The organism is Streptomyces sp. NPDC029466 (assembly GCF_055574515.1).
Map to the genome: position 1 here is coordinate 1 of NZ_JBVHZH010000046.1, position 57,115 is coordinate 57,115.

Below are 57,115 nucleotides of genomic sequence, written 5' to 3' on the forward strand. Positions count from 1 at the left end.
GATGGCTGGACCCGTCAAGAACGAAAGGGCGGCGTCCGGGGAAGAAACGGCCGCCGCAACTTTGTTTTCCTCGGCCTCCTCTGACACCCGCCCGGCCGGGGGGGGGGGGGCCGGGCCCCCCCCCCCCCCCCCCGCTGCCTGTCCGGGCGTGGCCGAAGTTCACCCTGTGGCGTCACCCGGAGTAACGGCTGGTCAGGGGCGTTGTCCCGGGGCGGGATCAAGCCACATTTCACGTTTCAACGTTTTTGGTTTCCATATAATCATTGTCATCGGCCTTGCGTGATGGCAGGATTGTTCTGTCGCATCGCGAATGGGGGATTTGTGACAACGGGGGACGGGGGAAGAGTCCCTTCTGCGTAGCGCGCACCTGACCCGTGCGCCGGCCAACAAGCCCGTGGGCTCCTCGCTTCGGCGAGCGCACTATTTTGCGCTGCCCATTTTCAACGGTTTGGATTCTGGTGATAGCGGAAGAAGTTTATGATCTCGTGCTGGATGATCTCTTCATCCGGCTTGACCAATTAGTTCCCGGCAGTTCAGTCTTCCTTAAACTGGAAGGTCTCAATCCTGCCGGTTCGGTAAAACTCAAAACGGCTGTCGCGCTGGTCGCGGCAGCCGAGGATTCCGGGCGCTGCTTCCCGCGGACCCGGCTGATCGAATCGACGTCGGGAAACCTCGGCGTCGCCCTGGCGATGGTGTGTGCGGCGAAGGGCTACCGGCTGACCTGTGTCACGGACCCCAACGCCACCGTCCAGTCGCGGCGTCTGATGGAGGTCCTCGGCGCCGAGGTGGTGGTCATCGACGTCAGGGACGTCCACGGCGGCTATCTCCAGTCGCGTATCGACTACATCGACGAGCGGCTGCGCCGCGAACCCGACCTGTTCTGGCTGAACCAGTACGCCAACCCGGCCGGGCCGCAGGCCCACCGGGACCGTACGGGCCGTGCGCTCCTCCAGGAGATCGGCCATATCGACTACGCCTTCATCGGGGCCGGGACGACGGGCACCCTGATGGGCTGTGCGGAGTATCTGCGCCGCCACAGCCCCGCCACCCGGATCATCGCGGTGGACGCCGAGGGCTCCGTGACCTTCGGCGGGCCCGCGGCCCGCCGCCACATTCCCGGCCTGGGGACGAGCCGGCGGCCGGAAATTCTGGACACCGGGAATATCGACGAGGTCGTGCTCATTTCCGAGTCGGCGGCCGTGGAGATGTGCCGGACGCTGGCCGAAGAACGCGGGCTGCTGCTGGGGGGCTCGTCCGGGACGGTGCTGTGTGCCGTGCAGGATGCCGCGAAGGAAATCCCGGACGGAAGTGTCGTGGTGGCCATCTCACCCGACTTCGGGGACCGCTATCTGGAGACCATCTACAACGACGACTGGGTGGCGGAACGCTGGCCCGAGACCGTCGGCAACAAGAAAATATCTCAGGCGCCGGCCTGAGTGGGGGGAATTCCTGATGTTCAACTTTGAGATCGTGGCCGGGGAAACGGTCCGTCAAGTTCTGCACGACAAGCGTGCCGACGTGCTCGGCATTGTCAGCAGCGCCTACCGGGCGCATGAGGCCGGGGACTCCGTCAACCCGGACAGCTACTTCCTGCGCTTTCCGGAGAAGCCGGATTCCCGGATCATCGCGCTGCCGGCCTTCCTGGGCGCCGATGTCCAGCTCGCCGGCATCAAGTGGATCGCGAGCTTCCCGGGCAACACCCGCCGCGGCAACCCGCGCGCCTCGGCCGTCCTGCTCCTGAACGACTACGAGACCGGCTACCCGATCGCCTGCCTCGAAGCCGCCAACATCAGCGCGGCGCGCACCGCCGCCTCCGCGGCCGTCGCGGCGACCGCGCTCCGTCCGGACGGCTTCGCGGGGACCCGTATCGCCGTCGTGGGCGGCGGCGTCATCGCCCGCAACATCTGCGACTACCTGAACGTCGCGGGCTGCGCCCCGGACGCCTATCTCGTCCACGACCTCGACGAGACCTCCGGACAGGCGCTGGCCGACCATGTGCGCACCACCCAGAACCGACCGGCCACCTTCACCGCCGACCTCGGCGAAGCGCTGAGCGCCGACACCGTCGTGTTCGCCACGACCGCGCTGGAGCCCTACGTCAGCACACCGTTCAAGCCCGGCCAGCTCGTGCTCAACATCTCCCTGCGCGACCTCGCGCCCGAGGTGATCCTGGGCGCGGACAACTTCTTCGACGACGTCGAGCACTGTCTGAAGGCCCAGACCTCACCGCACCTGGCCGAGCAGCTGTCCGGCTCCCGCGAGTTCGTGACCGGCACTCTCGCCGGAGTGCTCAACGGGGAGGTGACGCCCTCAGCGGACCGCCCGGTGATCTTCTCGCCGTTCGGACTGGGCGTGCTGGACCTCGCCGTGGGCGCGTTCGTCCTCGGCGAGGCCCGCAAGGACGGCAGCACGATCGAGGTGCCCAACTTCTTCGGGGAGACGCGCCGGTGGTGAAGCACAGCCCGATATCCGTCGCGATCGTGGGCGCCGGATCGCGAGGGCTGGGCGTCTTCGAGCGGCTGGTCGCGCACTGTCTGGCGCAGCCGGCCCCGCTCACCGTCCACCTCATCGATCCGCAGCCCCTGGGCGCCGGCTTCCATCTGCCCGGCCAGCCCGACCATCTGCTGCTCAACACCGTCTGCGCACAGCTCTCGGCCTTCGCTGATGACCGGATGGTCGACGGCCCGGTACCGGTCTTGGGCCCCTCGCTGCACGCCTGGTGCCGGGAGCGGGACCTGCGGCTGGCGGACGACGGCTACACCGTGCGTGCGGGGGAAGGGCGGGAGATCCAGCCCAACGACTTCCTGCCGCGCAGGCTGCTGAGCGAATACCTCACCTGGGCGGCGGAGAAGATCACCGCCGCCGCGCCCGAGCACCTCACGCTGCGGGAGCACCGTACGACGGCCGTCGACATCCAGCCCGGCGCCTCCGGCACCGAGACGGTCGTGCTCGCCGACGGCACCCGGATCGATGCCGACGCCGTGTTCGTCACCGTCGGGCACCACTCGCTCTATGCCCCCGCGGAACCCGCCCCCGACCCCCGGCTGGTCACCCGCCCCTATCCGCTGCCCGAGGCGCTGGACAGCATCGGCCCGGGCGAACGGGTCGCCGTCCTCGGCATGGGGCTGACAGCCATGGACGTCATCGCCACGCTGACCCTCGGCCGCGGTGGCGCGCATACGACGGGTGCGCACGGGATGCGCTATCGGCCCAGTGGGCGGGAGCCGTTGATCGTGCTCACCAACCGCTCCGGAATGCCCTCGCGCAGCCGCCCGCGCCTCCACCCGGGACGGATGCGCTTCGTTCCGCTGGCACTGACCACGGAGCGCCTCGCCGCGCTCCGGGCCCGGCGGGCCGACCGGCGGATCGACTTCACCGCCGAGGTGCTGCCGCTCATCGAGGCCGAGATGGAACTGGCCTACTACCGCGTCCTGTTGGGCCGGGAGATGGGCGACGCCACGGACGCGGGGCTGGAGATGGCCCGGCGCTGCGCCCAGGCCGGTCATGAGACCCTGCGCGAGGAGCTGCACGCCCGGTTCGGTGCCACCCCGGTGCCCGGGCTCCTGTCCGCGGACCTTTCCGACCGGCAGTGGACGGGGTACGCCGACTACCGCGACTGGTTCACCGCGGAGGTCGCCGCCGACCTGGCCGAGGCCCGCGACGGCCTCGGGGTGAGCCCGCTCAAGGAAGCCCTGGAGGTGCTCCGCGACCACCGCGATGTGCTGCGTGCGGTCATCGACCCGCCGGGAGTCGACGACGCGTCGCTGGCCACCTTCTTCGGGGAGTTCGCCTCGACGGTGAACCGCCAGGTGATCGGCCCGCAGCTGGACCGGTCGGCGGAGCTGCTCTCGCTGATCGACGCGGGGATCGTCCGGCTCGGCCCCGGCCCGCAGCCGAAGATCGTCGCACCGGCCGGCCAGGGGCCCTGGCGCCTGGAATCCACCTGCCTGGCCGAGCCGTTGCGGATGGAGGTCGACCACGTGGTGCAGGCGCATGTGGCCGAGCCGAGCGCCGACCGGGCGCCCGGGACGCTGCTCGGCACGCTCGTCGCCGCCGGCCGCGTCCGTACCCTCGCGCACCGCGGGACGACGGTGCACGGGCTGGACGTCACCCGGGAGGGCCAGGGGATCGACCGCACCGGCACCCCGCAGCCACGTCTGTTCTTCCTCGGGCCGCACACCGAGGGGTCCAGCTACTACAACCACTATGTGCCCTCACCCGGCGCGCCCTCCCGTGCGCTGCTGGACGCGGAACTTGCCCTGAGCACCGCTCTGCCGTCACTGATTTCGAGGAAGCGATGAACAACAGCGAGACCTTCACCCCCTGGACGCAGGAGTACCGGCCCGAGACGCGCGCCGCGCAGGGCGACGGCTGGCGCTGCCCGACCACCGGCGCGGTGCCGCCCCCGATCGGGCTGGGCGCGACCTTCGCGCGCGACAGCGAGTACCGGGCGCCGGCCGGCCTGGCGTATCTGCGGGACCAGGGCACACCGGGGTACGAGCAGGTCGAGCAGGTGGTGGCGGGCCTGGAGGGCGGCTCGGACGCGCTGGTCTTCTCGTCCGGCATGGCCGCCGCCACCGCCATCTTCCAGGTGCTGCCGGCCGGTGCGCGGGTCGTGGTCCCGGAGACCATGTACTTCGGTCTCACCAAGTGGCTGCGGGAGTTCGGTACGCAGCGCGGCCTGGAGGTCGTGCAGGCGCCCATGAACGACCTGGACGCGGTGACGGCCGCGGTGACCGCCGCCCCGACCGCGCTGGTGTGGGCGGAGTCCCCGGCGAACCCCACCTGGACGGTGACCGATATCGCCGCGTGCGCCGAGATCGCCCACCGGGCCGGTGCCCTGTTCGGCGTCGACAACACCGTCCCCACGCCGGTGCACTCCCAGCCGTTCGAGCTCGGCGCGGACCTGATCATGCATTCGGGGACCAAGTACCTCAACGGCCACACCGACGTCGTCGCCGGACTTCTCGTCAAGGCGCCGGGGAGCAGCGAGGCCCGGGACGAGATCTGGGAGCGGCTGCGGCTGCACCGCCGGCTGACCGGCCCGATACTCGGCCCCATGGAGACCTACCTCCTGATGCGGGGCATACGGACGCTCTTCCCCCGTATGCGGCAGATCTCGGAGACCGCGATGGCGGTGGCCGAGCACTTCGCCGAGCACCCGCGCATCCGGCGGGTGGCCTACCCGGGGCTCGCCACCGACCCGGGACACACCATCGCCGCCCGGCAGATGACGGGAGGCTTCAGCGGCATGCTCTCGCTGCATGTCGACGGCGAGTGGCAGCAGTCCCTGCGGACCGCGAACCACTGTCAACTCTTCATCCGTGCCACCTCGTTGGGCGGTGTGGAGAGTCTGATCGAGCACCGCTACACCTTCGAAGGGCCGGGTAGTACCTCGCCGAAGGACATGCTGCGGCTGTCCATAGGTCTGGAGAGCCCCGCAGACCTTGTCGCCGACCTCGAACAGGCCCTGGAAAAGGCCGTGAAGGAAGACCGTTGAGTTCCAAGTCACCCACGCCCCACCCCGACGCCGCACCGCCGGGGTCCGCCCCGCCGGAGCGCGCGGAGCCGGCGGACGCGGCGGACGGGTCCCCGGCACCGGGGGCCCGGCCCGGCCTGTTCCGTGACGCCTCGCTGTCCGCGGTCCTGGCGGGCTTCGTCGCCGTCGTCGTGTCCTACTCGGGCCCGCTCGTCATCGTGCTCGCGGCGGCCTCCGCCGGACACTTGAACACCGCTCAGACCAGCTCGTGGGTCTGGGCCATCTCCATCGGCAGCGGGCTCACCTGTATCGGGCTGAGCCTGCGCACCAAGATGCCGGTGATCACCGCCTGGTCGACACCGGGCGCGGCCCTGCTGGTGACCAGCCTCGGGGCCTACTCCTACGCGGAGGCCATCGGCGCGTTCATCGTCACCGGTCTGGTGATCACCCTGGTCGGCCTGACCGGAGTGTTCGGCTGGCTGATGCGGCAGGTGCCCACCGCCGTGGTCTCCGCGATGCTCGCCGGCATCCTCTTCTCGTTCGGCACCGGGGTGTTCACCTCCCTCAAGACCGCGCCGCTCATTGCCGGTTCGGTGCTGCTGGCCTACCTCCTGGCGAAGCGGTGGCTGCCCCGGTACGCCGTCCTGGTCGCTCTGGCGGCGGGCGTCGCGGCCAGCGCGGTCAGCTCCCGGCTGGACATCCATCTGGACCGGATCGAGCTGGCCAAGCCGGTGCTGACGACCCCGGAGTTCTCGGTCGCCTCCCTCATCGGCATCGCCGTGCCGATGATCCTGGCGACGCTCGCCTCCCAGAACGCACCGGGCATGGCCGTGCTCACCGCCTCCGGCTACCAGCCCAAGGACCGTCTCCTGATCGGTTCCACGGGCCTGGTGTCCACGGCACTGGCCCCCTTCGGCTCCCATGCCATCAACCTCGCGGCGATCACCGCCGCCATCTGCACCGGCCCCGAGTCGCACCGCGACCCGAAGCGGCGCTACGTGGCGGGAGTCTCCTGCGGAGCGTTCTATCTCCTCATCGGAGCCTTCGGCTCCACGCTGGTGGTGCTCTTCGCGGGCCTCCCCAAGGAGCTGGTGGCGGCGGTCGCCGGAGTCGCCCTGCTCGGTGCGCTGGCCGGCGGGCTGACCGGGGCGGTGAAGGAGGAGAAGGACCGCGAGGCGGCCCTGATCACCTTCCTCGCCACCGCCTCCGGCCTCACCCTCTTCGGCATCGGCTCCGCCTTCTGGGGCCTGCTCTTCGGCGTCATCGCCCACCTCGTCCTGACCCGCTTCCGCAACCCCACGGAAGCCGCCAAGTAAGCCGGGCCGGCCCCGCGCCGGCCACGGCCACGACGAGACCGGAGCCCCACGGGCCGCCGGGCACCTTTGTGTGTCCGGCGGCCGGTGCGGGGTGGACGGTCTTCTCTTGCTCGTCGTAGAGCCGTTGGGCGAGTGCGGCCGGGTCCGCGGTGGGCTTCGGCGGTCGGCTAGCTCGGGCTGACCGCCGCTTCGATATGGGCGAGTTGGGCGGCGAGGATCTCCTCGAATGCGGCGCGGCGGTCCGCCCCGAGGGGGCGCACGTCGCGGGCGAAGTGGGCCAGGGCCGGGAAGCGTTCGGGATCGGCGCCCAGTACCGCCACGCGGAACAGCTCCATGCCCTGTGCGTGCTCTTCCGGGGTGACCGCGCCGGCCCCCGCCTCGGAAGCGATCAATGCGGCGATGAGGACCGCGATCCGGTGATAGCGCACCGGGATCTCCTCGTCGGGCAGCCCCGACGCGCGCAGCGCCTGTAGCACTTCTTCCATGACCAGCCGGGAACCGGTGCCGCTGGACGCGTAACGTCCCCAGACCGCGGCGAGCTGCGGCTGCTGACCGAAGGCCTCTCGCACGCGCAGGGCCAGGGCCGTGATGCGCTGCTTCCAGTCGCCCTCGCCGCGGTGGCCGTCCATGGCGGCCAGCAGAATCCGGTCGGCGACCGCGCGCAGCAGTTCGGTCTTGCTGCGGAAGTGCCGGTACAGGCTGGAGGAATCGGTCCCGAGGGCCGCGGCCAGCTTGCGCACGCTGAACGAATCCGCGTCGCTCGTGCGCAGCAGTTCCGCCGCCGCATCCAGGATCTCTTCGGTCGACCAACGCCTTCGGCCTGCCATTTCGCTCCTCTCGTCGGTCTTCAGCCTAACCTATGCACTTGGCGTTGCACGCACCGCGTGCATAATGGGGACGTGAGCTGGCCGGGCGGCCGGCAGGTGGCGGGCCGCCCGGCCACGCGTGCCCTGTTGTCCGGGGCGGGCGACCGTCGCGGAGCTCACCCCGGGGAATACGAAAGGACGCATGAGGTGAAGAACCCACTGGATCCTTCGGCGCTGGAAGCGGCCATCGAAAACGTCCACCGCGCGGGCCTGCCGGGCCTGTTCGCCGAGGTGCGGGACGGCGACCAGGTCTGGCGCGGCGCCGCCGGGACCGCCGACGTCGCCACCGGCCGCCCTGTCACCGCCGGTATGCGGCACCGCGTCGGCAGCATCACCAAGACCTTCACCGCCGCCGCGGTTCTCCAGCAGGTCGAGAACGGTCGGATAGGGCTCGACACACCGATCGCCCGGTACCTTCCGAAGCTGGTCCCCGGAGAACGCGGTGCCGCGATCACCGTCCGGATGCTGCTCAACCACACCAGCGGCCTCGCCGAGTACCTCCCGTACGCCTACCCCTCCCTCAAGGCGTACCCCGCCCTCGCGGACACCGGACCCCAGAGCCTGGACGACCACCGGTTCACGCGGTTCGACCCCACGGAACTGATCGAGATGGGGGTCACCGCACCTGCCGTCGGCGCCCCGGGCGGTACGCCGGGGGTGTACTCCAACACCAACTATCTGCTCCTGGACCAACTCCTGGAACAGGCGACCGGCACCACGGCAGAGCGGTACCTCACCCGGAACGTCATCGAGCGCGCCGGGCTCCGGGACACCGAACTCCCCGCCGGACCGTACGTCAACGGGCCGCACTCGCAGCTCTACGAGGCGTGGTTCGGCATGATCGACCCGCCGCGCGACTACAGCGTCTACGACATGTCATGGGTGGGGCCGTCGGCCTCGCTGATATCGACCGTCGCGGACCTCAACCGCTTCTACCGCATGCTGCTGGCCGGGGAGATCGTCAGCCCGGCGTCGCTGGCGCAGATGCAACGCACCGTCCCGGTCGTCTCCCAGGAGCAGAAGACGATCGACTACGGCCTCGGCCTGCACCCGATGGAGGGGCCAGGTCAGGGCACCTTCTGGGGCCATGGCGGCACGGTCTGGGGTGGTGGAGCGCTGGCCATGACCCGTGCCGACGGCAAGCGGCAGATGGCGGTCGCGGTGAACATGCAGAGGTGGAACAGGCTCGACTCCTCCGGCAAGCCGCAGCCCCATGCCATCGACGCCGCGCTGGCGGCGCTGTTCCGCGTAGCGATGTACGGCTGACCGGGCCGCCCAGCCCACCTACGGCCGGGCGCGGCCAGGAGGTGGTGGACCGCTCCGAGATGGTGATCATCGCCGTCCGCCGCCAGGACCGGCACGAGGCCCTGGCCGGCTTGCGGGTGGACGGCGACAAGACTCCGCGGCCCTGACCAGCGCACTGGACGCGCTCCTCGCCGACCTCACCTAGCCACGCCCCACCGAGCCGGGTGACCGGCCCGGTGCGGCGGCCTCAGGGGCCGTCCGCCCAACCGGCCGCGGACGACCCCCCTATGGATGACCGCATGGGGCCCATGGACGACCGCAGGGCCCCGCACGGACGTCCGATCACGACGACGCCCCCGACCCCGCGCCCTCCTGCTTCAGCTGTGTCACCTTCCGGGGGAGCGGCCCCGTGCCGTCGGCCGGTGGGGGAGTGGTGCCGGGCGGGCCCGTGCCCTGTTTCAGGCTGTCGAGAATGGCCAGGGCCTGGCCGACGATGCCGGAGGCGAGCTCGTTCACCCCGTCCGAGCCGTTGAGGACGGTCAGCCGGGCGCCGGAGAGGCCCTCGGCGGCGGATTCGGCGAGGGCGGGGAGGTTCTCGACGGTGCGGTTGGCGGCGATCAGTTCCTGGTTGCCCTCCCGCAGCGAGCCCGCGAGGGCCGTGTTGGCGTCGGCACGTGCCTGGGCGACGGTCCGTTCGGTGTACGCGCGGGCGTCCGCCTCGTACCGGACCTGGTCACGCTGCGCCTCCGCCAGGGTGCGCAGCCGGTACGCCTCGGCGTCCGCGGGGCGGCGTACCTCGGCCTCCAGCCGCTGGGCGGCGAGCGAGGCCTGCCGCTGGGCCAGTGCGGTCTGCTCCTCGATGACCTCCTGCGATGCCCTGGCCTGGGAGAGCGGGCCGGCCTGCGCCGCGCGGGCGTTGTACTGCTCGGTCTCGGCGAGGAACCCGGCCCGCTTGATCGCGGTGTCCCGCTCGTACTCGGCCTTCAACGCCGCCGCCTGCTGCTCGCGTTCGGTCGCCTCCTGGTCGGCCTTGGCCTGCGCGATCCGGGCCGTGCTGGCCACCGCGGCGGCGTGCGGTGCGGCGAGATTGGTGATGTAGCCGGAGGTGTCGGCGATCTCCTGGATCTGCAGGGCGTCCACGACGATGCCGAGCTTCTCCATCTCGGAGTGGCTGCCGTCCTTGACCTCCTGGGCGACCCGGTCCCGCTCCCGGATGATCTGTTCGACGGTCAGTCCGCCGACGATCGAGCGCAGGTGACCGGCGAAGATCCGGCCCACCAGCTCTTCCATGGTGGCCTGCTCGGCCAGGAAGCGGCGGGCGGCGTTGGCGATGGACGTCTGGTCGTCCCCGACCTTGAAGACGGCGACCGCCCGGACGCCGAGCCGGATGCCCTGCTGGGTGACGCAGTCCTCGGAGATCTCCGCCTCCCGCAGCGACAGCGACAGCACACTCGCCTTCTGTTTGACGGGCATGACCCAGCAGCCATGGCCGGTGACGATACGGAATTGGGCGTCCCCGGCCCGGCGCTTCGAGCCGGAGATCAACAGCGCCTCGTTGGGCGCAGGAACATGCCAGAACAACATCGGAAGGCTCCTGGTCCGATGCGACCGGTTCCGGTGGGGGTGCGGGCGCGGCCGCGGGAAAAGGGAGTGCTCACGTGGCCGGACACGGTCGGCGGGAGCGCCGGATCACGCGGGCAGCGGCGCGACGATCACCGACCGCGCCGAAGTGTGGTCCACCACGATGACCTGCGTGTGCCGGGCGATGGGCTCGCGGGACCAGGCGGCGAAGGCCTCGGTGCCGCCGCGCACGGGCAGCAGCACCTCACCCGGTCCGTCGGTCGGGATGGAGACGGTCACCCGCCCGATCACCCCGATCGGGCTGAAGTCCGTGTCATCCGTCGCGCTCACCCGGGCTCCGTCGCTGGTCAAAGCCGCTGCCGGCGCAGCCGCCGGACAGCGGGAAATCCTCGACAACTCAACGGTACTCCGGCCGGGGTGCCGTCTGCGCCGCCGGTCCGGCAGCCGCCGCGGCACCGGTTCCGGCATCCAGCCGGGCGGGCCGGGCCGCCGGGACCGACGGCTTCCTCGGGGGTAGTACGTCGGGCGCACGATGGGGCCGCAGGGCCGTGAGGGCGGTCTCGGTCTCCTCCATCAGCGCGCGGTAGGAGACCAGGCGCTGCCACTCGGGATCGGCGACCCCGGGCACCGTGGCGGCGCGCTCGGTCCACTGCTTCACCAGCCCGGCGTACACCGGTGTCTGCCTGATGACCTCCGCGGTGATCCACCGGGGCATCTGCCCGGGGCGGGGGAGGGACGTCGGTCCGTGACCTGCGACGGTGCCGGAAGAGGGGACGCTCATGGCCGTAGAAACGATTCTTCGACGCTGGGGTCACTGCGTATTTTCGCAGCCGTCCGTACTTCCGCCAGGCAGGCAGGGGCGCATCTCCATCGAATATCACCTTATGCAGTGATCTATAGCCGGGAAGCGGTCCAATCCGGACGAAGGAACGTTGTCGCAGTCATGGAACCGAGGGAGTTGTGGGAGCGCCACGCGGTACTCGCACAGGCGTTTTGCAGCAGCGATGACGAGGTCCGCCGTACACAGGGACTCCTCGACGAGGCCGAGGCCCGCCGTTCGCGGACCCTGGCCGCCTTCGCCGTGACCGTGGGCAGCGACGCGGTGGTGGCGGATCTGCTCGGCCTGGAGGAACGCGAAGTGCGGCTGGCCCGGCGCACGGTGGGCAAGGAAGACGCCCGCGCGGTCGCCAAGAGCCTGCTCGCCCAGCCCCCGTGCGAGCCCGCCCCCGCACCGCAGCAGCCCGCGCCCCAGACCTCCGCGACGCAAGCCCCCGCGCCGCAGCCCGCTCAGGGGGCCGCCGCGCCGGGCCCCGTCGCACCGCCGCCCCCACAAGGCCCGGCCGCCGCCCCCCAGCCCTCCGAACCGGCCTGGGCCCCGGCGCTGGACGCGGTCCTGATGAGCAGCTGGCACAACGGCGTCGACCTCACCGCCCTGGCCACCGAACTCGGCCTCGACGTCCGGCTGCTGGTGGCCCGCGCACAGCAACTGTCCGCGGAGAGCCGCCCGATGCCGCCCACCCCCTCGGACCGTACGGGACGGCACCGACGGCTGGTCAATGTCCCGCCCCCACAGCCGGAGACGCCCCATCTGACATGGCGCGAGCGACCACAGCAGCCCCCACGGGAGCACTACGAGCAGGAGCACTGGAAGCAACAGCCGTACCAGCACTACCCGGACCAGCAGCAGTACCAGGAATACCGGGTCTACGAGGAACACCAGCAGTATCAGCAGCCCACACAGCCCACGTGGGATGCCAATGCCATCACCGCCGCCCAGCACGACTGGGACGGCATCCTCAGTCAATGGGAGGCCACCGCCGCGCCTCAACCACCCCTCTCCGCACCCGGCCAGGGCGGCGGGTGACGGGGCCGCGCCACCGGTGCCCGGCGGCATCCGGGACGCCGGGCACCCGGGCCGGCGGGCACGTCGGCTGCCGGGCAGTGGCCGGTGCCGGCGCTGGGCGGAAAACCGGACGCCGGTCCCCTCTGACGTCGATTACAGTGGGCGCCGAGCCGTGACTGGCGCTTGGGTGGAGTACCACCGGGGAGCGGCTCGGCCATCCACGGTCCGTGCCGCGCGCCTGGGCGATCCCACCCGACGCTCAGGAGCAGCCCATGTCCCCGGAAGCCCGCCTCATGGACGGCAGCGCACTGGCCCGCAGCCTCGTCGAACAGGCCGCCCGGCGCGCGGCCGACCTCACCGAACGGACCGGTACGGCCCCGTGTCTGGCGACCGTACTCGTCGGCGACGACCCCGCCTCGGTGACGTATGTCCGGATGAAGCGCAACCGCTGCGCGAAGGCCGGGATACTTTCCCGGCATGTGGCGCTGCCCGCCGCCACCACGACCGCGGAGCTGGTCGACACGATCACGGCACTGTCGAACGACCCCGCGGTGCACGGCATCCTGTTGCAGCACCCGGCCGGACCGCACATCGATGAGCGCGCCGCGTTCGAGGCGATCGCGCCCGAGAAGGATGTCGACGGCGTCACCTGCCACTCCTTCGCCGCGATGAGTTTCGGCCTGGACGGCTTCGCCTCCTGTACGCCCGGCGGCATCCTGCGGCTGCTGGATCACTATGACGTCGACCTGGCCGGTAAGCACGCGGTCGTGGTCGGCCGCAGCGCGATCCTGGGCAAGCCCGTGGGGATGCTGCTGCTCGGCCGCGATGCCACCGTCACCTACTGCCACTCCCGCACCACCGATCTGGCCTCGCACACCAGGGAGGCCGATGTGCTGATCGCGGCCGTCGGCCGGCCCCGGTTCCTGGGCGGTGAGCACATCAAGCCCGGAGCCGTCGTGATGGACGCCGGCTCCAACCCGGGCAACGTCGGGGATGTGGACTTCGACGCGGCACGCACCCGCGCCGCCCTGATCACCCCGGTCCCCGGCGGCGTCGGCCCGATGACCATCGCCACCCTGCTCACCCAGACCGTCGACGCCGCGGCCGCCCAGCTGACCGCGGTCTGACCGCCGCCCGACGCGGGGCCGTGAACCGTCCGGCACAGCGGTGCGGGCGGTGGCGCCGGGCGCGGCAGACCGGCTGCGCCCGGCGCGTCCGGTGTCAGTTCAGCGTCCGCAGCATCGAGGCGTCGAACGGCACCAGGGCGTCGGTGCGGCCCGCCAAGATCTTGGCGGCCCACTCCGGGTCGCCGAGCAGGGCCCGTCCGATGGCGACGAGGTCGAACTCGTCCCGCTCCAGCCGGTCCAGCAGCCGGTCGATACCGGAGACCCCGGCCTGTTCGCCCTGGAACGTCCCGATGAACTCGTTGTCGAGACCGACCGAGCCCACGGTGAGGGTGGGCCGGCCGGAGAGCTTCTTGACCCATCCCGCGAGATTGAGGTCCGAGCCCTCGTATTCCGGCAGCCAGTAGCGGCGCGTCGAGCAGTGGAACGCGGTGACGCCGGCGTCCGTCAGTGGCGCCACGATCTCCTGGAGTTCATCCGGCGTTCCGGCGAGCCGGGCCTCGTAGTTGCCCATCTTCCACTGGGACATCCGGAAGAGGACCGGGAAACCGGGCGAGACCGCCGCCCGGCAGGCCGCCACGACCTCGGCGGCGAAACGAGTACGGGCGGTGCGGCTGCCACCGTAGGCATCGGTCCGCCGGTTGGTGCCCGACCACAGGAACTGGTCGATCAAGTAGCCGTGCGCACCGTGCAGTTCGACTCCGTCGAAGCCGAGCCGCTCGGCGGTGGCCGCCGCCTCGGCGAACGCCGCGATGACCTCGTCGAGATCCCGCTGTGTCATGGCGTGCCCGGACGGGGTGCCCTCGAGGGCGAGGCCGGACGGGCCGGACGGCGGGGCGTCGGGGAACGGCGGTGCGCCCGCCTTACGGGCCATGCCGACGTGCCACAGCTGCGGCATGATCGTTCCGCCCGCCGCATGCACCGCTTCCACGACCCGGCTCCAGCCGTCGAGTGCGTCCGCGCCGTGGAAGCGGGGGACGGCGTCGCTGGTGCCGGCGGCGGGGTGCCCGACGTAGGTCCCCTCCGTGATGATCAGGCCGACGCCGCCGGCGGCGCGGCGGGCGTAATAGTCCGCGACATCGGCGCCCGGGACTCCGCCGGGCGAGAACTCGCGGGTCATCGGCGCCATGGCGATCCGATTGGGCACGGTGCGGCCGCCCAGGGCGAAGGGGCGGGAGAGCGTCTGGGCCGCACGGGTGGCGGCGGCGCTGGCAGTCACGTGTGGGTCTCCTAGGAAGACAACGCGGGCGCGGAACGCCGCCGGCCGGCAGACGTTCCGCTGTTCCGAACACCCCACGGCGCTGCCGTCATCCGCCGCGCACTGTCTGCTGCGCCACAGTCGCCACCCCGTGGTCCGCGCGCCGCAGCCGTCGCACCGCCGCGGTCACCCTGCCGTCCCCGCCCCCGCGGCCTTCCCGCTGCCGCCCGTCGCCCCGCCGGTCGCGGTCAGGTGCTGACCGGCTGGGCGGCGCGGGCGAGTTCGCGGCGGAGGCGCATGAAGGGGCGGGGGCGGTTGAGGGCCAGGACGGCGGTGGTCTGCCCGTCGCGTTCGTAGCAGGCGAGGAAGCTGCGGTCGTCGGGCGAGCCCTCGACGATGCGCGGGGTGTCGGTGGGCAGGCGCCGGCCGGCGAACTGGAGGCGTACGCCGTACTGGTCGGACCAGAAGTACGGCAGGCTCCGGTGGGTCGCGACGGTGCGGCCGGCCAGCAGGTTCCGGACGGCGACGGCGGCCTGTTCGGTGGCGCCGGTCCAGTGTTCGGTGCGGGTGCCGTCTGCCCTGGCGACATCGCCGACCGCCACGATATGGGGCTGAGGGGTGACCCCGCCCGCGTCGCAGCACACCCCGTCGTCGAGTGGGAGCCCGGAGCCTTCGAGCCAGGCGGTGTGCGGGCGTACCCCGATGCCGATGACGACCACCTCGGCGGGGAGCAGCCGGCCGTCGGTCAGCTCGACCGCGGAGACACGGTGCCCGGTGCCGCCGTCGTGCAGGCGGGCGACACCGGTTCCGGTCAGCAGGGTGACGCCGTGGTCCGCATGCAGGGCGGAGCAGATCCCGGCCATCGCCTCGCCGAGTTGGGGGACGAGGGGGAGCGGGGCGGCTTCGACCACGGTGACGTCATGGCCGAGTGCGGCGCAGGACGAGGCGACCTCGGCGCCGATGAAGCCGCCGCCGATCACCACGACCCTGACCGGGCCCCGGGTCAGCTCCGCGCGCAGGGCCTGGGCGTCCTCAAGGGTGCGCAGGGTGTGGGTTCCGGCGGGGGCCGGGCCGGGGAGGCGGCGCGGGGTGGCGCCGGTGGCGATCACCACGCCATCGGTGGTCAGGGACCGGCCACCGTCGAGAAGTACCGCGCGCCCACGGGTGTCGAGCCCGGTGGCGCGGGTGCCGAGGAGCCAATCGGCGTCCAGTTCGGCGATCTCCTCGGCGTCGGCCAGGGCCAGTTGACCCTGGTCAGCGGTGGCGCCGGTGAGGAAACCCTTGGACAGCGGCGGGCGGTCGTAGGGGCGGTGGTGTTCCTCCCCGACGATCACCAGCCGGCCGTCGAATCCCTGGGCGCGCAGGGCCCGCGCGGCGTAGAGGCCCGCCAGCGAGGCCCCGATGACAGCGACCGACTTCATGCGGCGGTGCCTTCCTCGGCGGCGTGGTGGTGGACGTAGATCATGCCGTCCTCGACGGTCACGGGATGGGTGCGCACGGCCCGGCGGGCGGGCAGGCAGGTCGCCGCTCCGGTGCGCAGATCGAACGACGCGGCGTGCAGCGGGCATTCGACCAGGCAGCCCTCCAGCCAGCCGTCCGAGAGGGAGGCGTCTTGGTGGGTGCAGGTGTCATCGATGGCGTACAACTGCCCGTCGGCATGGAAGACGGCGATCGGAGGTGCGGTGTCGATGCGTACGGACTCGCCGGTGGGCAGGTCGGCGAGCGGGCAGACAGGAATCACAGGACCCCCTGTTACTGTTCGGTATCATCGAGTTTCGCGGTGCGCACGATGAGGCGCCATGCGCAACAGAATCCAGCCGGGGAGCGTATGCGTCAAGCGGTCCCCGGAAATGCCGAACCTTCGAATCCCGGGCCTCGGCCGGGGTGCCAGGTGGTGAGATCCAACAGATGACGGACAGCGTGGAGGGGCAGGCGGCGGCCGGGCCGCCGAAACAGCCGGGCGGGGTGCAGTCGGTGGACCGGGCCGTGACCGTGCTGGAAATCCTGGCGCGGCACGGCGCGGCCGCCGTGACCGAGATCGCCGAGGAGCTGGGCGTCCACAAGTCGACCGCGTTCCGGCTGCTCGGCGTGCTGGAGAACCGCGGGCTGGTCGGGCAGGAGCAGGAGCGCGGCAAGTACTACCTCGCAGCCGGGGTGTTGCGGCTGGCCGGTGCGGCGGCCGTACGGCTGGACATCTCCCAGGAAGGCGCGCCGGTCTGCCGCCGGCTGGCCGGGGAGCTGGGGGAGACGGTCAATATCGCGGTGCTGGAGGGCGACGCCGCGGTCAACGTCACACAGGCGCGCGGTCCGGCGTCGGTCACCGCGCAGAACTGGCTCGGCCGGCGTACGCCGCTGCATGCCACCTCCAGCGGCAAGGCGCTGCTCGCGTACCAGCCCAGAGCGGTCCAGGAGGCCGTGCTGGCACGGAAGTTGCCGCGGCTCACCGAGCGGACGGTCACCTCGGCGGCCGCGCTGCGCCGTGAGCTCGCCGAAGTGGTCGAGCGGGGTTTCGCGGTGGCGATCGAGGAGCTGGAGCTCGGGCTGCGGGCGGTCGCGGCGCCGGTGCGCGGGCCCGACGGCTCGGTGATCGGGGCGATCAGTGTGTCGGTGCCCGCCTACCGGCTGGCCGAGGAGCGGCTGCCCGAGGTCGTCAAGGCCACCGTTTCCGCGGCCGGGGAGCTGTCGCGGCGGATGGGGTACGGCTGTTGACCCGATGACGGGTCAGTGCGGCGGAGGCGGGGCCGGGGCTATGTGCCGGCCCCGCCGCCGTGTCCGGGCGCGCGGGAAATCCGTTGGCGAGAGCTGGCTCGTACCTCTTGACGGTGCCGATCCGGCGTTCCCACTATGTCTCTCATCGCGCAACCAGTCGTGCAGTGCGCAACACTGAGGGGTAGGGCATGCCACACCACGTCCATGCCGTCGTCGCGGCGAAACAAGGCGCACCGGTCGAGCCGCAGACGATTCTGGTACCGGACCCCGGCCCGGGAGAAGTGCTCGTCGCCGTGCAGGCCTGCGGGGTCTGCCACACCGACCTGCACTACCGGGAGGGGGCGGTCAACGACCAATTCCCGTTCCTCCTCGGCCATGAGGCGGCCGGTGTCATCGAGTCCGTCGGCCCCGGCGTCACCGATCTCGCCCCGGGTGACTATGTCGTCCTCGCCTGGCGGGCGCCCTGCGGCAGCTGCCGGTCCTGTCGTCGCGGCCGGCCCTGGTACTGCTTCGACTCCCGCAACGCCACCCAGCCGATGACCCTGCTGGACGGCACCCCGCTCGCCCCCGCGCTCGGCATCGGGGCCTTCGCCGAGAAGACCCTGGTCGCCGCCGGGCAGGCGGTCAAGGTGGACCCGCACGCCCGGCCCGAAGCGGCCGGTCTCATCGGCTGCGGAGTGATGGCCGGTTACGGGGCGGCGGTGCACACCGGCGGGGTCGGCAGCGGGGACACCGTCGCGGTCATCGGCTGCGGCGGGGTCGGCAACGCGGCGATCGCCGGGGCCTCGATCGCCGGGGCACGCCGGATCATCGCGGTCGACATCGACGACCACAAGCTGGACGGCGCCACCCGCTTCGGAGCCACCCACACCGTCAACTCCCGTGGTACGGACCCCATCGAGGCGGTCCGCGGACTGACCGGCGGCCATGGCGCGGATGTGGTGATCGACGCGGTGGGCCGGCCGGAGACCTACACCCAGGGCTTCTCTATGCGGGATCTGGCCGGCACGCTGGTCCAGGTCGGCGTCCCCGACCCCGGCATGCGCCTCGAACTGCCGCTCATCGAGCTCTTCTCGCGCGGCGGCGCCCTGAAATCCTCCTGGTACGGCGACTGTCTGCCCAGCCGCGATTTCCCCGTCCTCATCGACCGCTACCTCAGCGGACGGCTCGACCTCGACGGATTTGTCACCGAGACGATCGGCCTGGACGAGGTGGAGTCCGCGTTCGACAAGATGCGCGACGGGCGGGTACTGCGCTCCGTCGTGGTCCTGTAACGGCGTCACACTCACCCCAGTGGACCACCCCCGACCAGCAGGAGGAGGGACATGTCCCGTACGCCCGCCCCCAGTTCCCGTGTGGTTGTCATCGGTGCCGGCATCGTCGGCTGCTCCCTCGCCGATGAGCTGACCGCCCGCGGCTGGACCGATGTCACCGTCCTCGAACAGGGCCCGCTGCCGGCCCCCGGCGGCTCCACCTCGCACGCGCCCGGCCTGGTCTTCCAGACCGGCCCGTCCAAGACCCTGACCGAGTTCGCCGCCTACACCGTCCAGAAGTTCCGCTCCCTCGACGTGGACGGGCTGTCCTGCTTCAACCCGGTCGGCGGTCTGGAGATCGCCACCACCGCGGCCCGCTGGGCCGATCTGCACCGCAAGGCCGGACTCGCGGCCTCCTGGGGCGTCCGTGGTGAACTCATCGGCCCGCAGCGGTGCAAGCGCCTGTGGCCGATGCTGGACGAGACCACGCTCCACGGCGGATTCCACACCCCCGACGACGGGCTGGCCCGCGCCGTGCTCGCCTGCCGCGCCCAGATCGCACGGGCCGAGAGCCGCGGCGCCCGCTTCCTGGAGCGGCACACCGTCACCGGGATCGAGCGGGCGGACGGCCGGGTCACCGGCGTCATCACCGACCGCGGCACCTTCCCCGCCGACCATGTCGTCTCGGCGGCCGGCTTCTGGGGCCCGGTGATCGGGGCGATGGCCGGGGTGGACGTACCGCTCCTCCCGCTGGCCCACCAGTACGCCACCACCGCACCGCTGCCCGAGCTCGCCGGCGTCAACGACCCGCTGACCGAGGCGAGCAAGCCGATCCTGCGCTTCCAGGACCGCGACCTCTACTTCCGCGAACACACCGACCGGATCGGCATCGGCTCCTACGCCCACCGTCCGATGCCCGTCGACCCCTTCACCGTCGCCGCCTTCGACGACGCTCCCGTCATGCCGTCCTCGCTGCCCTTCACCGCGGAGGACTTCGCGCCGAGCTGGCAGGACAGCGTCGGACTGCTGCCCGCACTGCGCTCGTCCCGGGTGGCCGAGGGCTTCAACGGTGTCTTCTCCTTCACCCCCGACGGTATGCCGGTCCTCGGCGAATCCCGCGAACTGCGCGGATTCTGGCTGGCCGAGGCGGTCTGGGTCACCCACTCCGCGGGCGTCGCCAAGGCCGTCGCCGAGTGGATGACGGACGGACGGCCCGCCACCGACATCCATGAATGCGACCTCTACCGCTTCGAGGACGCCCAGCGCTCGCCCGCCTACATCGCCGACCGCGGCGCCCAGAACTTCATCGAGGTCTATGACGTCATCCATCCGCTCCAGCCCATGGAAGCGCCCCGGCCGCTGCGCACCAGCCCCTTCTACCCACGGCAGCAGGAGCTCGGCGCGTACTTCCTGGAGGGCGGCGGCTGGGAGCGCCCGCACTGGTACGAGGCCAACGCCCCGCTCGCCGAAGGGCTCCGGCTTCCCGAGCGCGACGCCTGGTCGGCCCGCTACTGGTCACCGATCGCCGCCGCCGAAGCCCGCGCCACCCGGGAAAAGGTCGCGCTCTACGACATGACCCCGCTGCGCAGGCTGGAGGTCACCGGCCCTGGCGCCCTCGCCTTCCTCCAGCGGATGACCAGCAACAACCTCGCGAAGAAGCCCGGCGCGGTCACCTACACCCTGCTGCTGGACGAGGCCGGCGGCATCCGCTCCGACCTCACCGTCGCCCGGCTCGCCCCGGACCGCTTCCAGGTCGGTGCCAACAGCGGAGCCGACCTCGACTGGCTGCTGCGGCACGCCCCGGACGATGGGGGCCCCTCCCGCTCGAGCGAAGCCGAGAGTGGGGGAGTCCAGGTCCGCGACAGCACCTCCGGCACCTGCTGCATCGGCGTCTGGGGCCCGCTCGCCCGCGCCCTGGTCCAGCCCCTGACCCGCGACGACTTCTCGCACCCGGCCTTCGGCTACTTCCGGGCCAAGCAGACCTACCTCGGCCATGTCCCGGTCACCGCCATGCGCCTCAGCTACGTCGGCGAACTCGGCTGGGAGCTGTACACCACCGCTGACTTGGGGCTGCGGCTGTGGGACACGCTCTGGGAGGCGGGGCAGGAGCACGGGGTGATCGCCGCCGGGCGCAGCGCCTTCAACAGCCTCCGCCTGGAGAAGGGGTACCGCGCCTGGGGCCATGACATGACCACCGAGCACAACCCCTACGAGGCCGGGGTCGGCTTCGCGGTCCGCCCCGCCAAGGGCGACTTCGTCGGCCGGGCGGCGCTGGAGGGCGTGACCGAGGAGACCGTCTCCCGCAGGCTCACCTGCCTCACCCTCGACGATCCCGCGGCCGTCGTCCTCGGCAAGGAACCGGTCCATGTGGACGGCGCCCCGGCCGGCTATGTCACCTCCGCCGCCTACGGCTACACCCTCGGCCGAGGGATCGCCTACGCCTGGCTGCCGGCCACCGCGGCGGCCCCCGGCACCCCCGTACACATCGAGTACTTCGGCGAGAAGATCCCTGCCACCGTCGCCCAAGAGCCCCTCTTCGACCCGCAGATGGAGCGCATCCGCAGGTAGCCCCGGACCCCGTCCGCGGTCACCGGTGATCCGCTCGCCTCCGTACGCAGAAGGAGCAACCGCATGGCTCCCACCTACGACGTCATCGTTCTCGGCCTCGGCGGCATGGGCAGCGCCGCCGCCCACCACCTCGCCGCCCGGGGCGCCCGGGTCCTGGGGCTGGAGAAGTTCGGCCCGGTGCACCACCGCGGCTCCAGCCACGGTGGTTCCCGCATCACCCGCCAGTCCTACTTCGAGGACCCCGCCTACGTGCCGCTGCTGCTGCGCTCGTACGAGCTGTACGAGAAGCTGGAGCGGGACAGCGGCCGGGAGATCGCCACCCTCTGCGGCGGGGTGATGCTCGGCCGCCCCGACAGCCGGACCGTCCGCGGCAGCCTGGAATCCGCCCGCCAGTGGGACCTCCCGCACGAGATGCTCGAACCCCGGGAGATCCGCCGCCGCTTCCCGACCCTGACCCCCGCCGAGGACGAGGTCGCGCTGTACGAGGCACGGGCAGGTCTGGTCCGGCCGGAGTACACCGTCGCCGCGCATGTCCAGCTCGCCGGCCAGGACGGCGCCGAGCTGCACTTCGAGGAGCCGGTCACCCGCTGGGAGGAGCTGCCGGGCGGCGCCGGGGTCCGCGTCCACACCCCCGAAAACACCTACACCGCGGGCCAGTTGGTGATCTGCCCCGGTGCCTGGGCGCCCCAGCTGCTCACCGACCTGGGCGTGCCGTTCACCATCGAGCGGCAGGTCATGTACTGGTTCGCCCCGCACGGCGGCACCGCGCCCTTCGTCCCCGACCGGCACCCGATCTACATCTGGGAGGACGACCGGGGCGTCCAGATCTACGGCTTTCCGTCGATCGACGGCCCCGACGGCGGCGCCAAGGTCGCGTTCTTCCGCAAGGGCACCGTCTGCACCCCGGAGACCATCGAACGCACCGTGCACGACCACGAGGTACGCGCCATGGCCGACCAGCTCGCCCCGCGCCTCCCCGCCCTCCCCGGCCGCTTCCTCAAGGCCGCCACCTGCATGTACTCCAACACCCCCGACGAACACTTCGTGATCACCCGGCACCCGGCGCACCCGGAGACGGTGACCGTCGCCTGCGGCTTCTCCGGGCACGGCTTCAAATTCGTACCGGTGGTCGGCGAGATCGTCGCCGACCTCGCGCTGACCGGTACCACCGCGCACCCCATCGAGCTGTTCGACCCCCGCCGGCCCGCCGCCGCGGCCGCTTGAGGAGAGCCTCCATGACGACCACGCCCACCGAGTCCGCGCCGGCACCCGCCACGCCCGCGACCGCTGCCGCCCCGAGCCTGATCGCCACCCTCGCCGGACACCACTACACCGACCCCGGGACCTTCCGCCAGGAGCAGGAGAAGATCTTTGAGCGGCTGTGGTTCTGTGCGGTCCGCAGCGCCGACCTGGCGAAGCCCGGCGCCTTCCGCACCGTCCGGATCGGCCGGGAGAGCGTACTGATCACCCGCAACCGCGCCGGTGCGCTGCGCGCCTTCCTCAATATCTGCCGGCACCGCGGCGCGCAGCTGTGCGCCGAGGAGTCCGGCGAGGTCCGCCGCAACCTCCAGTGCCCCTACCACGCCTGGACCTACGACCTCGACGGCCGCCTGGTGGCCGCCCCCAACCTCCAGAAGATGCCGGACATCGACCGCACCGAGCGCGGTCTGGTCACCGTGCCGCTCCGTGAGTGGCTCGGCTACGCCTGGGTGTGCCTGGCCGACGAGCCGCCGTCCTTCGAGGACACCGTGATCGGCGCGGCCGTCGAGCGGCTGGGGGACGCCGCCTCTCTCGACCGCTACCGCACCGAGGGGCTCGCCCTCGGCAAGCGCCTCACCTATGACGTGCGCGCCAACTGGAAGCTCATCATCGAGAACTTCATGGAGTGCTACCACTGCGGCACCATCCACCCCGAACTCACCGAGGTGCTACCGGAGTTCGCCGACGGTTTCGCCGCGCAGTACTACGTCGGCCATGGCGCGGCCTTCGCCGAGGAGGCCACCGGATTCACCGTGGACGGCACCGACGGCTTCGGCCGGCTCCCCGGCATCGAGGACACCCAGGACCGCCGCTACTACGCGATCACCGTCCGCCCGCAGGTCTTCGTCAACCTCGTCCCGGACCATGTCATCGTCCACCGGATGTTCCCGATGGCCCCCGACCGCACGGTGGTCGAGTGCGACTGGCTGTACCTGCCCGAGGTCATCGACTCCGGCGCCGATGTCTCCAAGTCCGTCGAACTCTTCCACCGGGTCAACGCCCAGGACTTCGACGCCTGCGAGCGCACCCAGCCGGCCATGAGCTCCCGCGCCTACCGCGACGGTGGGGTGCTGGTGCCCAGTGAGCACCACATCGGCGCCTTCCACCAGTGGGTCACCGACTGCCTGGCAGGCGGAAGCGGCTGATCAGCGGCCTGAGTGCGAGTCGGCCCCCGTCTGATACGGCAGTTCGGTCCCGGTTGGGTGCGGCGGCGACGGGCTCGGCCTCAGCCGTCGTCGCGGCGGCGCCGGTGCCGCGAGGACGGCTCCAGTGGCCCCGGCGGTGGGGTGAGGCCGGACGGGGGAGGACCGGAGGCGTCGAGCGGGGGACCGGCGGCGAGGACGTCCTCGCCGTACAGATCCTGTACCCAGTTGTCGTGGTAGACGGTGTCGAGATAGCGCTCGCCGAGGTCCGGGGCGATGGCCACCGCCGTGCGGCCCTGGGCGTCGTGCCGGGTCAGCCAGTCCGTCGCGCCGCTGACCACGGTGCCGGTCGAGCCGCCGAACACGAAGCCGCGTTTGGCCAGCCGGTGGCAGGTGCGGATGGTGTCCGCCTCCGCGACCCGTACCACGTCGTCGACATAGGACTCGTCGAGCAGCGGCGGCTGGACGCTCATGCCCAGCCCGGGGATCATCCGGTGCCCCGGAGTGCCGCCGAAGGTCACCGAGCCGACACTGTCCACGGCGATGATCCGTACGGGCCGGTGCCACTCCCGGAAGTAGCGGGCGCAGCCCATCAGGGTGCCGGTGGTGCCGGCGCCGACGAACAGCAGGTCCAGCCGGGGGAAAGCGCGGGCGATGGCCGGTGCCGTCCTGCGGTAGTGCGCCTTCCAGTTGCTCGGGTTGGTGTACTGGCTGAGCCACAGACAGCGGTCGTCGGAGGCGCACAGATTGCGGATGTACGCGAGCCGGGCGCCGAGGAAGCCACCGTTGGACTCCTGGTCGGCGACCACATGCACCTGGCTGCCCAGAGCCTCCATCATCAGCCGGGTGGCCAGGTTGCAGCGGGAGTCCGTCACACACAGGAAGCGGTAGCCCTTGCTCGCCGCGATCATGCTCAGCGCCACACCGAGGTTGCCGGACGAGGACTCGACCAGGACCGTCTCCGGACGCAGATCTCCGGCCCGTTCGGCCGACTCCACCATCTCGGCCGCGGCCTTCAGCTTGATCGAGCCGGCGAAGTTGAAGCCCTCACACTTGAGGAAGAGGGAGTGCCCGAAGATCGACCGGAGGTCGACATAGAGATCCTCCTCGTTGAACGCGTAGGGCGCGGATATGACTGGCACGATGGTCTCCTCACCTGCGGCAGCGCACCGTTGGACGTCCCGTCCGACCGTGGCCGCTCATCCGTACCGGCGCAGTTCGTGGAAGAAGCCGTCCACGACCCGCAGTTCCCCGGACCGGACCACCTCGTCGTAGACGTACTTGCCGACCGCGAGATCGAGCACCCCGAGGCCGAAAGGGGAGAAGATCGCGGTCCGGTCCGCGGGCACCGCGACCCGGCCGGCCAGCACATCGTCCAGCGTGCCGTGCAGGAACTCCCGGTTGCCGGTGAGCTGTTCGGTCAGATGCGGGGAGGTGGCGGCACGCAGACAGTGCTCGATGTCGTCGACGATATTGGTCGAGGTCAGCAGGATCTGCGGGGCGAGGTCGCGCAGCGACACATGCACCACCACCGGGTGGTGACCGAACCACGAGACCTCGTGGACATGGGGCTGTGGGGCGACGGTGGCGAAGACCACCAGATCGCTTGCGCGGATCAGCTCCTCCGCACTGTGGTGCACGGTGACCCGCCCGGTGGTCCGGGACTGCTCCAGGTACAGACGGAAGCCGGCCGCGCTCTCCGCGGACAGGTCGTGCACGCCGATCTCGTCGAACGACCAGCCGGTGCCTTCCAGGAAGGTGTGGATGTAGCGGGCGATCAGGCCCGCGCCGAAGAACCCGACGCGGGTCGGGCGGGGGCGCCCGCGGCTGAGCCGGTCGGCCGCCGAGGCCGCCGACGCCGCGGTCCTGGTCGCGCTGATGATCGAGCTCTCCAGGCAGGCGAACGGGTAGCCGGTGTCATGGTCGTTGAGGATCAGTACGGCCGAGGCCCGGGGGATTCCGGCGGCCACGTTCGGCGGGAAGCTGGAGATCCACTTCAGGCCGTCCACCCCGGTCGCCCCGCCGATCGAGGCGGGCAGCGCGATGATCCGGGACGACGGGCGGTCGGGGAGGTGCAGGAAGGACGAGGGCGGATTCACCGACTCACCGGCACCGTGCAGGCGGTAGGTGGCCTCGACCACGTCCACTATCTCCTTCTCGCGTCCCTCCAGCGCCTGCTGCACCTGGGCACCGGAGATCACCGCGAAGGACGGCGTGCGGGGCGGCCCGGGGGGTGTGGGCCGGGACCGGGCGGGACGGACGGTGGTCATGGGTCAGTTCACCTCTACGGTCGGCGAGCAGTCGGTCAGGCGTACGGGGTCGGCCAGGGCCACCACCACGTCCCGCGGCCCCTCGAAGGCCTCCCGGCTGTGCGCGCTGCGGACGTTGTCGACGAGCAGCAGGTCACCGGCCTCCCACGGCCGGCGCACGGTGTGGGCGTCGTAGACCTCGTTGAGCAGGTGGACGACGTCCTCGGCGAGGGGGTCGCCGTTTCCGTAGCGGGTGTTGAACGGCAGGCCGTCGGGACCGTACTCGTCGATCAGGTACTCCCGCACTTCGGGCGCCATCGTCCACTCGTTGAGGAACGCGATCTGGTTGAACCAGCAGCGGCGGCCGCTGACGGGGTGGTGCAGCACGGCACTGCGGCGCTGGGTGGTGCGCAGACCGCCGTCCGGCTGCCAGACGAAGTCGATGGCGTGGGCGCGGCAGTAGCGCTCGACGGCCTCCCGGTCCTCGGTGCCGAACGCCTGGTCCAGCGTGGCCCCGATCTCGGGGTGGTAGCTGCGGGTCAGCAGCCAGCCCTCCCGCTCGAACCGCTCGGTCAGGGCCGGGGGCAGGGCGTCCAGCACGGCGGCCGAGTCGGCCACCCCGGTGGCCCCGCCGGTGGTGGGGGCGCCCAGGCACCCGAACAGCATCAGCCCGGGGAACTCCAGGGTGTAACTCAGCTCGTGGTGCATGCACATCGGCTGGTTCGGGGGCCACTTCGACGCGGAGTAGACGCCCTCGGAGTAGGTCTGCCGTAGGGCGAACGCCTCCCGCTCGGTCAGCGGGGCGACGCCCAGGCCGTGGCGCACGGCGCCGACCCCGGCCGGGTCGCGCATCCCCAGGCCCCGGATCAGCACCGCACCGTGCTCGGCGACGACGGCGCGCAGGGCGTCCCGTCGCTCGGCCGCCCAGTGCGCAGCGCTGTCGGTGGTCCGGACCCGCAGCATCGGAGGTGTGCCGGGTTCCCGTTCCAGTTCGGGCAGTGAGATCGAAAGGGACGACACCATGGTGGTTCTCCTCTCCGTGGCGGCTCGGGACGCAGCCGGCCGTGCGGTGTCGCACCGCACGGCCCGTGCGGCGTCGTTCGGTGGGGTCCGTGGCCGTCCGGCCCGGTCGTCGACCTGCCGGGCGAGGTCGGCGAGGACCGGATGCCGGGTGAGGTCCCGGACGGAGACCGCACGGCCCAGGGAGACCGCGAGGGCCACGGCGGACAGCGAAGTGCCGCCGCAGTCGAAGAAGTTGTCCTGCCGGCCGATCCGGTCCTGGGGCATGCCGAGCACCTCGGCCCAGGCCGCGGCCAGCCGTCGTTCCGTCGGCGTACGCGGTGCGTGGTAGTCGTCCTCGACCGTGTCGAGTCCGCCGGCGAGTGCCTCCAGCGCCTTCTTGTCGATCTTGCCGTTGGCGGTCAGCGGAAGACTCTCCCGCCAGAGGAAGACGGACGGCACCATGTACTCCGGCAGCAACTCGCCCAGCCGGCCCCGGAGGACATCGGCCTCCAGCGCATGCCGACCGGAGTAGAAGGCCACCAGGCGTTTGCCGTGTCCCGCCCGCTGGGTGACCACCACCGTGCCGTCGCCGACCCCGGGCACCCGGAGCAGGGCGTTCTCGATCTCACCCATCTCGATACGGAAACCACGGATCTTGACCTGGCTGTCCCGGCGGCCGAGGAACTCCAGCTTCCCGTCCGGGAGCCAGCGCCCATGGTCACCGGCCCGGAAGAGCCGCTGCCCCGGACGGTGTGGATCCGGCACGAAGGCCGGCCGGGTGCGCTCAGGATCGTTGATGTACCCGCGGCCCACGCAGACCCCGGAGAAGACGATCTCTCCGGGGGCGCCGAGCGGCACCGGCGCCAGGTGTTCGTCCACGACGTACACCCGCACATTGTTGACGGGGCGTCCGAGCGGGACCCGCTCGGCGTCCGGCACCCCGTCCATCACCTCGTGGTGGGTGTCGTCCGACGTCTCGGTCAGCCCGTAGGCGTTGACCAGAGGGATCCCGGGCCGGGCCGCGAACCAGCGCTGCACCAGCTCCTTCTTCAGCGCCTCCCCGGTGACCGACACACACCGCAGATCCGGCAGCGCGCCGGGTCGCTGCGCGAGGGCGGACAGCACGACATCGAGGTACGACGGGACCACCTGGAGCACCGTGGCCCCTCCGTCGCCCACCGTGTCGAGGAAACGTCCCACATCCAGCACGGCCGCCTGCTCGACCAGCAGGGTCCGGCCGCCGACCAGCAGCGCCGAGAGCAGCTGCCACAGGGAGATGTCGAAGCACTGGGGCGCGGTCTGGGCGACCACCTGCCCCTCGTCGATCGCCAGGTCATCGATCTTGGCGTAGAGGTGGTTGAGCATGCCCAGGTGCTCACACATCGCGCCCTTGGGCTCACCGGTGGAGCCCGAGGTGAAGTAGATATACGCCAACTGGTCCTGGTCGACCCGGACCTCGGGGTCGCTGTCCGCCGGGCTCGCTGCGCAGACGGCGTCGATGAAAAGGGTCCGGACCCCGGGCACCGAGGTGAGGGCCCGGTCGAGGCCGGCGGTGCTGCCGGGTTCCGTCAGCACCTGACGGCACCCGGCGCGCGAGAGCATCAGCGCGATCCGGCCGGGCGGAAAGTGCGGCTCCACCGGCAGGTACACCCCGCCGGCCTTGAAGATCGCGATCACCGCGGCCAGCCACTCCAGATTGCGTTCGGTGACCACCGCGACGACGTCTTCCCGGCCCAGCCCGCGGGCCAACAGGGCGTGCGCCAACCGGTTGGCGCGGACGTTGAGTTCCCGGTACGTCCACCGCCGGCTCCCGTGTACGGCGGCGACGGCGTCCGGGTGCTCGCGCACCCGCTGCTGGAACATCTCGTGGAACCGGCGGTCCGGCAGCGGCCGGCTCGGTCCGGCCAGTCCTTCGAGCTGACACCGGAGTTCCTCGGCGGAGAGCAGGGACTGCCGCCGGTGCTCGGCGTCCGGATCGGCGGCGAGCAGCGTGAGCGCGGTGCGGTAGTAGCCGCCGATCCGGGCGGCGCAGTCCGCGTCGAGGACCTCGGTCCGGTACCGCAGCCGCAGCACCTCCCGCCCGTCGTGGCGTACGAGGGCGACCCACAGCACGGTGTCGCCGACCGGGCCGCCCTCCGCACCGGGCAGGTCGAACACGGTCTCCGGATCCCCTTCGGCCGGTGCCGGTGCCGGTGCCGGCCCGGACCCGGCGGCCGGGACGCCCCGGCGCCGCAGCAGCTCCACCTCTGCCCGGTGGGTGTCCAGCAGGAGGGTCCGCCAGGAGCCGGCCGCGGTCGTCAGCCGGCACGGCAGCGGAGTGCCGCCCGGCTCGGCGAGGTAGCCGGTGGTGACCTCGTGGTCGCCGGACAGCACGGCCAGCACCTTGGCGTGCGCGGCCAGCAGCACCGAACTCAGCGGCATCCGCAGCCGGTCGGCCAGCCGGCGCAGGGTGGCCGGCAGCGGTTCCGGAAGGGCCGTCGTGTGCTCGGCGGTCCCCGGAACCGGGACGCGGGCCCAGCGCGGAACCCTGGTGTACGCGCCGTCGGCCGGCCCACCGCGATCGCGGCGGGCGTGGGCTGTCATGGATGTGGTCATAGGCTCCTACCTCCAGCCCTCGCCGGTCTCCTGGCCGCTGGTCTGCCGGGCCGGATTGCCGCCCCAGTGCGCATGCGGCGGCACGGCCTCGCCCTTCATGAGGAAGGAGTCGGGCGCGAGCACCGCACCGTCACCCACGGCCACGCCGTAATGGACGAAGGCGCCGACGCCGAGCGTGCAGCCCGCGCCGAGCGTGCTGCGGTCGGACTTGAAGGTGCCGTCCTCCTGCGAGTGGCACTGGACGACACTCCCCACGTTGAGGGTGCAGCCGTCCCCGATGGCGGCCAGGGTCCGCTCGGTCAGATAGCAGCCGTCGTCGAATACCCTGCGGCCGATCCGGACCCCCAGCAGCCGCCAGATCAGGTTCTTGAACGGGGTGCCGTTGAAGAACAGCAGATAGGTCTCCGAGGGCACCTTCCAGAAGCGCTCCCGCCGCCAGAAACGCGGATCGTAGATCGAGCAGAACAGCGGGCTCAGGGGATGGAGCGCCGTCACGGCCCGTTCGACCAGCACGAAGTAGACGACACCGGACACCAGCACCAGGACGTTGCCCAGCGCGATCGCCAGGGGGCCGAGGGAGTCATAGAGCTCCGCGGCGACCGCCACGAGCAGGGTGACCCAGAAGAAATAGAGCCAGCGCACCAGGAGGTACAGCGCCATGGTGGCGGCGTTGTGCCGGTTCTTGGCGGCGAGATGGCGGCGCAGCTGCGCACCGTTCTTCAACTGGTCGAAGGTGCTGTCCCGTTGGACCGAGCGGGGAATCTCGAAGCTGGGTGAGCCGAGGAGCCCGACGCCCTCCCGGACCTCGCCGTCGACCGGGACCATGACCTTCGTCGCGAGCAGGCAGTTGTCGCCCGTCTTTCCCCGCGAGGGGTAGGCGATCCGGTTCCCGAGGAAGTTGCGTGGCCCGATCGAGGTCCGGCAGACGCGGAAGGAGGTGTCCGAGAAGTCGGCGTTCATGACGGACAGGCCGTCGGCGACCATCGTCCCGCTCCCGACGGAACTCAGGTACGGCGTCTCGTGCTTGACCTCGGTACCGAAGTTCGACCCGGTCTGCTCGATCCGGGAGAGGTCGTACCCGAGACCCCGCAGATAGTGCACGATGGCGGAGCTGTCACCGAACAGCCGCATCAGGAACTTCCGGTTGGTGGTGAGCGCGATCAGCCGGTGCACCGCGTAGTGGAAGCCGTACAGCGGATAGACCTTGCCCGGTGTGATGGTCCGGCTGAGCAGCCGGGGGACCGTGGCCTGGAAGAGCAGCCCGAGCGGCACGGCGGCGAAGAAGAGCAGGGACAGCAGCAGGGCGTTCACGTAGAACGTCCCGTCGGCCAGCGCCGTGGGTCCGGGTTCCAGGACCGCGGTGAGTTGCGGCGCCTCGGCCAGCAGGATGCCCACACCGCCGACCGCCAGCGGCACGTACAGCAGCAGTACGGTCGCCAACTGGAGTGCGCTGTGCACCGACCTGCGCAAGGCGCCGCAACGGGCCGGCCCCACCACGCGGTAGTCCACGTCGGTCCGCTGTGCCGGCGATCCGTGCCAGTGCTCGCCGTCCGGCACCACCTGCCCGCTGTGCAGCGACGAGGCATGGCCGAGCTGCGCGCCGTCGCCCAGTGCCGTGTCGATGTCGAGCACCGTGGCCTCACTGATGACCACGTTCTTGCCGAGGACCACCGTGCCCGTCTGCACCAGACCGGCCTGTGCCCGGTAGCAGTTGAGGAACGAGTCCTTACGGATGACGGTGCCGTCGCCGAGGGCCAGCAGATCCGTGCACACCGGCACATTGCGCGAGAAGACCGTGACGCCGCGCCCGATTTTCGCGCCCAGGGCCCGGAGATAGAGCGTGTAGAGCGGCGAACCGACGAACAGCACCAGCGGATTCGCGCGGATCAGCGTTTTGACGACCCAGAAGCGGACGTACGGCAGGCTCCAGACGCGGAACTGCCGGTGCTTCCACCGGCCGATGAGGACCCACTTCACCAGGATCGGAAGGGCGCACAACAACAGCAGACCGGCCGCGCCGCACAGCACCGAGCGCAGATATCTGCCGGACATGCCGGACCCGGCGGCGATCCACTCATAACCCCAGGCCGTGGCGACCGCGACGAGGGAGGTGTACCCGAGGAACGTCAGCAGTTGCAGTGCTCCGCACAGGACGTACCGAGAGGTGCCCCGGACAGCGGGAGCCGGCGCCGACGGGGGAGTCGGTGCCGGGGGCGGGGCCTCGACCGGGAAAGACAGTGGGGAGCCCGCCAACGCCGTGGCCAGCGCCCGGATCGTGGGATACCGGTAGATGTCTTTCATCGACACCGGCGGCAGGTCGGCACGCTTCCTGACCCGCGCACAGAAATGTGCCATCACCAAGGAGTCGGCGCCCAGGTCGTCGAAGAAGTGCCGGTCCACCGGCGGCTGTCCCGTACCCATGACCTCGGCCAGCGTGACGGCGAGGGCGGCCTCCAGGGCCGGACCATCCGCGCCGCACCGGCCGGCCGGGGAGTCCTCCGGATACGAGGTCAGTTCTTCGACCGGCTCTCCGACCATGGCGACCTCCCTGACAAGCGCCGACGACCGTCGTCCCGTCACCGGGTCCCGCAGGCGCTCGATGGGCGTCGCACGGGCAGTTCCTAATGTGTATTCGAGGCCCGTACGGGTGTGGATTGCGCCAAATGCCCATTTTCTTCTGCGGGGATTTCCCCGTTCCCCTACGCAAGAGCTCCTCCGCAAGAGCTCCACAGCGGCAATGACCTGCTGCTTCGGCCCCTTGGAGACCCGGTCGACGGGCGTCGTCCGCATCCCGCACCCGCCGGCGCGCCGAGCGGCACGGTGCGCGGGCCGGAAGGGCGCCCCCTCAGCCGAACGGGCCCCGACCGGCTGCGGTCCGCGTGAGGGAACGTCAGCCTGGGAGGGCGCGGCCGGTACGTGGCGACGCGTCCGGCCGCGCTCCATCCCGGGGAACCGGGCCGCACCGGACTGACGAGGGGACGGTCGACACGCTGTGAGGCGCATTTCGCACACCGCACCCGAGGGGCCCCGGCCGCCGGAGCGGTCTGCCGCTGACCGTCACGTGGACGATCTGCTCGTGCGGGTCGCCCAGGGTGACGAGCGTGCGTTCGTCGGCGTGTACGACGCCCTCGTGGTGCCCGCCATGGGCCTGGCCTATCGGATCCTGCGCGATGAGGCACAGGCTGAAGAGGTGACTCAGGACGTGATGATCGAGGTGTGGCGGAAGGCCGACCGGTTCCGTCCCGAGCGCGGTGCCGCGAAGTCCTGGGTCCTGACGCTGGCCCACCGGCGAGCGGTGGAACGGGTGCGATCGGTGCGGGCCGGGGCGGAACGCGAGCGGAAGGCCGCGCAGCTGGCTCACCAGACCCCGTTCGACGAGGTGGTGGAGGCCGTGGAGGAGCGGGAGGAACGGGCGCAGGTCTACCGCTGTCTGGCCGGTCTCGGGAACACCCAGCGCCTGCCGCTGGTCCTCGCCTACTACCAGGGAATGACCTACGCGGAGGTCGCCGAGGCCCTGTCCACCCCCACGGGCACGGTCAAGACGAGGATGCGCACCGGCCTGCGGAGACTGCGCGTCTGTATGGGAGGCGACTGATGTCTGCTGCCGAGGATCCGCACGAGGCGGTCGGGGCGTATGTCCTGCATGCCCTGCCGCCCGAGGAGGCGGCCGCCTTCGCCACCCACCTGGCCGGCTGCGACGCCTGCACCCGGGAGGTCGCCGACCTGGAGGCCACCGTCGCGTGTCTGGCCGAAGCGGAAGCGGTCACCCCGTCCGACGCGCTGCGCCAACGGGTCCTCGACCGGATCGCGACCACCGCCCAGGAGCAGCTGCTCCGCCGCGAGCCGTCCCGGCGCGAAGGGCCGCGACTGGACCTGGAGGTCTGACCCGCCGGGACGGCCGTACGCACGGCTCGCGATCCGACGGCCGGGCCCACCCGTGGCGCCGGGCAGTGTGGTCCGACCACACGACCTGTGTGACATAGTTTTTGCACGGGGGCATGAGGGCCGAGCCGGGGAGTTGGGGATGACCGCCGAATGGCGACCTGTGCGGCAGTCGCGTACGCATGAGCTCGTGCTGGAGCGCATCGAGGAGCGGGTGCTCGCCGGTGAGCTCAAGGCCGGGGACCGGCTGCCGCCCGAGCGCGAGCTGGCGCCGGTCCTGGGCGTCAGCCGGTCCGCGCTGCGCGAGGCGCTGCGGGTGCTGGAGACGATCGGGGTGCTGGTCGCCCAGGCCGGGCGCGGGCCGGACGCCGGGGCGCGGATCGTACGCAACCCGGACGACGCGCTGGGCCGGCTGCTGCGCCTGCACTTCGCCCTGGGCAGTTACCGTCTGCACGATGTGCTGGAGGCCCGGGTGGTCCTGGAGCGCTCCAGCTTCGAGGCGGCCGCGGAGCACGCCTCGGCGCAGGACCTCGACGAGGCGGCAGCGCTCCTGGAGCGGATGCGCGAGCCCGGCGTGGGGGCCGCCGACTTCAACGACCTCGATACCCGGTTCCATGTCGCCATCGCGCGCAGCTCGGGCAACCAGCTGACCTCCACCCTCACCTCGGCCGTGCGGGAGTCGGTGCGTCCGCTGATCCTGCGGGCGCTGGAGACGGCGGAGGACTGGCCGGCCACGGCGGCGGCGCTGAACGCCGAGCACACCGAGCTGCTGCGACTGGTACGGGACGGCAAGGGCGCGAAGGCCGCCGACCTGGCCGAGGCGCATATCCGCGGTTTCCACGGCCGGCTGGTCGACGAGAACGCCCCGGCGGAGCAGGAGGCTGAGCAGGGGGACGAGGGCCGGGCGGGCGCGGACCGCTGAGTCCGCCCGGCCCCTCCCGTACACCGCCCGTACGCCTACGGCAGCATCCAGGACAGCACCGGCAGCGACTGGAGATAAACCAGCACGCACAGGACCGCCAGCATCGCGACGCTGTAGCCGGCGACCTTGCGCAGCAGGATCCGCTCGGCGCCGGGCAGTTCCACCGCGGTCGCCGCGATGGTCAGGTTCTGCGGGCTGATCAGCTTGCCGACCACGCCGCCCGTGGTGTTGGCGGCCACCAGCAGGGTCGGGTCGATGCCCGCGGTCTTGCCGGCGGTCTGCTGAAGGGTGGCGAACAGCGCGTTCGACGAGGTGTCCGAGCCGGTCACTGCGGTGCCGAGCCAGCCGAGGACGGGGGAGAGCAGCGCGAAGAGCCCGCCCGCGGCGGCGAGCCAGGTGCCGATGGCGAGGGTCTGCCCCGACTGGTTCATCACGTAGCTCAGGGCCATCACGGTGGCGACCGTGGCGATGGCGGTGCGCATGTTCCGCAGGGTGCGACCGGCGCAGGACAGTCCCGTACGCGCCGTCATCGGAAAGCGGTCGGCGTCCTTCGCACGGCTGTAGATCAGCATCACCAGGAGCCCGGAGAGCAGCAGCAGGGTGCCGGGATTGGCCAGGACCTCCAGCTTGTAGACGGCGCTGCCCGCGGGCGAGCCGTCGGGGGCGAGGAGGTGGCCGTACAGGCCCGGCCAGTCGAGCTGGAGGGTGAGGGAGCCGAGCAGCCCGGGTATGTCGAGTCCGCCGACGTCGAGCTTGGCGAGCGCGAAGACCGCGATGACCAGGAGGTACGGCAGCACGGCCAGGAAGGTGCGGCGGCGGGTCAGCGGTTCGGCCGTGACCTGGGAGCGCTGGTCGTCCGGTGTCGTGGGGGTCCAGAAGCGCAGCATGACCACCGCGGCCCCGAAGCCGGCGAGCGCGGCGACGACATCGGTGAGTTCGTAGGCGAAGTGGGCCGAGCACCAGAACTGGGCCAGCGCGAAGACGGCGCCGGTGACCAGGGCGACGGGCCACAGCTGCCGCAGACCGCGCCGGCCGTCGACGAGGAAGAGCAGCAGCTGCGGCACGAAGAGGGCGAGCAGCGGGCTCTGCCGGCCGATGACCGCGGCGAGGGACTCCGCGGGGATACCGGTGAGATTGCCCGCGGTGGTGATGGGAATGGCCATGGCGCCGAAGGCGACCGGCGCGGTGTTCGCGACCAGGACGGTGACGGCCGAGGTGAGCCGGGGCAGCCCGAGCGCCATCAGCATGGCGGCGGTGATCGCGACGGGTGCGCCGAAGCCCGCCAGGGCTTCGAGCAGTCCGCCGAAGCAGAACGCGATGAGCATGGCCTGGATGCGCAGATCGCCGCGGCCCACGGCGTTGAAGGAGCGGCGCAGATCGTCGAAACGGTGGCTGACGACGGTGAGTTCGTAGAACCAGATGGCCGACACGACGATCAGCATCACCGGGATGAGCCCGAAGGCCGCGCCCTGGGCGGCGGACAGCGCGCCGAGCCGCAGCGGCATGCCGTAACCGAGGACCGCGACCAGGAGTGCGGTCAGCAGGGCCCCGAGGGCGGAGTGCAGCGCGGAGCGCTTGGCCGCCATCAGCAGCAGGAAGAAGGCCGCCAGGGGCACCAGGCCCAGTAGCGCGGTGGTGGTGAGACTGTCCCCGACGGCGGTCACGTCGGGGGTGTAGGCCGCCAGGGCAGCGGGCGGAGTGGTGGCCACGGAGTGCTCCTCATCGAGTTCTGCGCGCCGTCCGGCCGGGGGTGAACGTGCTCTGCCGGCCATAGCGGTGCCGTGTGGCTGACGATCGGCCCTCAGTAGCCCACCGAAGATGTCGCATGTCAATAAGGTCGGACCAAACTGCGTCCTTACTTTTCCCGCTCGGTTCGAGAGGAGTATGGTCGGACCATAAGCGCCAGGGAGGCTCTATGCGCATCGCTCTCTTCGCCACCTGTCTGGGAGACACGCTCTTCCCGGAGGCGGTGAAATCCACCGCGGTACTCCTGGCCCGCCTGGGCCATGACGTGGTCTTCCCGCCGCAGCAGACCTGCTGCGGCCAGATGCATGTCAACACCGGCTATCAGCGGGAACCGGTGCCGCTGGTGCGGAACTTCGCCGAACAGTTCGGCGACCCGGCGATCGAGGCCGTGGTGGTGCCGTCGGGCTCCTGCGCGGGCTCGGTCCGCCATCAGCACGAGCTCGTCGCCGAACGCTACGGGGACGCGGCCCTCCGCGCCGGAGTGGCCGCCGTGCGGACCAAGACGTACGAGCTGTCCGAGTTCCTCGTCGATGTCCTCGACGTGACGGACGTCGGCGCGTACTTCCCGCACCGGGTGACCTACCACCCCACCTGCCATTCGCTGCGCATGCTGCGGGTCGGCGAGAAGCCGCTGCGGCTGCTGCGCGCCGTCGAGGGCATCGACCTGGTGGAGCTGCCCGAGGCCGACGCCTGCTGCGGCTTCGGCGGCACCTTCGCGGTCAAGAACGCCGAGACCTCCACCGCGATGCTGCGGGACAAGATGGACCACATCACCGGCACCGGCGCCGCGGTGTGCACGGCGGGCGACTCGTCCTGTCTGATGCATATCGGCGGTGGCCTCTCGCGCATCAGGTCCGGCACGCGGACCCTGCACCTGGCCCAGATCCTCGCCGCCACCCGCACCGCGCCGCACGTCCTGACGGAGGCCGCCCGATGAGCAGTCCGACCGGCCCCGCGACGCAGGGCACCTTCCTCGGTATGCCGGCCGTCCCCCCGCGCTCCCCGTACGGGACGGGCCATCTGCGCGGTGAGCGCGGCTTCCCCCGGGCCGCCCACGACGAGCTGGGCAACGAGCAACTGCGCCGCAACCTGGGCAAGGCCACCCACTCCATCCGCGCCAAGCGCCTCGCCGTCACCGGCGAACTGCCCGACTGGGAGCAGCTGCGCGACACCGGCTCGGCCATCAAGACCGACACCATGAACCGGCTGCCCGAACTGCTGGAGCAGCTGGAGCGGAAGGTCACCGAGCGCGGTGGCACCGTCCACTGGGCCCGGGACGGCGTCGAGGCCAACGAGATCGTCACCCGGCTGGTCCGGGAGACCGGCAGCGACGAGATCCTCAAGGTCAAGTCGATGGCCACGCAGGAGATCGGCCTCAACGAGCATCTGGCGGGCCAGGGGATCGCGGCGCTGGAAACCGATCTGGCCGAGCTGATCGTGCAGCTCGCCGACGACCGGCCGTCGCACATCCTGGTGCCCGCGATCCACCGCAACCGCGAGGAGATCCGGGAGATCTTCCTCCGGCACATCCCGGGCGTCGACCCCGCACTGGACGCCGACCCCGCCCGGCTCGCGGCCGCGGCGCGCGCGTTCCTGCGCGAGAAGTTCATGACGGCCAAGGTGGCCGTCTCCGGCGCCAACTTCGGCATCGCCGAGACCGGCACCCTGGCGGTGGTCGAGTCCGAGGGCAACGGCCGGATGTGTCTGACGCTGCCCGAGACGCTGATCACCGTCATGGGCATCGAGAAGATCCTGCCACGCTTCCAGGACCTGGAGGTCTTCCTCCAGTTGCTCCCGCGCTCCTCGACCGGCGAGCGGATGAACCCCTACACCTCGCTGTGGACGGGCGTGACGCCGGGCGACGGCCCGCAGGAGTTCCATCTCGTGCTGCTCGACAACGGGCGGACCGCGGCGCTCGCGGACCGGATCGGGCGCGCGGCGCTCCACTGCATCCGCTGCTCGGCCTGCCTCAACGTCTGCCCGGTGTACGAGCGGACGGGCGGTCATGCCTACGGATCGACGTACCCCGGCCCGATCGGTGCGGTGCTCACCCCGCAGCTGGCCGGCATGCACGGCGCCAAGGACGATCCCAACAGCTCGCTGCCGTACGCCTCCAGTCTGTGCGGAGCCTGCTTCGACGCCTGCCCGGTGAAGATCGACATTCCCTCGCTCCTCGTCGAGCTGCGGCACCAGCACACCGAACAGTCCGGGACGACCGCGGAGAAGCTGGCGATGAAGGCCGCGGCCGCGGTCATGAAGCGGCCGGGGCTGTTCACCGCCGCGCAGAAGGCGGCTGGGCTCGGACGCCTGCCCGCGGGGCGGGATGGCAGCCTCTCCCGGCTGCCCCCGCCGCTCAACGGCTGGAGCGACAGCCGTGACACCCCCGCCCCGCCCCGGCAGACCTTCCGCTCCTGGTTCGCCTCCGCCGAGGGCGCGGCCGCGATGCGGGCCGCCGCGGCAGAAGGCGCCCGGCACACCGACGACGCTCCGCAGGAGGACTCGTGACCGCGACCGCACGGGAGACGGTGCTCCGCCGTGTCCGCGACGCCCTGACCCTGTCCGACGGGCCCGAGGTGACCGTCCCCCGCGCCTATCGCACCGGTCGCACCCTCCCCGACGAGGAGCGGCTCGCCCTCTTCGTCGACCGGCTCGTCGACTACCGGGCGCAGGTGCGCACCTGCACCGCCGCAACCACCTCGGCGGCGCTCGCCGAGGTGCTGCAGGCGCACGGTGCACGGAAGATCGGGGTGCCCCCGGGGCTCGATCCGGCCTGGCTGGCCGGTTACGACGGGGAGACGGTGACGGATTCCGCGGAGGTGCCGGCGCCCTCGCTCGATGAGCTGGACGGGGTGGTGACGGGCTCCGCCGTCAGCTGCGCCGAGACCGGCACGATCTTCCTGGACGGCGCCGCCGCGGACCAGGGGAGGCGCGCGCTGACCCTCGTCCCCGATCTGCATGTCTGTGTCGTCGAGCTGTCGTCGGTGCGGACCGGAGTGCCGGAGGCGGTGGCCCAGTTGACGCCGGAGCACCCGATCACGATGATCAGCGGCCCCTCGGCGACCTCCGACATCGAGCTGGAGCGGGTCGAGGGGGTGCACGGTCCGCGCACGCTGGCGGTGGTGATCCGCACCGACCGCTGAGCGGCTGGGTCGTGCCCCGGGGCGCGGCCGCCCGCACGGGGCGGGCCGCGCCGTCCACCACCGTGCCGCTTCGCGCGGCAGCCGCAGGCCGTCGAGGCCGACCGCCGCGGCGAGTTGGGCGGAAGCACGCGGATCGTCACCGAAGGGCCTGTCTACAGGCTCCGGTTGTCCAGCACCGCCACCGCCCGTCGCACCCGGGCGGTCTCCTCGGTGTCCACGTCCCCGACGAGCAGGTCCGGCCGGTCACCCAGCTGTCCGCGTACGGTCCCGTCGGGGCCGATCAGCGCGCTGTGCCCGACACCGGTCGGCGCCTTGGTGGGGGCCTCGGGATCGGCCTGCGGATCCGGAGCGGCCTGATTGACCGCCGCCAGCCAGACCGTCGCGTCCAAGGCGCGCGCCCGTACGAGCAGGTCCCACTGGGCGCGCTTGCCGGGCCCAGCGGCCCAGGCGGCGGGCAGTACCGACACCGTGGCCCCCGCATCGGCGTGGGCCCGGAACAGTTCGGGGAACCGCAGGTCGTAGCAGGTCGCCAGGCCCACCCGGACCCCGTCGACATCGATGGTCACCACGCGCTTCCCGGGGGCGACCGCGTCGGACTCCCGGAATCCGAAGGCGTCATACAGATGGATCTTGTCGTAGAACTCCTCGACCCCGGGCCCGGTGGCCAGCAGGGTGTTGGTCACCCGCCCGTCGTCCGCCGGGGTGAACATGCCCGCCACCACGGTCACGCCGGTCTCCCGGGCCACCGCCCGCACCCCTTCCGCCCACGGGCCGTCCAGCGGCTCGGCCACCCGCCCGAGCGCGGCCCCGAACCGCACCATGGCCGCCTCCGGAAGGACCGCCAGCCGGGCCTCCTCGCGTGCCGCACGGCGGACCTGGTCCTGGACGATCGCGAGGTTCTCCTTCGGATCGGTCGATGCCGTCATCTGGCACAGCGCGATACGCATGCGGATCTCTTCTCTCTCGTGCGGTGTCCTCACGGCCTGGTTCCGGCGCCGCCCGGCCGTCGCACCGCCGGGAGCGCCGGTGACCATCCTGCCTGCCGACTGCCCGGGGCCGGTCGTCAGACAGGTGCACTCCTCCTCATCGTGCGCCTGAACCCGCCCCAGGAGCACGTCCGGGAGCACGTCCGGGAGCACGTCCGGGAGCATGTCCGGGAGGGGCTACGGGGATCCCGGCTCCTCCCGGACGGCACGGCGGGCGGCCTCCTCACGGTCGGTTACCGGCCTGAGATCCTGCGTGAGGGTGTCCCGGCGCCGGAGCCCTTCGGCGAACGGCCGGGCGGGCCGGTGTCAGACAGTGCTCAAGTCCCCGCCCGTACCGGCGATTTCCTCCGGGCGCAGCAGTGCCGCGAGCCGGTCGGCGGGCAGCAGCCCCTTTTCCAGGACGAGTTCGGCGACGCCGCGTCCGGTGGCGAGTGCCTCCTTGGCGATCGCGGTGGCGGCGGTGTAGCCGATGTGCGGGTTGAGGGCGGTGACCAGGCCGATGGAGTTCTGCACGCTGGCCCGGAGCGTCTCCGTGTTGGCGGTGATGCCCGCCACGCAGCGCTCGGCGAGGGTGCGGCAGGCCGCCCCGAGATGGGTGATGCTCTCCGAGAGGGAGTGCAGGATGACCGGCTCGAAGGCATTGAGCTGGAGCTGGCCCGCCTCGGCCGCCATGGTGATGGTGACGTCGTTGCCGATGACCTCGAAGGCGACCTGGTTGACGACCTCGGGGATCACCGGGTTGACCTTGCCGGGCATGATGCTCGAACCGGCCTGCACCGGCGGCAGGTTGATCTCCGCGAGGCCGGCGCGCGGGCCGGAGGAGAGCAGCCGCAGGTCGTTGCAGCTCTTCGAGAGCTTGACGGCGATGCGCTTCAGGACGCCCGACAGATGGACGAACGCCCCGCAGTCCTGGGTGGCCTCGACGAGGTTGGCGGCGGTGACCAGCGGCAGCCCGGTGAGGGCGGCCAGATGGGTGCGGGCCGCCTCGGCGTAGCCCTTGGGGGCGTTGAGGCCGGTGCCGATGGCGGTGGCGCCGAGGTTGATCTCGTGGATGAGCAGGACCGCCTCCGCCAGCCGGCTCTGGTCCTCCTCCAGCATCACCGCGTACGCCGAGAACTCCTGGCCCAGGGTCATCGGCACCGCGTCCTGGAGCTGGGTGCGCCCCATCTTGAGGATGTCGCGGAACTCCTCGGCCTTGGCCGCGAAGGCCGTACGCAGAACGGTCATCGAGTCGAGCAGTTCCCGGACGGCGATGATCGTGGCGACGTTGACGGCGGTCGGGTAGACGTCGTTCGTCGACTGGCTCAGATTGACGTGCTCGTTGGGGTGCAGATGGCCGTAGTCGCCCTTGCCATGGCCCAGGATCTCCAGTGCCCGGTTGGCGATCACCTCGTTGGCGTTCATGTTCGTCGAGGTCCCGGCACCGCCCTGGATGACGTCGACGACGAACTGGTCGTGCAGCTGTCCGCCGGACCGGATCTCCCGGCAGGCGGCGGCGATCGCGTCGGCCCGCTCGGTGTCCAGCAGACCGAGGTCCTGGTTGGCCCGGGCCGCGGCCTCCTTGACGGCGGCGAGCGCATTGATCAGGTGCGGGTAGGTGGCGATCGGCGTACCGGTGATGGGGAAGTTCTCCACGGCGCGCAGGGTGTGCACGCCCCAGTACGCCTCGGCGGGTATCTCCCGGTCGCCGAGCAGATCGTGTTCGCGGCGGTGGCCGGCGGAAGTCATGGTGCAGCGGGTCCTTTGCGAGGTGGAGCGGAGGGGGAGGAGGCCGGGCGGGTGAGCCCGGCGGAGAGGTGATGAGGCGTCAGGTCACTTACGGGGCAAGGGCGCCCGCCGCCCGCAGCGCCCCGACCGGGGCGCCGCCCCCGATGACGGGTGCGGTGGCGAACGGGGCGAGGATGCCGGGGTCGATGCCGCAGCGCGCCAGGGCCGCCGCCGTCACCGGCATCCGGGCGCGGTCACCGCCGTCGGCGATCTTCACACCGACCGCCCGCCCGTCCGGCAGGGCCGCGATCTGCACGCCCTCGAAGCCGTCCTTGGCGAGCAGACCCGGCACCGCCCGCACCAGCCGGGCGACGTCCCGCCGGCTGCCGGACACCATCTCCGGGTGTGTGCGCATGGCGTGGGCGACCCGGCCCTCCCCGGTGCCGGGGGCGGCCGTCGCCAGCCGGGCGGCGGCCCGGGTCAGCCCGTGGAGGGAGACGGAGAACAGCGGGGCGCCACAGCCGTCGACCGTGACCCGCGCGATGCCCTGGCCGGTGAGGTCTTCGACCGTCGCGGCGAGTTCCCGCTGCAACGGATGGCCGGGGTCGAGGTAGCCGTCCAGGTCCCAGCCGCGGGTGCGGCAGGTCAGCAGCATGGCGGCGTGCTTGCCCGAGCAGTTCTGTGCGAGCCGGGTGGGCCCCAGACCGCGCCGGATCCACTCGTCCCGTACGGCGGGGTCGTACGGCAGATCGGGCACGTTGCGCAGCTCGTCCTCGGTCAGGTCGCCGGCGGCCAGGATCTCCCGGGCCGTGGCCAGATGGCGGTCCTCGCCGGAGTGGCTGGCCGCGACCAGGGCCAGCGACGGATCGTCCAGCGGCGGCAGGCCCGCGCGCAGCAGGCCGACCGCCTGGACCGGCTTGAGTGCCGAGCGCGGGTAGAACGCGGCCTCGATGTCGCCCGCCTGGAATGCCACGCTCCCGTCGGCCGCCAGCACCACGACGGAGCCGTGGTGGACGCCCTCGACGATGCCTCCGCGGACCACATGGGCGACGGGGGCATGGGCCGGTTCGCGGACCGCGGGCGGGGTGCCCGCGGTGCGGTGCGGCGGCAGGGTGGTGCTCTGGCTCATGATCAGTTCTCGGTGCTTTCGGTGCCGTGGGGGTGGTCTGTGCCGTGGGTGTTCTTGGTGCGCTGAGCGGGGGGTGTGGTGTCCGGGTGCTCGCCGCGCGCCGCGGCTTCCTGGAGGGTGCCGACCCGGCCCCGTACCAGGAACCAGCCGCCGACCAGCGCGGCCACGATCAGCGGCAGCGACAGCACGGTGGTGCGGCCGGCTCCGCCGTCGGCCCACATCAGGACCAGGACCAGGGCCAGGAAGGCCAGCGTGACGCACTCGGTCCACGGCGAGCCGGGGAGCCGGTAGCTGGGGCGGACGAGCTGTCCGGCACGCGCCTTCCGCCAGAAGAGCAGATGACAGAGCATGATCATCGACCAGGTGCTGAGGATGCCGATCGCCGCGAAGTTCAGCACGATCTCGAACGCCTCGCTCGGCACGACATAGTTGAGGCCCACGCCCAGCACACAGACCCCGGAGGTGAGCAGAATGCCGCCGTACGGGACCTGGCTGCGGCTCATCACGCCGGTGAACCGCGGCGCGGAACCGGACATCGCCATCGAGCGCAGGATGCGCCCGGTGGAGTAGAGGCCGGAGTTGAGGCTGGACATCGCGGCGGTCAGCACGACGAGGTTCATCACACCGCCCGCTGCCGGTATCCCGATCTTGGACAGCACGGTGACGAAGGGGCTCTCCCCGGCCGAGTACGCGCTCCAGGGCAGCAGCATCGCCAGCAGGACCACCGAGCCGACGTAGAAGACGGCCACCCGCCACATGATGGAGTTGATCGCCTTCGGCATGACCTTCTCCGGCTCCGCGGTCTCGCCCGCCGTGACACCGACCAGCTCGACCGACGCATAGGCGAACACCACACCCTGGATGACCAGCAGCATCGCCAGGGTCCCGGTCGGGAAGACGCCGCCGTGGTCGGTGACCAGCGAGGGGCCGGGGGAGTGGCCGGCGACCGGGTGCTGGGTGACGAGCAGGAAGATGCCGATCAGCATGAAGACGACCAGCGCGCCGACCTTGACGATCGCGAACCAGAACTCCATCTCGCCGAAGATCTTCACGGAGATGAGGTTCACGGTCAGCACGACCGCGAGCGCGATCAGCGCGATCACCCACTGCGGTATCTCGGAGAACATGCCCCAGTAGTGCGTATAGGTCGCCACCGCCGTGATGTCGGCGATTCCGGTGGTCGCCCAGTTCAGGAAGTACATCCAGCCCGCGACGAACGCGCCCTTCTCGCCGAGGAACTCCCGGGCGTAGGACACGAACGCACCCGAGGACGGCCGGTGCAGCACCAGCTCGCCCAGCGCGCGCACCACCAGGAAGGCGAACAGGCCGCAGAGCGCGTACGCCACGGCCAGCGACGGTCCGGCACTGGCGAGCCGGCCGCCCGCGCCGAGGAACAGCCCGGTGCCGATGGCCCCGCCGATCGCGATCATGTTGATGTGCCGGGACTTCAGGGACTTCTGGTAGCCGGCGTCACCGGCGTCCACATGCCCGCCCGCCTGCTGATGCGCGCCCTGTGAGGCGCTCTGTTGTTGCTGCCGTTCCGCCTGCCGGAGGGATTGCTCGCTCACGCGTGATCCTCGTCTTCCGTGGAGGGGTCCGTACGGTGCTGCGACCGCACGATGGTGGTCAGCGTCGTCTCGACGCGGGCGAGGTGGTGCGCCATGGCTTCCACCGCGTCGTGTTCGGAGCGGTCGACGAGGGCCTCGACGATCGCCCGGTGTTCCCTGTTCGACTGCTCGCGCCGGCCGCCGAGCTCATTGAGGAAGGCCGACTGGCGGGCCAGCGCATCGCGGATCTCCTCGATGACCCGGCGGAAGACCGGATTGCCGGCCGCCTGGGCGATGGCGAGATGGAAGAGGCTGTCCATCGCCACCCACGCGGTGGTGTCGGTCTCCTGCTCCATCCGGTCCAGCAGACGGTTCAGCTGATCGAGGTCCTCCGCCGTGTGGCGCATCGCCGCGTAGCCGGCCACCGGGATCTCCACATGGCGGCGCACCTCAAGCAGGTCGCTCGCCGCGTAGTCGCCGAAGGTCGGGTCCGCCACGGCGCCGTCGGAGATGACGAAGGTGCCCTTGCCGGTGCGCGAGACCGTCAGCCCCATGGTCTGGAGCGCCCGCAGCGCCTCCCGGAGCACGGGTCTGCTCACTTCCAGCCGCCGGCAGAGCTCCGCCTCGGAGGGGAGCTTGTCCCCGACCGCGTACTCGCCCCGCTCGATGGCGCCGCGCAGATGGTTCAGGACCGCTTCCATCGCGCTGATCCGTCGGGGCATCTCGCCAGCTGTCTGGCTGTCTGACAGGTTCACCCCGGGATCGTCGATTCCAGCCGGGGGAGCTGTCAAGGGGTGCGGCGCAGATCATCCCCGGATCCGGGCCCGGACCCGGGAGTCCCGCGCCCCTCCCTCCCGTTTTCGTTCCGCTCCGTGCCGAATCCGCTACCGCGGGTGCGGCCATTCCCCGTCGTGCCGTCCGTCGCCGCGGAAGTCCAGCATGTAGAAGACCTTGTCGTAGCGGCGTCCGCCCATCGCCACGAAGTCGGGCAGCCGGCCGTATTCACGGAAGCCGAGCGACCGGTAGAGGGTCAGTGCCCTGGTGTTGTCGGCCCGGGCGTCCAGGGTGAGGACCTCGATCCCCGCACCCCGCGCGTCCTCGACCAAGGCGCTGGTCAGTGACCGTCCGAGGCCCTGGCCATGGGCCTCGGAGGCCACCGCGATCTTCTCCAGATCCGCGTGCTGCCGATTGGTCGGACGGGCATAGCGCAGCCAGTACCCCAGCCCGACCAGCCGTGGGCCCGCGTACGCCGCCCGCAGCGCCCCCTCCCCGGTGTGGGCGGCCCGCACGACACGGTCGACCAGCTCCGCCACCTCGCCCCGTCCGGGCGGGTCGACCCAGCCGAGTGGTGCGCCGCCGCTGACCAGGTCCGCCAGGATCCGGTGAGCCGCCTCGGCGAAGTCCGTCGCCCGGTCCGCGTCGGCGGCCAGCTGGAGGGCGTCCAGGATCTCGGGCGCGGGGTCGGCGGGCATTCCGTTGGTTGCCGTTGGATTCATGATCGGCAGCCTAGGGGGCGGCCGGCGTCCGCTGCCATGGAGCGGCGAAGGGAGCAACTCCGCCTGCGGTCAAGGGGTATGGGGGCGCCGGGGGAGCCGGCCGGGTCCCGCGAGCGCCGGCTGTGCGGCGACCGCGGGGCGGCGCGCACCGGGCCGGGCGGTCGACGGCGCGCAACCCACGGGGGCGGTCAGTGGGTGCCGGCCCAGCGGTAGCGGTGTTCGGGGCGCCCGGTGTCCCCGTATTTCAGGGTGAGGATGATGTGGCCGCCGCGTTCGAGGTGCTTCAGATAGCGCTGGGCCGTGGAGCGGCTGACGCCGGCGCGCTCGGCGACCTCGTGGGCGGACAGCGGGTGCCCGACCGCGCCCAGGACCCGGCGGATCAGGTCGACGGTCGCGGCCGAGTGGCCCTTGGGGAGCTCGGTGTGCGGGGAGTCGGTGGTCCGGAAGGCGCCGAAGATCCGGTCCACCTGTTCCTGGCCGGCCTCGCCGCGGCCGCCTATCCCCTCGACGGTCCGGCGGAGCGCCGCATAGCCGTCGAGCTTGGTGCGCAGACCGGAGAAGCCGAACGGTTTGACGAGGTATTGCAGCGCCCCGGAGCGCATCGCGTCCTGGACCGTACCGACGTCCCGGGCCGCCGTCACCATGATCACGTCGGTGCGGTGGCCGAGCTGCCGCAGCCGACGGACCAGGCTCAGGCCCGTCTCGTCGGGCAGATAGTGGTCGAGCAGCACCAGATCGACATGGGTGCGCTCCAGTGTGGCCAGCGCCTGCGCGGCGGTGTGCGCGCGGCCGGTGACCCGGAAGCCGGACACCTGGGACACATATGCGGCATTGATCTCGGCGACGTGGAAGTCATCGTCCACGACCAGGACATCGATCATCGTGAGGTTCCGCTCCCCAAGGGTCTTCGCTTCCGCGACTCCAGGTGTTCCGGGCGCTCCCGACGCCCGGGCGCGCCCGGCACCGAGGCGTCCTCCGGGGCGAGGGCCTCGGGCAGGACGACGGTGAAGACCGCCCCGCCGCCCGCGCGGGCGGTCACCCTGGCCATCCCGCCATAGCGTTCGGCGAGCCGGCGCACCAGCGCCAGGCCGATGCCCCGGCCGCGGTGGAAGGCCACCGGACCCGCGGGCGCTCCCTCCCCGGGGACGGGCCGGGCGGCCTTGGTGGACCAGCCCTCGGCGAAGATCCGCTCCCGTAGCTCCGGCGGCACCCCCGGCCCGGTGTCCGAGACCCGCAGTACGGCGGTGCTGCGCTCGGCCCGCAGCTCCACCTCGACGAACGGCTCGGCGCAGCGGCGCTCCGCGGCGGCGTCCAGCGCGTTGTCGAGGAGATTGCCCAGCACCGTCACCAGGTCGCGCGGGTCGACCACGGTGTCGGGCAGCAGCGTCGACGCTGACACCCGCAGGGACACCCCGCGTTCGGCCGCGATCGCCGCCTTGCCGACGAGCAGCGCGGACAGCAGCGGATCGGACACCCGCTCCGCGATCTGTTCCGCGGACGCCCGCTGCGTACTGGCCACTTCGGTGACGAACTCCACCGCCTTCTCGTACCGGCCGAGCTCCAGCAGCCCGCGCACGGTGTGCAACTGATTGGCGTGCTCGTGGTCCTGGGCCCGTAGGGCGTCCAACAGCCCCTGGGTGCTGTCCAGTTCACGGCCCAGCAACTCCAGCTCGGTACGGTCCCGCAGGGTCACCACCGCCCCGCCGTCCTGGGTCGGCATACGGTTGGCGATCAGCACCCGGCCGCCGCTGACGGCCAGCAGATCCGGTCCGGCCACCCGCCCGGCCAGCACCTCCGTCGTCCGGCCCGGCGGCAGCACCTCCTCCAGCGCCCGGCCGGCGGCCCGGCCGTCCAGCCCCAGCAGCCGTCCGGCCTCGTCATTGACCAGCCGGATCCGGCCGCGCCGGTCGACGGCGACCACCCCCTCGCGAATGCCGTGCAGCATCGCCTCCCGCTCTTCGAGCAGCGCGGAGATATCGGCGAACGCCACCCCGTGCGTACGGCGGCGCAGCCGGCGGGAGAGCACGATCGCGGCCAGCACCCCGACGGCCAGCGCGGCGCCCGCGTACCGCAGCAGCTGGGGGATGGTGCCGAGCAGCCGGTCCCGGACGCTGTCGTAGGCGATCCCGACCGATACCGCGCCGACGATCCGGCCGCGGTCGTCGCGCAGCGGCACCTTGGCGCGGGCCGAACGCCCCAGCGTGCCGGTGTCGATCTGCCGCACCTGCCGTCCGGCGAGGGTCCGGCTCGGGTCGGTGGAGACATGCCGGCCGATCTCGGCGGGGTGGGTGTGCGACCAGCGCACTCCGCGGGTGTCCATCACCACGATGTACAGCGCGCCGGTCGCGGTACGGATCCGCTCCGCGGCGGCCTGCACCGGCCCGTGGGCGTCCGGCCCGGAGGCGACCAGTTCCCGGGCGAGGTCCGGGTCGGCGGCGGTGGTCTGGGCGATGGACTGTGCCCGGCGCATCGCCTGGTCGTCCAGCTCGGTGCCGAGCGGGGCGAGGAAGAGACCGGTGGCGAGCACCATGACCCCGGTGGTCAGGGCCACTTGCGCGGTCAGTACCTGCGCAAAGACCCGTCGGGGCCAGCGGATCCGCATGGGCTCTCCCTTGTCTCCGGCCCTCCGCACCCTTGCGGAACCGAATCTTCCTTTTACTTGGGGGTGCCGGCACCGTATGCCGTGCGTGAGCACCTGTGTACCCCCTGGTAGCCCCTTAGTGGTTCTAGCGTGAGCAAAATGAGCACAACAGGGTTTGCGCGCAGAAAGGCGGCTTGCGCCCACAAGGCTGCCGTTGCGGCCCGTATCGCTCCTAGCCTCGCGGGCCATGAGCAGCCACACGAGCCCCGCGATCGAACTGCGGGGTACGAGCAAGGCATTCCGGACGCCGTCGGGGGCGCTGCACACCGCCGTCCGGGATCTGGATCTGGTCGTCGAGCGCGGTGAGTTCGTCGCGGTCGTCGGGCCCACCGGGTGCGGTAAGTCCACCACGCTGACGCTGGTCAGCGGCCTGGAGGAGCCCACGGAAGGTGAGGTGCTGGTCGGCGGTGAGCCGGTCAGCGGCATCGGGGACAAGATCGGGTTCGTCTTCCAGCAGGACGCCGTCTTCCCCTGGCGCACCGTGCTGTCGAACGTGATGGCCGGCCCCCGCTTCCGTGGCGTACCGAAGGCCGAGGCCCGGCAGCGGGCGCGGGACTGGCTGGCCCGGGTCGGGCTGGCCGCCTTCGAGGACCGCTATCCACACCAGCTCTCCGGTGGACAGCGCAAACGGGTCGCCCTCGCCGCGACCTTCGTCAACGACCCCGAACTCCTGCTCATGGACGAGCCGTTCTCCGCGCTCGACGTCCAGACCCGGGCGCTGATGTCCGACGAACTCCTGGAGCTGTGGTCGGGGACCGGCGCCTCCGTCGTCTTCGTCACCCACGACCTGGAGGAATCCATCGCCCTCGCCGACAAGGTCGTGGTCATGACCGCCGGTCCGGCGACCGTGAAGGAGGTCTTCGACATCGGTCTGCCGCGTCCCCGGAAGGTCGAATCGGTGCGGCTGGAGCCGAGGTTCATCGAGATCTACCGGGAGATCTGGTCCTCGCTCGGCGAAGAGGTCCGGATCACCCGCGAGAGGGGTGCAGCGGATGTCGCCTGAGACCGCCGTCCCGGCCAAGTCCCCGGCCAACTCCCCGGCCGGCGCGGGCCGTACGGACCGTTCCCGCGTCAGGGAACGGGCCGCGCGCCGGCACCGATTCCTGGTCCACGGCACCCGGGTGCTGCTGCTCGTCGGGCTGATCGGGCTGTGGGAGTGGCTGGCCCGGGCCGCCGTCATCGATCCGTTCAACTTCTCGATGCCCTCGAAGATCTGGGACCAGATGAGCCAGTGGGCGCTGCACGGCACCCCGCAGGGCTCGCTGTGGGAGCAGATCTGGTACACGCTCTACGAGGCGCTGCTCGGCTGGGTGATCGGTGTCATCGGCGGTGTGGTGCTGGGCATCGCGCTCGGCCGGATCCGCTTCCTCGCCGATGTGCTCGGCCCGTACATCAAGGTGCTCAACGCCCTCCCGCGGATCGTGCTCGCCCCCATCTTCCTCATCTGGTTCGGCCTCGGACCGGCCTCCAAGGTCGCCTCCGCCGTCGTCCTCGTCTTCTTCCCGGTCTTCTTCAACGCCTTCCAGGGCGCCCGGGAGGTCGACCGCAACCTGGTCGCCAACTCCCGGATCCTCGGCGCGAGCAGCCGCCAGGTCACCCTGCACGTGGTGATCCCCTCCGCCACCTCGTGGATCTTCACCAGCCTGCATGTCAGCTTCGGCTTCGCGCTGATCGGCGCGATCGTCGGCGAGTACATCGGCGCGACCAAGGGCCTCGGCCTGCTGGTCTCGGCGTCCCAGGGCACCTTCAACGCGGCCGGGGTGTACGCCGCCATGGTGATCCTCGCGGTGGTCGCGCTGCTCGCCGAAGGGCTGCTGGCCTTCCTCGAACGGCGGCTCTTCCGCTGGAAGCCCGCCGACCCCGAGGGCGGCCGCTGAGCCGGTCCGGCCGACCCTGCGGGCGCCCGCTGAGCCGCACCCACCCACCCGTTCCCACTTCACAAGGACGTGACCCATGCGCACCGTACGGAAGTTCCCGGCCGCTCTGGCCGCCGCCGCTCTCACCCTGACCACCCTCACCGCCTGCGGTGGCGGCGCGTCCGGGGCCGGCGCCCCGGACGACGCGAACGGAAAGATCAAGATCATGGTGGGCGGGCTCGACAAGGTCATCTATCTGCCCGCGAGACTCACCCAGCAACTCGGCTATTTCGAGGACGAAGGCGTCCACGTCACCCTGCTCACCGAGCCGGCCGGTGTGCAGGCCACCACCTCGCTGGTCTCCGGTGACGTCCAGGGCGTCGTCGGCTTCTACGACCACACCCTCGATCTCCAGGTCAAGGGCAAGCAGGTCGAGTCGGTGGTACAGCTCGCGCATGCCCCCGGCGAGGTCGAGGTCGTCTCCAACAAGGCGGCCGGCGAGCTCACCTCACCCAAGGACTTCAAGGGCAAGAAGCTGGGCGTCACCGGCCTCGGCTCCTCCACCGACTTCCTGACCAAATACCTCGCGGTGAAGAACGGTGTGCGGACGAACGAGTTCACCCCGGTCGCGGTCGGCGCCGGCCAGACCTTCATCGCCGCCCTCCAACAGGGCTCCATCCAGGGCGGGATGACGACGGATCCGACGGTCGCGCAGATCGTGGACAAGGATCTCGGCAGGGTCCTTCTCGACATGCGCACCCCCGAGGGCTCCCAGAAGGCGCTCGGCGGCCCCTACCCCTCGTCCAGCCTCTACATGAACACCGACTGGGTGAACAGCCACAAGGAGACCGTGCACAAGCTCGCCAACGCCTTGGTGAAGACCCTCAAGTGGATGTCCACGCACACCCCCGAGCAGATCGCCGCGAAGATGCCCGCCGACTACGCCCAGGGCGGCAAGAAGCTGTACGCCCAGGCGATCAAGGACACCCTGCCGATGTTCACCGAGGACGGGGTGATGCCGGCCGAGGGGCCCGCGACCGTCGAGCGGGTGCTGAAGTCCTTCAACCCCAACCTCAAGAACGCCACGGTGGATCTGAAGAAGACCTACACCACCGAGTTCGTCAAGAAGTCGGGCTGACGGAGCCGACCGGGCTGACCGGCGGACCGGCCTGACCGGCGGACCGGGCCGCCCCGTGGACGCGCGGCGGCTCAGACGAAGTTGATCTCCGCCCGGGCCAGCAGCGGATCCTCCACCAGCTGCCACAGCGGTACGGCGAAGTTGCCGAAGCCGTAGCGGCCGCCGAAATGCAGGCCCAGGACCCGGTGGTCGGTGAGGTCGATGACGGGGGAGCCGCTGTTGCCGCCGAGCGTGGAACAGTCGTGCTTGATGACGTTCTGACCCGGCACCAGCTCCGTGGCGGTGCCGGGCTGCAGCCGCTTGACGTTGTAGATGTCCATGAAGATCCGGCGCATCGACTCCGGCTCATTGCGCCGGCCGTCGTACGCCGGATAACCGACGCAGTACACCGGACGCCCGGGCAGATCGGCGGGCGCGTCCGCGGCCACGGCCAGCGGCGGGGGCAGCGCCCCGCCACCGGCCGGCGGCGCGACCCGCAGCAGGGCCAGATCCACGTCCTCGTGGATGCCCAGCACCTCGACGACGTCATAGGCGGGACCGCCGCCCGCCGCGTCCCCGCCGTACTCCTCGCCCATGTCGAGCCGGGCGCTGATGCCCTCCTGGAAGGTCCAGCCGGCGCCGTCGCCACGGGCGAACTCCGCCGCCACATGACGGTTCGTCAGCACCACGTCCGGGCCGACCAGGAACGCCGTACCCAGCCAGTCCAGGCTCAGATGACCGGACAGCTCGACCCGGCCCACCCGCGAGAGCGATTCCCGGATCGCTGCCCGATGGCCGTCCAGCACCGCCCAGTCACCCTGCTGCGGTGCGAAGTCATGGTTCTGGACGAGGATGGCGGGGCGGCCTTCGAGCAGCACGATGGCTTCCATACCGAAGGACTCGTCGTCGCCGATCTCGTCCGCCCGCCCCTCGGCGAGCTTCTCCAGACCGCTGACGCCCGCCGACAGCACCCGGGCCCGCTCCTGCTGGGCGAACTGCGCGATCTGCCCGGCCGGCAACTCTTCCGCGGGCAACTCCTCCAGGGATTCCGGGATCTCCCAGGTCAGCCCCTCCTTCACCCGCGCCGCGACCTCCCGCAGATCCGAGAAGACCTGCTCAGGACCGGCCGCCACCGGTGATCTGCGCCGACTGTGCATCTCGCCTCCTCAGCCGCGCTGGGCGGCCTGTTGCGCCGTCTCGATCTCGGCATGGACACCGGGACTGCTGGTCTGCAGATGGCGCATGATGCTGCGCATCTGGGTGCCGACATTGACGAAGGCCGTCGTCCTGCCCTGGAACCGCACGTTCTCCACCCGCCGCGTCCCGCGGTGGAGCGCCACCACCTGCCAGTCGTCCGTGAAGACCGGCGACCCCGAGGACCCGCCCCGGGTGTCCGTGAAGTAGCGGACATCGGTCTCGTCCGCCTCGTAGACGAGGTTGTTGCGCAGCGCGACCCGCTTCGGCTGACCACCCGGGTGCTGGATGATGTTGACGGCCACATAGTCGCCGCCGGTGACCCGCAGCGGTTCCGCCGCCAGCTTCAGCACCGGCCGCGCGGGCTCGGCGGCCAGCCGCAGCACGGCGTAGTCCAGCTCCGCGTCCGCGGCGACGAGCGCGCTGACATTGGCCTCCGCCGTCTCGATGTCCTCGGTGTCGAAGTCGAACCGGGCCAGGGTGTGCTGAGCCTGGAGGCCCAGATCCTCGGCGTCGGCCAGCGGCCGCCCCGTCCCGGTCCCGGCCCTGGCGTTGACCACATGGTGGTTGGTGACCAGCAGATCCGGCGCGATCAGCCACCCCGTACCGGAGTGCGGGAAGCCGTTGGGCCGGAGCGGAGCGCCCCCTTGATACGGCGGCACCTTGAGCCGGGCGACCGCGCCGCCCGCCAGCTCACCACCGCGGAGGAAGCCGATCGGCACCGTGTCGTCCCGGTGGACGATCTGTTCCTTGATCTCCGCCGTGGGGGAGGGCAGCCCGGCCAGCACATCCGGCTCACCGCCCGCCTGCCGCGCCACATCGTCCAGCGCCTTCTGGAACACGGTCAGTGGTGCGGCCTCGGTGGTCTCGGCGACGGCGTTGCGCAGCCAGATCTCCAGCGGCACCGAGCCGTCCACCAGCCGCTCCACCCGGTTCATCTCGTTCAGGTCGGAGTGCGCCTGCCGGCCGGGCGCCGGATGCAGCGGCAGCGTGCTGCGGTAGCGGGGCATGATGCCGTCGAGCAGCAGCGGCCGGACGCTGGGGTCGGCGAGCCCGGTCTCCACCGCGGCGTCCAGCACCCGGCGGATGTCGTCGGGCGAGAGATAGGCGGTCATCGGTCCTCCGGCCCCGCGGGGCCGCTCCCTTCGTCCTGGGGACGGCCCCCGTGCTCCGGCCCGGAGGCGTGGCCCGCCGTACGGGCACCGGTGCCCACGCCCATGGCCGCGGCAACCCCGGCGACGATCTCCCCGCTCTTGTCGGGGACGGCCAGCAGCCGCCGGGCGAGCGTGGCGAGGGTGCCGCGGTCCCGGGCCAGCCGCAGGATCCCGGCGATACCGGTCGGCGCGCCGCCGGACGGCTGCCGGGACGGCCCCGCCGCCTCGTCGAGGATCTCCATCACCCGGCCCAGCAGCGCCGGTTGCCGGCCGGTCGCGCGGCGCATCGCCGCGCCCAGCGCGTCCAGTGTCTCGTCGTCGTCCGGCAGCCCCACCACCTCCAGCGCATGGTCGAGCGCGCCGGGCGCCTGGTCGTAGATCTGCGAGGCGACCGCGCGCACCAGCACCGGCCGGTCGGCGAGCACGGCATCGGGCAACTGCCGCAGCCGCTCGGCGAGTTCCCGGTCCGCCTCCGGGGCGGCGCCGTCCACGCCCGCCGTCAGCCGGGCGCGGGCCAGCAGCGCGCCCATCGCTTCGAGGTCCTGCCCCAGACCGACCGCGACGTCCTCGGCGATCCGCAGGGCGCGGCCCGCGCTCGCCAGGTCGCCGGCCTCCTCCGAGAGCCGGGCGGAGAGCAGCAGCAGCTCCAGCCGGCGTTCCCCGCAGCCCGCGCGCTCCGCCGCGTCGATGGCGTCCGCCGTGGCCCGGCGGGCCTCGTCCTGCCGGCCGAGCCGGTTGAGGGCCTCGGCGAGCAGGGCGTGCAGGGGGCTGCACGGTGTCCAGGGCTGCCGTCTGCCCAGCCGGTCGAAGGCCGCCTGGGCGTAGCCCTGCGCGAGCAGATCCTCCACCTCGCGGGCCGCGATCCGTTCCCAGTCCTCCTGGTCGGCGCCCGCCGCGACCTGATCGGGGGTGCCGCCGCCGAGCCGGGCGGTCAGCAGGCCCGCGGCTCTCGGCGTCATGTCCTGCTGCGCCCCGGCCAGGAACCGTTCGACACCCGGCAGCCACCGCTCCTCCACCGAGCGCGGGTTCTCGTCGAGCCGCAGCCGGTGGTAGATCTCCTCGGCCCGGGCCTCCAGGCCGTCGCGCGCGGCGTAGTGCTCGACCGCGCGCCGCTCGACCTCGCGCATCACGGCGGTACGGTCGCCGCCCGGCAGCCGCAGCATGATGGCGCGGACATCGCTGCGGTAGCGCACGGCGTCCGGGCGGGCCGGCTCGACCAGGTCCAGGCGGCTGAGCTCCGCGAAGAGCGCGTGGGCCGCGTCCGGGGTCGTCACCCGCAGCCCGCACGGTCCGGCGAGCACCTCCTGGATGATCTCCGGGGTGATGAACCGGAGCACCAGCCCGGGGTGGGCGAGCCGGCGGACGTCCTCGTCACTGATGTGGCTGAGGACGCGGTCGTAGAGAATCCCCTGGACCAGCAGCTGGTCGACCCCGCGGAAGACCTGATGACGGCGTTCGGGCAGGCTGCGGATCAGCTCGCAGGTCTGCTCGGCCCCGGCGCCCGCGAGGGTGGCGGCGCGGGCGGCCAGTTTCAGACTGAGCGGATGGCCACCGACCCGGTCCGCCAGCGCCCGGGCCACCTCCGGGTCCTTGACCCCGCAGGACGTCAGCAGGCCGACGGCCGCCTCCGGATCGAGTTCACCGAGCTCGATGTCGAGCGATTCGACGGTCTTCGCCGGATGCTCGACCGGCGCCCGCCCGGAGACGATGAGCCGCATCCGCGGATAGATGCTCTGGAACGAGAGATAGATCGCCACCATCCGGCCCACCACCGGCGAACCGCGGTACTGAGCCTCCTCGAACGAGTCGACGACCAGCGCGAACGGCGGGTCCTCCGGATGCTCCCCGTCCGCCCGCTCCGCCACCGCCCGCCGCAGGACCTCGGCGACCCGGCGGATCAGATCGGTCTCCCGTCCGGCGGCCAGCGACTGGAACTGCTGCGACGAGCGGCGCCCCAGCACCGCCCGGGTGGTGGCGAGTTCATGCAGCTGGCTCACCCGCTCCTGCCCCTCCCGCTGGCTGCGGGCCGCCTCCTGGCACTCGTGCGCCAGCGCGTCCAGCTCGGCGCGGTGGGCCGGGAACTGGATGCCGAGCTGCCGGGCCACCTCGGCGATCAGCGTGAGCGGTTCCTGAATGGAGAGGGTGGGCCGCTCGAAGTCGATATAGGCGAACGGGAAGCAGCCGGCCGGGTCGTGGAGGGTGTCGAGCACGAACTTGGCGAGCAGGGTGGTCTTGCCCATCCCGCCGGGCCCGTGCACCACCAGCGGAGGGACCGGGCCCGGGTGCTGCGGAGCACCGTCCGGCCGGGCGCCGGCCGCCGCGGGCCCCCCGGACGGGACGAGATAGTCCCGCAGCTCCGCGAGTTCGCGGGTACGCCCCTGGAACGGTGACCGTACGAGGCGCTTGAGGGGATCGAGCAGCCTGGCCCGCTCCAGGGTGAGCTGGAGCTGTGCGAGATCCGGCAGCCCGGTCGTGCCCGGGACCCGGGAGAGCCACAGCACCGCCTGGAGGGCATCGGCCAGCTCGTCGGTGGTCAGCCGGTCCGTCTCCGGCGGGTGGCCGGAGAGATAGGCCAGCGCGAAGCGTTCCGGACCGGGTTCGCCGGGGAGCTGGTCGAGATGGCACTCCAGGACGTGCCGGGCGGCCGCGGGCCCGGCCAGCCCCCGGAGCGTCCGGTCCCGGACATCGGACTTGAGGGACCACCCGGCCTGGTCCTGCATCCCCAGGGTCGTACAGTCGTCGACCAGTTCCAGGACCGCGCCGCCGGTGGCGGTCTCCTCGCCGGGCAGCCGGAGCCGCTGGGGGTCGAAACGGCTCAGCAGACAGACCGCCTCCCGGTAGGCGCGGCGGGCGTCGGAGACCTCATGGGGCCGCTCCTCGCCCGGGTGCAGCTCCGCGCGCAGCCGGGCGACGAACAACTCCCGTGCCGCGGCAGGGTCCAGCGGGCGGCCGTCAGAGGGACTGGTAGACACGGATGGCCCCCTCCGCCGCCGTGCAGAGCTTGCGCATATAGGTCTCGCGGTCCGCCCCGTTCGGTCCGGTGGCCCGGAGCACCTCGTCCACGGCCGCGTCCACGAGCGTGGCGATGGCGGATTCCCGGAGCTGCCCCGTACCGAGCAGCTCCGGTGGCGACTCATGGAAGACCTGGTCGAAGAAGGTGCGCAGATC

General features: G+C 71.6%; 46 protein-coding genes and 1 riboswitch (1 of these 47 cut by a window edge). Of the genes, 22 read left to right on the top strand and 24 right to left on the bottom strand.

Features of this window, described 5'->3' with window-relative positions; all coding sequences use genetic code 11:
- Positions 1-485: 485 nt before the first annotated feature.
- The 5 genes from sbnA (ACZ4XD_RS29525) to ACZ4XD_RS29545 are packed head-to-tail and all read left to right on the top strand — an operon-like array spanning position 486 to position 6,795.
- Entirely contained in the window at positions 486-1,436 is a 951-nt protein-coding gene (sbnA, locus tag ACZ4XD_RS29525; protein WP_468047004.1) for a 2,3-diaminopropionate biosynthesis protein SbnA, read from the top strand.
- 16 nt (positions 1,437-1,452) lie between these two features.
- A complete protein-coding gene (gene sbnB, locus ACZ4XD_RS29530) occupies positions 1,453-2,454 on the top strand; it encodes a 2,3-diaminopropionate biosynthesis protein SbnB (protein ID WP_468047005.1) in 1,002 nt (333 codons plus the stop codon).
- The gene (locus ACZ4XD_RS29535; RefSeq protein ID WP_468047006.1) at positions 2,448-4,301 is read left to right on the top strand and encodes an FAD/NAD(P)-binding protein; all 1,854 of its coding nucleotides are present in this window, start codon (positions 2,448-2,450) and stop codon (positions 4,299-4,301) included. The genes sbnB (ACZ4XD_RS29530) and ACZ4XD_RS29535 overlap by 7 nt, the downstream gene beginning before the upstream one ends.
- The gene (locus ACZ4XD_RS29540; RefSeq protein ID WP_468047008.1) at positions 4,298-5,500 is read left to right on the top strand and encodes a trans-sulfuration enzyme family protein; all 1,203 of its coding nucleotides are present in this window, start codon (positions 4,298-4,300) and stop codon (positions 5,498-5,500) included. The genes ACZ4XD_RS29535 and ACZ4XD_RS29540 overlap by 4 nt, the downstream gene beginning before the upstream one ends.
- Entirely contained in the window at positions 5,497-6,795 is a 1,299-nt protein-coding gene (locus ACZ4XD_RS29545; protein ID WP_468047010.1) for a benzoate/H(+) symporter BenE family transporter, read from the top strand. Before ACZ4XD_RS29540 ends, ACZ4XD_RS29545 begins: the two co-directional genes overlap by 4 nt.
- Positions 6,796-6,962: 167 nt before the next feature.
- Here ACZ4XD_RS29545 and ACZ4XD_RS29550 read toward each other — a convergent pair whose 3' ends face one another.
- Positions 6,963-7,622, bottom strand: coding sequence for a TetR/AcrR family transcriptional regulator (locus ACZ4XD_RS29550; RefSeq protein WP_468047012.1), 660 nt, complete (start codon positions 7,620-7,622; stop codon positions 6,963-6,965).
- A 186-nt stretch (positions 7,623-7,808) separates the two neighbouring features.
- Between ACZ4XD_RS29550 and ACZ4XD_RS29555 the strand changes: the two genes are divergently transcribed.
- Positions 7,809-8,927, top strand: coding sequence for a serine hydrolase domain-containing protein (locus ACZ4XD_RS29555; protein WP_468047014.1), 1,119 nt, complete (start codon positions 7,809-7,811; stop codon positions 8,925-8,927).
- A 321-nt stretch (positions 8,928-9,248) separates the two neighbouring features.
- Here the strand turns inward: ACZ4XD_RS29555 and ACZ4XD_RS29560 are convergent, their stop codons facing one another.
- The 3 genes from ACZ4XD_RS29560 to ACZ4XD_RS29570 form a co-directional block, all read right to left on the bottom strand.
- Positions 9,249-10,490 (bottom strand): SPFH domain-containing protein, encoded by a 1,242-nt coding sequence (locus tag ACZ4XD_RS29560; protein ID WP_468047016.1) that lies wholly within the window; start codon positions 10,488-10,490, stop codon positions 9,249-9,251.
- Positions 10,491-10,595: 105 nt separating this feature from the next.
- Entirely contained in the window at positions 10,596-10,817 is a 222-nt protein-coding gene (locus tag ACZ4XD_RS29565) for a hypothetical protein (protein ID WP_078885681.1), read from the bottom strand.
- Positions 10,818-10,884: 67 nt separating this feature from the next.
- Positions 10,885-11,268, bottom strand: coding sequence for a hypothetical protein (locus ACZ4XD_RS29570; RefSeq protein WP_468047017.1), 384 nt, complete (start codon positions 11,266-11,268; stop codon positions 10,885-10,887).
- Positions 11,269-11,430: 162 nt separating this feature from the next.
- Here ACZ4XD_RS29570 and ACZ4XD_RS29575 point away from each other — a divergent pair, with 162 nt between their 5' ends.
- A complete protein-coding gene (locus ACZ4XD_RS29575; protein WP_468047018.1) occupies positions 11,431-12,351 on the top strand; it encodes a hypothetical protein in 921 nt (306 codons plus the stop codon).
- Positions 12,352-12,492: 141 nt separating this feature from the next.
- A riboswitch (ZMP/ZTP riboswitch) is annotated at positions 12,493-12,581 on the top strand.
- 21 nt (positions 12,582-12,602) lie between these two features.
- The gene (locus tag ACZ4XD_RS29580) at positions 12,603-13,457 is read left to right on the top strand and encodes a bifunctional 5,10-methylenetetrahydrofolate dehydrogenase/5,10-methenyltetrahydrofolate cyclohydrolase (RefSeq protein ID WP_468047019.1); all 855 of its coding nucleotides are present in this window, start codon (positions 12,603-12,605) and stop codon (positions 13,455-13,457) included.
- A gap of 94 nt (positions 13,458-13,551) precedes the next feature.
- Here the strand turns inward: ACZ4XD_RS29580 and ACZ4XD_RS29585 are convergent, their stop codons facing one another.
- From ACZ4XD_RS29585 to ACZ4XD_RS29595, 3 genes are all read right to left on the bottom strand, one after another.
- Entirely contained in the window at positions 13,552-14,673 is a 1,122-nt protein-coding gene (locus ACZ4XD_RS29585) for an NADH:flavin oxidoreductase (protein ID WP_468047020.1), read from the bottom strand.
- Between the two features lie 227 nt (positions 14,674-14,900).
- Positions 14,901-16,073 (bottom strand): NAD(P)/FAD-dependent oxidoreductase, encoded by a 1,173-nt coding sequence (locus ACZ4XD_RS29590; RefSeq protein WP_468047021.1) that lies wholly within the window; start codon positions 16,071-16,073, stop codon positions 14,901-14,903.
- Entirely contained in the window at positions 16,070-16,393 is a 324-nt protein-coding gene (locus tag ACZ4XD_RS29595; RefSeq protein ID WP_042152581.1) for a bifunctional 3-phenylpropionate/cinnamic acid dioxygenase ferredoxin subunit, read from the bottom strand. Before ACZ4XD_RS29595 ends, ACZ4XD_RS29590 begins: the two co-directional genes overlap by 4 nt.
- A 167-nt stretch (positions 16,394-16,560) precedes the next feature.
- On the opposite strand from ACZ4XD_RS29595, the gene ACZ4XD_RS29600 reads away from it, so the two are divergent.
- The 5 genes from ACZ4XD_RS29600 (at position 16,561) to ACZ4XD_RS29620 (ending at position 23,587) form a co-directional block, all read left to right on the top strand.
- Positions 16,561-17,361 carry an IclR family transcriptional regulator gene (locus tag ACZ4XD_RS29600; protein ID WP_468047022.1) on the top strand — a complete coding sequence of 267 codons (801 nt, stop codon included), beginning with the start codon at positions 16,561-16,563 and terminating at the stop codon, positions 17,359-17,361.
- A gap of 188 nt (positions 17,362-17,549) precedes the next feature.
- Positions 17,550-18,635, top strand: a complete 1,086-nt coding sequence (locus ACZ4XD_RS29605) for an S-(hydroxymethyl)mycothiol dehydrogenase (RefSeq protein ID WP_468047023.1) — start codon at positions 17,550-17,552, stop codon at positions 18,633-18,635.
- A gap of 51 nt (positions 18,636-18,686) precedes the next feature.
- Positions 18,687-21,182, top strand: coding sequence for a GcvT family protein (locus ACZ4XD_RS29610; protein ID WP_468047024.1), 2,496 nt, complete (start codon positions 18,687-18,689; stop codon positions 21,180-21,182).
- A 63-nt stretch (positions 21,183-21,245) separates the two neighbouring features.
- Positions 21,246-22,406 (top strand): N-methyl-L-tryptophan oxidase, encoded by a 1,161-nt coding sequence (gene solA, locus ACZ4XD_RS29615; RefSeq protein ID WP_468047025.1) that lies wholly within the window; start codon positions 21,246-21,248, stop codon positions 22,404-22,406.
- A gap of 11 nt (positions 22,407-22,417) precedes the next feature.
- Positions 22,418-23,587 (top strand): aromatic ring-hydroxylating oxygenase subunit alpha, encoded by a 1,170-nt coding sequence (locus tag ACZ4XD_RS29620; protein ID WP_468047028.1) that lies wholly within the window; start codon positions 22,418-22,420, stop codon positions 23,585-23,587.
- Between the two features lie 80 nt (positions 23,588-23,667).
- Here the strand turns inward: ACZ4XD_RS29620 and sbnA (ACZ4XD_RS29625) are convergent, their stop codons facing one another.
- The 4 genes from sbnA (ACZ4XD_RS29625) to ACZ4XD_RS29640 are packed head-to-tail and all read right to left on the bottom strand — an operon-like array spanning position 23,668 to position 31,968.
- On the bottom strand, positions 23,668-24,726 hold the full coding sequence (sbnA, locus tag ACZ4XD_RS29625; RefSeq protein ID WP_468047030.1) for a 2,3-diaminopropionate biosynthesis protein SbnA: 1,059 nt from the start codon (positions 24,724-24,726) through the stop codon (positions 23,668-23,670).
- 57 nt (positions 24,727-24,783) lie between these two features.
- Complete coding sequence (gene sbnB, locus ACZ4XD_RS29630) at positions 24,784-25,854, bottom strand: 2,3-diaminopropionate biosynthesis protein SbnB (protein WP_468047032.1); 1,071 nt, start codon at positions 25,852-25,854, stop codon at positions 24,784-24,786.
- 3 nt (positions 25,855-25,857) lie between these two features.
- Complete coding sequence (locus ACZ4XD_RS29635; protein ID WP_468047034.1) at positions 25,858-29,418, bottom strand: non-ribosomal peptide synthetase; 3,561 nt, start codon at positions 29,416-29,418, stop codon at positions 25,858-25,860.
- Between the two features lie 18 nt (positions 29,419-29,436).
- Positions 29,437-31,968: a Pls/PosA family non-ribosomal peptide synthetase gene (locus tag ACZ4XD_RS29640; RefSeq protein ID WP_468047036.1), complete on the bottom strand. Its 2,532-nt coding sequence runs from the start codon at positions 31,966-31,968 to the stop codon at positions 29,437-29,439.
- A 463-nt stretch (positions 31,969-32,431) separates the two neighbouring features.
- Here ACZ4XD_RS29640 and sigK point away from each other — a divergent pair, with 463 nt between their 5' ends.
- From sigK to ACZ4XD_RS29655, 3 genes are all read left to right on the top strand, one after another.
- Positions 32,432-33,025, top strand: coding sequence for an ECF RNA polymerase sigma factor SigK (sigK, locus tag ACZ4XD_RS29645; protein WP_468047096.1), 594 nt, complete (start codon positions 32,432-32,434; stop codon positions 33,023-33,025).
- Complete coding sequence (locus tag ACZ4XD_RS29650; RefSeq protein WP_468047038.1) at positions 33,025-33,315, top strand: zf-HC2 domain-containing protein; 291 nt, start codon at positions 33,025-33,027, stop codon at positions 33,313-33,315. The genes sigK and ACZ4XD_RS29650 overlap by 1 nt, the downstream gene beginning before the upstream one ends.
- A 139-nt stretch (positions 33,316-33,454) precedes the next feature.
- Complete coding sequence (locus ACZ4XD_RS29655) at positions 33,455-34,234, top strand: FadR/GntR family transcriptional regulator (protein ID WP_468047040.1); 780 nt, start codon at positions 33,455-33,457, stop codon at positions 34,232-34,234.
- A gap of 35 nt (positions 34,235-34,269) precedes the next feature.
- Here ACZ4XD_RS29655 and ACZ4XD_RS29660 read toward each other — a convergent pair whose 3' ends face one another.
- Positions 34,270-35,943, bottom strand: a complete 1,674-nt coding sequence (locus ACZ4XD_RS29660; RefSeq protein WP_468047042.1) for an L-lactate permease — start codon at positions 35,941-35,943, stop codon at positions 34,270-34,272.
- Between the two features lie 206 nt (positions 35,944-36,149).
- On the opposite strand from ACZ4XD_RS29660, the gene ACZ4XD_RS29665 reads away from it, so the two are divergent.
- Genes ACZ4XD_RS29665 through ACZ4XD_RS29675 form a run of 3 tightly spaced genes read left to right on the top strand, consistent with a single transcriptional unit; the run spans position 36,150 to position 39,120 of the window.
- Positions 36,150-36,917: a (Fe-S)-binding protein gene (locus ACZ4XD_RS29665; protein WP_042152615.1), complete on the top strand. Its 768-nt coding sequence runs from the start codon at positions 36,150-36,152 to the stop codon at positions 36,915-36,917.
- Complete coding sequence (locus ACZ4XD_RS29670) at positions 36,914-38,485, top strand: LutB/LldF family L-lactate oxidation iron-sulfur protein (RefSeq protein ID WP_468047045.1); 1,572 nt, start codon at positions 36,914-36,916, stop codon at positions 38,483-38,485. Before ACZ4XD_RS29665 ends, ACZ4XD_RS29670 begins: the two co-directional genes overlap by 4 nt.
- Entirely contained in the window at positions 38,482-39,120 is a 639-nt protein-coding gene (locus tag ACZ4XD_RS29675; RefSeq protein ID WP_468047047.1) for a LutC/YkgG family protein, read from the top strand. The genes ACZ4XD_RS29670 and ACZ4XD_RS29675 overlap by 4 nt, the downstream gene beginning before the upstream one ends.
- 152 nt (positions 39,121-39,272) lie before the next feature.
- Here the strand turns inward: ACZ4XD_RS29675 and ACZ4XD_RS29680 are convergent, their stop codons facing one another.
- The 8 genes from ACZ4XD_RS29680 to ACZ4XD_RS29715 form a co-directional block, all read right to left on the bottom strand.
- On the bottom strand, positions 39,273-40,067 hold the full coding sequence (locus tag ACZ4XD_RS29680; RefSeq protein ID WP_468047049.1) for a carbon-nitrogen hydrolase family protein: 795 nt from the start codon (positions 40,065-40,067) through the stop codon (positions 39,273-39,275).
- 345 nt (positions 40,068-40,412) lie between these two features.
- Positions 40,413-41,834 carry an aspartate ammonia-lyase gene (gene aspA / locus ACZ4XD_RS29685; protein WP_468047051.1) on the bottom strand — a complete coding sequence of 474 codons (1,422 nt, stop codon included), beginning with the start codon at positions 41,832-41,834 and terminating at the stop codon, positions 40,413-40,415.
- Positions 41,835-41,922: 88 nt separating this feature from the next.
- On the bottom strand, positions 41,923-42,942 hold the full coding sequence (locus ACZ4XD_RS29690) for an asparaginase (protein ID WP_468047053.1): 1,020 nt from the start codon (positions 42,940-42,942) through the stop codon (positions 41,923-41,925).
- A 2-nt stretch (positions 42,943-42,944) separates the two neighbouring features.
- Positions 42,945-44,510: an amino acid permease gene (locus ACZ4XD_RS29695; RefSeq protein ID WP_468047055.1), complete on the bottom strand. Its 1,566-nt coding sequence runs from the start codon at positions 44,508-44,510 to the stop codon at positions 42,945-42,947.
- Entirely contained in the window at positions 44,507-45,244 is a 738-nt protein-coding gene (locus tag ACZ4XD_RS29700; protein ID WP_468047057.1) for a FadR/GntR family transcriptional regulator, read from the bottom strand. Before ACZ4XD_RS29700 ends, ACZ4XD_RS29695 begins: the two co-directional genes overlap by 4 nt.
- A 129-nt stretch (positions 45,245-45,373) precedes the next feature.
- Positions 45,374-45,985 carry a GNAT family N-acetyltransferase gene (locus ACZ4XD_RS29705; RefSeq protein WP_468047059.1) on the bottom strand — a complete coding sequence of 204 codons (612 nt, stop codon included), beginning with the start codon at positions 45,983-45,985 and terminating at the stop codon, positions 45,374-45,376.
- 188 nt (positions 45,986-46,173) lie between these two features.
- Positions 46,174-46,866, bottom strand: a complete 693-nt coding sequence (locus ACZ4XD_RS29710) for a response regulator (protein ID WP_468047060.1) — start codon at positions 46,864-46,866, stop codon at positions 46,174-46,176.
- Positions 46,863-48,587 (bottom strand): sensor histidine kinase, encoded by a 1,725-nt coding sequence (locus ACZ4XD_RS29715; RefSeq protein ID WP_468047062.1) that lies wholly within the window; start codon positions 48,585-48,587, stop codon positions 46,863-46,865. Before ACZ4XD_RS29715 ends, ACZ4XD_RS29710 begins: the two co-directional genes overlap by 4 nt.
- Positions 48,588-48,813: 226 nt before the next feature.
- Between ACZ4XD_RS29715 and ACZ4XD_RS29720 the strand changes: the two genes are divergently transcribed.
- From ACZ4XD_RS29720 to ACZ4XD_RS29730, 3 genes are all read left to right on the top strand, one after another.
- A complete protein-coding gene (locus tag ACZ4XD_RS29720) occupies positions 48,814-49,629 on the top strand; it encodes an ABC transporter ATP-binding protein (RefSeq protein ID WP_468047064.1) in 816 nt (271 codons plus the stop codon).
- Complete coding sequence (locus ACZ4XD_RS29725; RefSeq protein WP_468047065.1) at positions 49,619-50,503, top strand: ABC transporter permease; 885 nt, start codon at positions 49,619-49,621, stop codon at positions 50,501-50,503. Before ACZ4XD_RS29720 ends, ACZ4XD_RS29725 begins: the two co-directional genes overlap by 11 nt.
- Positions 50,504-50,579: 76 nt before the next feature.
- Complete coding sequence (locus ACZ4XD_RS29730; protein ID WP_468047067.1) at positions 50,580-51,620, top strand: ABC transporter substrate-binding protein; 1,041 nt, start codon at positions 50,580-50,582, stop codon at positions 51,618-51,620.
- A gap of 71 nt (positions 51,621-51,691) precedes the next feature.
- Here ACZ4XD_RS29730 and ACZ4XD_RS29735 read toward each other — a convergent pair whose 3' ends face one another.
- The 4 genes in view from ACZ4XD_RS29735 to ACZ4XD_RS29750 are tightly spaced (at most 9 nt apart) and all read right to left on the bottom strand, a layout consistent with a single transcriptional unit that may run on beyond the window.
- The gene (locus ACZ4XD_RS29735) at positions 51,692-52,756 is read right to left on the bottom strand and encodes a trypsin-like serine peptidase (RefSeq protein WP_468047069.1); all 1,065 of its coding nucleotides are present in this window, start codon (positions 52,754-52,756) and stop codon (positions 51,692-51,694) included.
- A 9-nt stretch (positions 52,757-52,765) separates the two neighbouring features.
- A complete protein-coding gene (locus tag ACZ4XD_RS29740; protein WP_468047071.1) occupies positions 52,766-53,908 on the bottom strand; it encodes a trypsin-like peptidase domain-containing protein in 1,143 nt (380 codons plus the stop codon).
- Positions 53,905-56,919: an AAA family ATPase gene (locus ACZ4XD_RS29745; RefSeq protein WP_468047073.1), complete on the bottom strand. Its 3,015-nt coding sequence runs from the start codon at positions 56,917-56,919 to the stop codon at positions 53,905-53,907. Before ACZ4XD_RS29745 ends, ACZ4XD_RS29740 begins: the two co-directional genes overlap by 4 nt.
- Positions 56,900-57,115, bottom strand: the 3' end of a protein-coding gene (locus ACZ4XD_RS29750) for a P-loop NTPase family protein (RefSeq protein ID WP_468047075.1). The gene runs 912 nt beyond the window's last position; 216 of the gene's 1,128 nt are visible here — the last part of the coding sequence; its start codon lies beyond the right edge, outside the window; the stop codon is at positions 56,900-56,902. The genes ACZ4XD_RS29745 and ACZ4XD_RS29750 overlap by 20 nt, the downstream gene beginning before the upstream one ends.

What these genes read in the sequence shown, in the direction of transcription:
- ACZ4XD_RS29740 (WP_468047071.1), bottom strand. Translation starts at nt 53,908, where the DNA reads ATGACCGCCTATCTCTCGCCCGACGACATCCGCCGGGTGCTGGACGCC.
- ACZ4XD_RS29570 (WP_468047017.1), bottom strand. Translation starts at nt 11,268, where the DNA reads ATGAGCGTCCCCTCTTCCGGCACCGTCGCAGGTCACGGACCGACGTCC.
- ACZ4XD_RS29690 (WP_468047053.1), bottom strand. Translation starts at nt 42,942, where the DNA reads ATGAGCCAGAGCACCACCCTGCCGCCGCACCGCACCGCGGGCACCCCG.
- ACZ4XD_RS29610 (WP_468047024.1), top strand. Translation starts at nt 18,687, where the DNA reads ATGTCCCGTACGCCCGCCCCCAGTTCCCGTGTGGTTGTCATCGGTGCC.
- ACZ4XD_RS29680 (WP_468047049.1), bottom strand. Translation starts at nt 40,067, where the DNA reads ATGCGTATCGCGCTGTGCCAGATGACGGCATCGACCGATCCGAAGGAG.
- ACZ4XD_RS29620 (WP_468047028.1), top strand. Translation starts at nt 22,418, where the DNA reads ATGACGACCACGCCCACCGAGTCCGCGCCGGCACCCGCCACGCCCGCG.
- ACZ4XD_RS29670 (WP_468047045.1), top strand. Translation starts at nt 36,914, where the DNA reads ATGAGCAGTCCGACCGGCCCCGCGACGCAGGGCACCTTCCTCGGTATG.
- ACZ4XD_RS29590 (WP_468047021.1), bottom strand. Translation starts at nt 16,073, where the DNA reads ATGAAGTCGGTCGCTGTCATCGGGGCCTCGCTGGCGGGCCTCTACGCC.
- solA (WP_468047025.1), top strand. Translation starts at nt 21,246, where the DNA reads ATGGCTCCCACCTACGACGTCATCGTTCTCGGCCTCGGCGGCATGGGC.
- ACZ4XD_RS29640 (WP_468047036.1), bottom strand. Translation starts at nt 31,968, where the DNA reads ATGGTCGGAGAGCCGGTCGAAGAACTGACCTCGTATCCGGAGGACTCC.
- ACZ4XD_RS29705 (WP_468047059.1), bottom strand. Translation starts at nt 45,985, where the DNA reads ATGAATCCAACGGCAACCAACGGAATGCCCGCCGACCCCGCGCCCGAG.
- ACZ4XD_RS29725 (WP_468047065.1), top strand. Translation starts at nt 49,619, where the DNA reads ATGTCGCCTGAGACCGCCGTCCCGGCCAAGTCCCCGGCCAACTCCCCG.
- ACZ4XD_RS29635 (WP_468047034.1), bottom strand. Translation starts at nt 29,418, where the DNA reads ATGACAGCCCACGCCCGCCGCGATCGCGGTGGGCCGGCCGACGGCGCG.
- ACZ4XD_RS29730 (WP_468047067.1), top strand. Translation starts at nt 50,580, where the DNA reads ATGCGCACCGTACGGAAGTTCCCGGCCGCTCTGGCCGCCGCCGCTCTC.
- ACZ4XD_RS29715 (WP_468047062.1), bottom strand. Translation starts at nt 48,587, where the DNA reads ATGCGGATCCGCTGGCCCCGACGGGTCTTTGCGCAGGTACTGACCGCG.
- ACZ4XD_RS29665 (WP_042152615.1), top strand. Translation starts at nt 36,150, where the DNA reads ATGCGCATCGCTCTCTTCGCCACCTGTCTGGGAGACACGCTCTTCCCG.
- sbnB (WP_468047005.1), top strand. Translation starts at nt 1,453, where the DNA reads ATGTTCAACTTTGAGATCGTGGCCGGGGAAACGGTCCGTCAAGTTCTG.
- ACZ4XD_RS29575 (WP_468047018.1), top strand. Translation starts at nt 11,431, where the DNA reads ATGGAACCGAGGGAGTTGTGGGAGCGCCACGCGGTACTCGCACAGGCG.
- ACZ4XD_RS29580 (WP_468047019.1), top strand. Translation starts at nt 12,603, where the DNA reads ATGTCCCCGGAAGCCCGCCTCATGGACGGCAGCGCACTGGCCCGCAGC.
- ACZ4XD_RS29605 (WP_468047023.1), top strand. Translation starts at nt 17,550, where the DNA reads ATGCCACACCACGTCCATGCCGTCGTCGCGGCGAAACAAGGCGCACCG.
- ACZ4XD_RS29735 (WP_468047069.1), bottom strand. Translation starts at nt 52,756, where the DNA reads ATGCACAGTCGGCGCAGATCACCGGTGGCGGCCGGTCCTGAGCAGGTC.
- ACZ4XD_RS29720 (WP_468047064.1), top strand. Translation starts at nt 48,814, where the DNA reads ATGAGCAGCCACACGAGCCCCGCGATCGAACTGCGGGGTACGAGCAAG.
- ACZ4XD_RS29710 (WP_468047060.1), bottom strand. Translation starts at nt 46,866, where the DNA reads ATGATCGATGTCCTGGTCGTGGACGATGACTTCCACGTCGCCGAGATC.
- ACZ4XD_RS29550 (WP_468047012.1), bottom strand. Translation starts at nt 7,622, where the DNA reads ATGGCAGGCCGAAGGCGTTGGTCGACCGAAGAGATCCTGGATGCGGCG.
- ACZ4XD_RS29655 (WP_468047040.1), top strand. Translation starts at nt 33,455, where the DNA reads ATGACCGCCGAATGGCGACCTGTGCGGCAGTCGCGTACGCATGAGCTC.
- ACZ4XD_RS29560 (WP_468047016.1), bottom strand. Translation starts at nt 10,490, where the DNA reads ATGTTGTTCTGGCATGTTCCTGCGCCCAACGAGGCGCTGTTGATCTCC.
- ACZ4XD_RS29540 (WP_468047008.1), top strand. Translation starts at nt 4,298, where the DNA reads ATGAACAACAGCGAGACCTTCACCCCCTGGACGCAGGAGTACCGGCCC.
- aspA (WP_468047051.1), bottom strand. Translation starts at nt 41,834, where the DNA reads ATGACTTCCGCCGGCCACCGCCGCGAACACGATCTGCTCGGCGACCGG.
- ACZ4XD_RS29650 (WP_468047038.1), top strand. Translation starts at nt 33,025, where the DNA reads ATGTCTGCTGCCGAGGATCCGCACGAGGCGGTCGGGGCGTATGTCCTG.
- sbnB (WP_468047032.1), bottom strand. Translation starts at nt 25,854, where the DNA reads ATGACCACCGTCCGTCCCGCCCGGTCCCGGCCCACACCCCCCGGGCCG.
- ACZ4XD_RS29600 (WP_468047022.1), top strand. Translation starts at nt 16,561, where the DNA reads ATGACGGACAGCGTGGAGGGGCAGGCGGCGGCCGGGCCGCCGAAACAG.